This is a genomic window from Anaerobacillus alkaliphilus, from assembly GCF_004116265.1.
GTDB classification, from domain to species: domain Bacteria; phylum Bacillota; class Bacilli; order Bacillales; family Anaerobacillaceae; genus Anaerobacillus; species Anaerobacillus alkaliphilus.
Map to the genome: position 1 here is coordinate 57,672 of NZ_QOUX01000042.1, position 57,671 is coordinate 115,342.

The window sequence follows — 57,671 nt, forward strand, 5'->3', positions numbered from 1 at the left end:
TTAGAATGTACATATTATGAAGATGTATGTATTAGTATTGATATTGTTGTTGGTAAGCATTTCAATTTTTTATAGAGAAAGGGTTTTCTTTTTCTATGATTAATGTTATACTAAGGTTAATTATTTTTGATCGTTTACAAAATGTTAGATGGATTTCTGTTACAGTTTTCCTCTCAAATGTTTTAAATGAACAAGGATAGTAAAATTAAACAAGTGTGTATAAATAAGGCACACAAATCAGGAGGAAAACACATGTTACAAGGTACAGTTAAGTGGTTTAATGCAGAAAAAGGTTTCGGATTTATCGAGCGCGAAGACGGAGACGATGTATTCGTTCACTTCTCAGCTATTCAAGGTGAAGGCTTCAAATCTTTAGAAGAAGGCCAAAAAGTAACTTTTGAAATCGTTGAAGGCAACCGTGGTGCACAAGCTGCTAACGTAAACAAAGCTTAATTAAAATTTAAAGACTTTTTTCGGAAGTAATTCCGAAAAAAGTCTTTTTTTGTTTGTTTATTCTAGGTGCCTGGCACCCAAAAAGAACAATTATTAAATATGTCCATTTCAGGAGTACGAAATATCTTTATGCTTCCCTAATTAACGGCATTGTACAACAACGAAATGATCCACCGGATTTGATAATTTCGTTAAAAGGAACCTCAATTACCTCATATCCACGTTTTCGCAACTGCTCATTTACATTGTTATTTGTCGGTAAGCTAATAATTTTTTTGTCACCGATCGAGAGGATATTAGTACCCAAAGTGAACTGTTCTTCATGAATAACGTCAATGAGATCAAAACGAGAGGCCAACAGGTCTACCTCGTTACCGGTAAACCCCTCACGATAAATGAGTGCTTCAGTAGGTGAAATAATATTGAAAACACAATCCAAATGTAAGTATTTAGCTTTGAATGGTACCTTAACAATTTTAAAGTTAGGTAATAAAATACTGAGATGTTCAATGGTGAATTCGTTAGTCCGGTCACTAATCCCAATGTAGAGGGTATCACCGTCAATAATTACATCCCCACCTTCAATATGATCACTAACGAGATTAAAATATGAAACTTCTTCTCCTTTTAACCAGTCCTTTAAGATTTCCTCTTCACCTTGACGGACTTTATTAGCCATATCGGCAACAAATACAGTATGTCCGAGTGTAAAACCAATGTCACGGGTAAAAGCTTGCTCTGGAAATTTCTTGGCAGGGGATAATAGTATTACTTCAATGCCTTGATCTTCAAGAGTGCGAACAAACTCTCGATGTTGACTCATGGCAGTCTTAATATGAATCCCAACATCTTTAAAATGTTTTTGCGTATCATTTATGACACTACGGATTGTCATATGTCTTGGCTCACAAAGAACAACTTTTCTCAACTTACCATATTCATTTATGCAGTAAGACTTCTGTTTTAATTCTTCTAACACATTTACTGTCACGTATGTTCCCCCTTTCTTTTAACCATTAGCTTTTGCAAAATAAAAATAACAATACTCAGGAAGTATTGTTATGGTGTAGTTTACTATTATGTTCCTTGGCGTTTTCTTTGGTTGTTAATCTTTTTCGTTTGCTGACTTTTCATCGACTGGGTTTGGTTCGTCCAATTTCCTTTACCTTGATTACTATTTCCTGCTTTTTTATTAGCAAGCTGTTGCTTGATTGCATCTTGAAGTGATATTTTTTTCTTTTCTGTTTGCTCAGACATGTTTTTGCTCCTTTTCATAACCTAAATATAAAAAGATTGTATCATTTATTTTAACATGTTTATAGTTTTTTATTTATAGGCACACATCTTATCTAAACGAACAACGGTCATTTACCCACACGAAGGATAGTCATTTTCATAGGATGACAAGGAAGAGTCCGTGATGGGAGTGGATGACCTTGTTAAAAAATATAAATGTAAATATAATGTTGGCAGTTGTCGGGATTTTTGCAGTTACAGTTTTTCTATTTATGCTCCAATCTCATTCGGTACCTGTAGACCAGGTAAGTGAGGAAGTAACAGTCGAGGAAAACGGAAATGAAGCATCAAAGAGTGAAAATGGAAATCACGATGAGACCGAAACAAACACCAATGATAACGGATCGGAAGAAAATGAAAGCAACGGTTCTGATATAGAAGAAGCAAATGAAAATACAAACGGTCAAGAGTATTTGTGGGGGTTAGATTCTGCAGATAGGGTTGATCAGAGTTTTTATGATTGCTTTGTAACAAATTTTGGTGAACCTGTAGCTTTCGGTAGATATTTAGAAACAAAAGATGGGGTATCTTATGGGTTAAGTGAAGAGGAAGTAGCCTTTTTACAGGATAAAGGAATTAAGATTATTCCGATATATAATCACTTTATTGATGGAACAACCTATGAGAAAGGCGTGCAAGAAGCAGAGACAGCAATAACCTACGCTGAGGCAATTGGAGTGACGGAAGGAGTATATATATTCGCTAATGTAGAACCCGAGTATCCGATTGATGCAGATTTTCTCTTGGGCTGGTTTGAGACAATTCAGTCATCACAGTATAAGCCTGGGGTTTACGGAATTTTTGGTGAAGGAAGGGAATTAACAGCTGCCTTTGAACGTGCGCTAGGAAATAATGAAGCAATTGGCGAGGAGATGGCTGTTTGGCATAGTTCTGAGCCTTACATTGGAATTACAACGAAAGAGAATAAACCTGAGTTCGCTCCAGATGTTCCTGATTTCGTAAATGTTTCAATATGGCAGTATGGTATCGATGCTGAAACCTGTAACATTGATACTAATTTAATTAACAGTGAAATTATGGACTCTCTTTGGTAGTAAAGTATAGATGAACGTAAAAATATGGTAAGGTAATGAAAGGGAGCTACTTATTTGATGCTCCTTATCCATACATAGAGGTACTAGAAAAACAAAAAGGATTGATTACATTGTCTTTAGTTTCTAAACAATCATTTGTAAAAGTTCTACGAGAGGTAATCGGGATTGAACAAAGATATATTGAAACAGAGTATCAATTGTATTTATATGAGACAAAAATAGTGACACCTACGATAACATTTCCGTTATCAAGTATTTTGGATGTATCGTATCGAAAAACAACGGAAAAATACGGTACCCTTTACTTACATACAAATCAAGGTGTTTTTCCATACAACGTTTGCTCTCATCCTGAGGAGTTTATTACTTCTCTAAAAAGATTAAAAGGTATAGATTAACCTCTTCAGCTTTAATTACTTTTTACTGGATTTGTGTTTGGGGTTTGAGATTGGTATTATAAGTGAGATTAATTACCAATAGTTTGTATATGAAAGGAACGATATGAATGAAAGAACTTAAGACGTTTGGTTGGTATGCAGCAAGAGTTTCCAAATCCTTACCGAAGGAAGCCTTTCAACCTGTTCCAACAAGACTTTTAGGTGGACTAGCTTACTTGTTAATTGTCATAGTTACTCTGTTAGCAATTAGTCTCGTTCAACTGCCGCTTATAGTAACAATAATATTAGCGCTAGTATTAGGGTTTAGCTATGCATCAATGGGTTTTCTAGGTCATGAGATACTGCACGGAACTGTTATTCGCACGCCGTGGTTGCGCAACTTTCTAGGAGCTGTGTTTTTTTGGCCACTATGTACAGGACCACGACTATGGCGAAAGTGGCACAATATGGAACATCACGTACATACTCAAGATGAAGAAAAAGACCCAGATGCTTGGCCAACTGCTCCTGAAGTCAGCAAATATCGCATTGTTCGTATGGTATATAAATTGCCGTTAGGAGTTCGCTCCTTTTGCGAATTTCTTTTCTTAACAGTCCAGTTTTCGTTGCATTCTTTAAATATGTTTAAACTATATTTAAAACAATTTCATGTGAAAAATCGTTCAGCGGTTATTTTCCAATTATTATTACCTTGGATCTCGTGGTTCGGCTTATTATTCCTAATTGGACCAGAAAAGTGGTTTTATGCATTTTTGTTACCGATATTGATTGCAAATTTTATCGTTATGTCTTATATATCAACTAACCATCGCCTAAATCCTCTTGTAGAGGTAAACGATCCATTAGCAAACTGTCTTTCGGTAACAGTCCCGAAATGGGTAGATATCTTGCATTTTAATTTCTCATATCATACAGAACACCATTTGTTTCCGGCGATGAATCCAAAGTATTATCCGTTAGTAAAGGAAGAAATATTGAAGAGATGGCCAGAACGCTATCATCAGATGCCTTTAATCCGTGCGTTAATCGTGCTTTGGAGAACGCCAAGAATATATCATGAAAAAAATGAATTGTTAGATCCGCATGGGAATAGGGCATATCAAACATTAGGGAACGGCTTGCATCCTAAAAAAATTCATTACCGAGATTTATAAAAGGCTGTCTTCGCAAAGTTTGTTGCTTTCGTAAAAATCCCAAAAGCCGGATTTTTACACAAAATACTAAGAATTCACAACTAAGTTAGTAAGTATTGCTCTTTTCTGACATAATTTATTGGCGGATATTTTCATCTAGGGTATTTTTTCGATTATTTTAGAGTGAAAAAGGCACAATGTTTACGAAAAGAGCCTTATAAAAAAACGCTGACCCCTCTTTTAGAGGATGTCAGCGTTTTTTTATTTTGTTTCATTATGCCAGATTAAAGCTACGGTACCTTCACCAGCATGAACGGCGATAGCTGAACTTATTTCCCCTACGACAATGTTCATCTGAGGGAATTGTTCTTCAATTTTTTTCTTGAACTCTAAAGCCTTATCTAATACATTCCCATGCATAATTTGTACTTCAGTTATCTTGTGCTTATCAGCAGCTTCTGCTATTAACTCGATCATTCTATTCGAGGCTTTTTTCTCTGAACGAACTTTTTGGAATAGGTCGAACTCACCAGTTGTTTTAATTGTGATAATAGGTTTGATTTGAAGTAGATTACCTAATAAAAAAGCAGTTTTTGACATTCTACCGCCTTTATGAAATTGGTCTAAACTGCCTAATAAAATGTATTTCTCTGAATTTAATGCTTCTTCACGCAATATTGCTGCGATCTCTTTGTGATTATCCATAGTCTTTGCTAACTCAATACCTTTGTAAAGCAAAGTGGTAATGGTGTATGACATTGATAAAGAATCAACAACTTCTCCATCTAACTCAGCCATTTCCATCCCTGACCTTGAACTGTCAACTGTACCGCTTAATTTACCGGATACATGGACTGCTATTACTTGATCATACTCCGATTTAAGTTTCTCATAAAGCTCAGCAAATTTCCCAACTGGAGGCTGAGATGTTTTTGGGACCTCCTTAGAAGTATTAATCCTTCTATAGAGTTCTTCTGTTGTTAAGTCTACTCCATCCTCGAATGTGCGATCAGGAAAAATAATCGCTAAAGGCATTACATAGACATCTGGATTGTTTTCTAATTCCTTCGTTATATAAGCTGTACTATCTGTAACCCACGCAATTTTTTTAGTCATAGTTCAATCCCTTTTTTTCTTTAGATTTTTGCAAACAAGATGTAATTATACTCACCTAATTTTTTATTAGTAGGTAATATATACAAGTAATAATATGCTCCTATCAATTGTACCTTAACGGTAGTTTCTTGAATATATGATAGGTGTCATATATTGTTCATAAAACAGGATAGGACATGAAATCAAAATGTTGAAGTATATAATACATAACACAAAAAAGATGTTTCAGAGCTCATTATTAAGGTTATCTTAACAATGAAAGGGATAAATTGTTTCAATTTCTACTAAATTATATTATTTATCATTTGATAATAATTATAATTTATGTTACGATTAATTTATCAAAGATGTTAGGGAGTGTTTTACACATGGCAAATGAAAAATTGGTTAGTTCACTGAATTCACAATTAGCAAATTGGAACGTACTATTCACGAAGTTACACAATTACCATTGGTATGTTACTGGTCCTGAATTCTTTACGTTACACACGAAATTTGAAGAATACTACACAGAGGCAGCAACATACATTGACTCAATTGCAGAGCGCATCTTGACCATTGAGGGGAAACCACTTGCTACGCTTAAAGAGTATTTAGCAGCTTCCTCAATTGAAGAAGCTACTAGTAAAGAAGAGGCAAAAGAAATGGTTGCTATTCTTGCAGCAGATTTTGAAAAAGTGATTGCACAGTCAAACGAAACAATTGCGCTTGCAGAAGAAGCTGGCGATGAGTCAACTGCCGATATGTTTATTGGAATAAAAACCTCACTTGAACAACATGTCTGGATGTTAAAAGCATATTTAGGATAATAAAAAAACTGGTGTTCCGAAATGGAGTACCAGTTTTTTCGTGTTATTAATAGGCTCTTTTCGTAAACATTGTGGCTTTTTTATCTTAAAATAATCAAAAAAATACCTTAGATGAAGATATCAGCCAATAAATTATGTTAGAAAAGAGCAGTACTTACTAAATTAGTAGTAAATTCTTAGGTAGTTTGTGTAAAAATCTGTCTTTTGGGATTTTTACTAAAGCAACAAACTTTGCGAAAACAGCCTTTTAAAAATCTTATAGTCCTACGTACTGTAAATATAATACAATGAGGATGAGAGTTTCTTAAGAAGAGGGGTAAACAAAAATGAGAAAATGGGCTCCAATCATAGTAATAAGCTGTTTATTACTTTTTTTTATTTGGTGGAATAGTGAAGCGCCGGTAGGAGGAGGAGTTTATCCTGAGAAACAGGTTGGAGTTGAGTTGCTAGTAGTAGAAGAAGGAAGCCTTCTTGTTCCAATGACTCTACCTGTACGTTGGATCAAAACATACCCATGGGAACAAACGCCAGTACTAAATGAAATAAGTCTTTTTGATGAAGAAGGAAATATTATATCAGCTATTGGTGGTGAATATAAATTACGAATTCCTCACGAATACGATTGGTATGATAGAAATATTCAAGGCGAAATAGAGCTTTACTTAAATGGCGCTAGCTTTGCAGAAGAAGGCAGTATTTCTACTACTACACTAAAGGATTCGGTAAATACAATGTATTCTCTTAATCGTATTTCATTAGTAAATAATCAAAAGCGGCGGAATTTTCCTATAGACAATAACTATCAGTACCACCTAAAACCAGAAATAGGTATTGAAAAGCTGTGGGAGATGCAGGGCCTCATGTATTTCTTCCTTGATCAAAATTTTGATACTCCAAACGGTTTTTTGATTACTCTTACTGGAAAGCCAGGTCATTCTTTAGAGGAGATAGGATTTTGGTTACCGGGGATGCCTCCAAATTATTTTGAAGAGCATGTTCAATATAACTATACTAGCAATACTGATCAATACAACAATAGCTCAGAAGATTTTGTAGGTGAAAATCTATTCTTTCCAGAAACTCTAGAAGAGCGTAGCATGGTAATATACTTTCCATTTACACCAGAAATGATAGATGCGGCAGGTGATAGTTTACTTAGGTTAATGCCTTATTTTCATTTAAGAAACGAAGTAGGGGAAAGCTACTTTACCGGAGGATACGGGTCTATCGGTCCCCTAGATCGTACTATATCTTGGGGAGAATTTATCTATAAACCTGATAAAAAACACTAATCCAATTAGTGTTTTTTATTTTGACACAAAAAAAGTTAGTGTACTAACTATTTTTTGTGGTATATTATAGTTAGTGTACTAACTAATAAGGATGGAGGTGAGAGATATGAATACTGGCTACTTAATTCAGCTTTCAGCAAAATTGATGAAGAACAATTTACAGAAGCGATTAGATGAAGAAAATTTTACTGTTTCACAGCTTGCGGTAATAAAAGATTTACAAATGCAACAAGAAAGTGGAGCCCCACTCGAACGGTTTACAGCAGTATCAATTGCCGAACGTTTAGATATGGATAAACCAACCGTCTCAGGAATAATTAATCGCTTGGTTGAAAAAGGGTTTGTTGAAAAACTATCACATCCTACGGACAAAAGGGCTCAGGTTATTGCTTTAACAAATGAAAGTGTAGTAATCTTGCCGAAGCTTGAACAAGTAAGTAATGAAACTATTGAAGCATCCTTAAAGGGATTTAGTGACATAGAAAAAGATAAACTAAATTCGTATTTAATAAGGCTTATTTCAAATTTGAGAGGAGATTAGTCTGACATGGGGAAAATCTTAGTTACAGGGGCAACAGGGAATATTGGTAAGTATGTTGTTGAAAACCTTTTAAAGTGTGGGGTAAGTGTCAGGGCAGCCGTGTTTGAGATAGAAAAGAATGATTTAAGCTGCGAGACGGTTGAGTTTGATTTTCTAAAAAGAGAAACCTTTGCGGGGGCACTTGAAGGTGTTGATCGTGTTTTCTTAGTAAGGCCACCACAACTAGCAAACCCCAAAAAAGATATGCGACCATTTTTAGAAGAAGTCGCAGCAAGAGGGATTAAGCAGGTCGTATTTGTTTCCTTATTAGGAGTGGAGAAAAATCCAGTTGTACCACATCGGAAAATTGAAGATATGATCCTGGAGTTTTCCATTCCGTATACATTTTTAAGACCTGGATTTTTTATGCAAAACTTAAGTACCACTCATGCAATAGAAATAAAGGATCGAAATGAAATTTTTGTACCCGTTGGTAATGCGAAGACAAGTTTTATTGATACAAGAGATATTGGTGCAGTTGCAGCACAATGTTTTCTTCATGAAAAACACCTCAATAAAAGTTACTCACTTACAGGTAATGAAGCTATTGATTATTATCAAGTAGCAAATACACTATCAGGCGTTCTTTGTAGGAAAATAACATATAAAAATCCTGGATTACTAAATTTCAGGAGGAAGACAATAAATCGAGGAATAAAAAAAGAGTATGCAAACGTTATGACGATGCTGTATTTACTCACTAAAATGGGAACTGCAAAAAAAGTTACCCATGATGTTGAGAACATCCTTGAAAGAAAACCAATATCATTTGAGCAGTTTGCCATAGACCATAAAAATGTATGGCTGTGAAGGAGGAGTATTAACTTGTATAAAAATAAATTTACCTCATATTTAAAAACGGGCTTGTTTGCAGCAAGTATTACTGCTTTGGTTGCTGTTGTTTCATTTTTACTTTCTAGTTATCTATTTAATTTCCCTGTTGAAATCATTGGAGAAAGCAGGGATACCTTATATTTAGTTTTGATTGCTGGGGTTTCTTTCATTGCTGTATTTATTAGTTCAATCATCTTTTATTTCTTACAAAGGTTTACACGTAAACCTCTGGTATATTTTATTCTAATTGTTATTTTAGGTCTTATTGGTAATGCAGTTTTGGCCGAAAATGATTTGTTGCAACAATACAAAATGACTGCACATATTATTCATCTTATTGTGGCGGGTTTAGCCATTCTTCTGGTTCCACAATTCTCTAGAAAAAAACAGAGCTGACAATTGTCAGCTCGTTTCATTTAGAATATTATAGCGGCCTACTTGAAGCTTGCGGTATACTTCATGAATGATCAGTTCATTAACCTTTGGATGTTTTATCTTATAGGTACTAATTTTTTTGTAGGTCTCTAAATTAATATGACCTTCTTTCAATAACTTATCAAGAACTGGGCTACGGTAGTTATCAATTGATAAATAAGCCAAAGTTATTTTCTTACCATCTGTAGTAAGATTAACACTTATACCTTTTAAGTCTGGATAAAGAAAGGAACTATAGTCATAGGTAATGTAAATTTGTTCTTTTTTGACATTTTTAATGTGTGGTACATTACTTGGCAGCTTAATTAAGTAGACCATCTGTTCGAAAGAAAAACTCATTTTTTCAATAGCATAAGGGTACTTTTTTTCAAAACGACTGGCTGTTACTCGCATCGCCAAGTGATAGAAGTATTGATTTGTAATCACTACTGTTGTAAAGAATAGGACGATGCTACTGATAACAATTAGTTCAGACATAGCTTTTGTCCCCCTTAAATAGCTCTACCCGATTTTTGCCTGCATTTTTTGCTTTATACAAGGCATTATCTGCAGCTTCAATTAGTTGTAGAATGCTTTCAAACTCAATATTTTGGGTTGAGGCTACTCCAACACTTACGGTTAATGTTCCTGTTGGTTGTAACTCTTCATTAGGGAAAATAGCAATCTCGATATTTTCACGGATTCTTTCCCCAACAAGCAATGCTTTTTCCTCTGAAGTATTAGGGAGAATAACAACGAATTCTTCCCCACCAAATCGAAAAGCCAAATCCTGGTCTCTAACTGAGCTCTTTACAATTTGAGAAAGTTTGGTTAACACTTCATTTCCGAGTAAATGGCCATTCGTGTCATTGTAATGCTTAAATGAGTCAATATCAAAGATAATAATTGATAAAGGTTCCTGAGCTTCTTTGGAATCAGTAAAATATTTGTTTGAATATAATTCAAAGGAACGCTGGTTTAACAAGCCAGTCAGGTTATCGTTTAAAGCCATCATTTCAATCTGCTTATATAAATTCGCCTGTTCAATTGCAATGGCAGCTTGGTTCGCTAAGGGAATAACACTATCAATATCATCTTCGGTAATTGGCTGGTTGTTAACAATATTATCAATGATAAGTACGCCAATTTGGTTCCCTTGATTCAAAAGAGGAATGATAGCAAACGCTTGCATTTGAAAGTAGTTATAAAATAATTGTTGAGCAAAATCCTTTTCATCAATGGCTTGTACATTGTATGGTACTCCCTCGCGGAGTGCTTTTTCTAGTACATTATCATTATCTAAATTGATTGAAATAGATTTAATTAAGGCATTCAATTCAGGATCAATCGATTCCTTATCATAATTAAGCTTAATCAGATCCAATAACTTTAGATTACTCGCTGCGAGTCGTTCCCATGTACCAAAGCCTTCATTAGCATTCATAGGGCCAATTCCCATAATCCCGTTTAGCTGATTATTGTCAGATGACTTTAAGAAAATCATCGCACGGTTGAAGCCAAGTCCATGACCAGCAGTTACAGAAATTAAAATAATTTGCAGTAGTTTATCGAGTTGGAGTGTTTGTTGCATCGATAAGCTTATTTCTCTAAATACATCGAGTTGTTTAGACTGTTTCAATAGAGTGGTTAACGATTGCTGACTTTTCTTATCCTTTGTAAAGTAGAACTCGGCCACTAAGCCTATGAAGCTAGCAAAAATAAGATAGCTAATGAGTAAATATAAATTAATTTCATTATTAATAGTAATTGCAAGCCAGCTTATGATGGCAAATACAATAGCTCCTTTTAGTTGAAGTGAATACGCTGCAATTAAGATAATGAGAAAGATTGTCCATGCAGTGTTAGTAGAATTAAAAAGTAGGCTATATGTTTTTACCAGTACTAATGATAACGTTATCAAGATAAACTTATTCGTCACGTCATTGACATGAAAACGAACAAAGTTAGCTATAACTCCAGCCAGAATGGCGGTAAACAGTAGAACTAGAAATGGACTCATTTCTTTCACCCACCTTGTTGTATTTCACTTCTTACTTAAGTAGTGGAACTATACTCCTATTCTAACTTAAAAGTTGCTATAAATACAGTTATTTTCCGATAGAAAAAGGATAACCCCTGAAGGGTTATCCTTAGCCATTCACAATTTCTCCACCATTAACATGAATGACTTGTCCGGATACATAAGAAGAATCGTTAGATGCTAAATAAACATAAGCTGGAGCCAATTCAAAAGGCTGTCCTGCTCGTTTCATTGGGGTATTGCTTCCAAAGCTAGCAACTTGAGTTGCTGGGAATGAAGCAGGTATGAGTGGGGTCCAGATTGGACCTGGAGCTACACCATTCACACGAACACCCTGCCCAACAAGCTGCATTGATAAAGACCTTGTAAAAGTAACCATAGCTCCTTTTGTGGAAGAGTAGTCAACGAGCTGTTCATGTCCATGATAAGCCGTAACAGAAGTGGTATTTATAATGGAGCTTCCTTGTTTTAAGTGAGGTAGAGCTGCTCTAACAAAATGAAAGCATGAAAAGATATTGATCCGAAACGTTCGTTCTAATTGATCTGGAGTAATATTTTTAATGTTATTTTGGACGACTTGATAGGCTGCATTGTTCACCACAATGTCTAGTTGTCCAAATTGCGCCACCGTATCCTCAATCATTTTTGTACAAGTCGCTTCTTCAGCAATATCCCCTTGTAAAAGTAAGCATTTAGTACCTTTAGCCTCAACTAACTGTTTTGTTTCTTCTGCATCTACAGTCTCATCGAAATAGCCGATGGCAATATTAGCACCTTCTTTGGCAAAAGCAATAGCAACAGCCCGACCAATACCACTATCACCACCAGAGATAAAGGCAACTTTCCCTTTTAACTTACCACTACCGATATAAGCGGGATCATCAAAGATAGGACGAGGGTTCATCTCAGCTTCGATACCAGGCTGTTTTGACTGATGTTGTGGTGGAAAAGACGTTGGTAAATTGTTCATAAAAAAACTCCCTTATGTAATTAATTGTCTGACAGTAAGTAACCTGTGTTAAGGGAGGTAATTTTATACAAGTTAAAGCCTTATCGCTTCGCCAGTTTTTGCTGACTCATAAATGGCATTGACAATTTTCTGTAGAATGAGTCCTTGATGAGGAGTACTTTCTGGCATAGTGTTTGTTAAGCAACAATTAACAAAATCTCTAATTTCTTTTTCATGAAAACTGTAATTCGGAAGAAATGCTGGTGACACATCAATTAAGGTGTCGTGTTTTTCTTGAAAAATCTTTAAAGGGAACACGTCTGCTCCACCTTGGTCTCCTATGAGGCTCACTTGCATCACATCTTTTTCTTCAACGTTGGCAGCAAAAGCAGCTTCTAATAGTAAAGTTGAGCCGTTTTTGAAAGTAATCATGGCATTGGCCATATCTTCAACGGAAAAATTCTCCCAATCCCATTTCCCTAACAATCCAACCCCTGATCTTTGACCGATCTTAGCATAGGTTGTTCCCAGTACTGTATGTGGTTCTGGATAGCCCATTAAATAGAGAGCCGTGTCTAGCATATGAACTCCGATATCAATGAGTGCTCCACCACCCTGCAATTCTTTATTTGTAAAAACTCCCCATCCGGGTATTCCTCTGCGACGAACGGCTGTGGCCTTTGCGGAGTAAATCTCACCTAACTCATTAGCATTAATAAATTTCTTTAGTGTTATCACTTCTGGTGAGTATCTGTAATGAAAGGCATAAAACAGGATTTTGCCTGCATTTTCGGCGGCTTTTTCCATTTGCAATACTTCTTCAACAGTAATAGCTGGTGGTTTCTCACAGAGTACATGGCAGCCTTTATGTAAGGCAGCAATAGTTTGTTCAGCGTGAAATTTATTAGGAGTACAGATACTTACAGCATCTAAATCAACTTCGTTCAGCATGTCTTCGTAGTTTTCAAAAACATAAGGGATTGAAAAGGTTTTTGCACATTGTTCAGCCTTATCGTAATGATGATTAGCTACAGCAACTACTTCTACATTATTGCATTTTTGATAATTTGGAATATGAGCGCCTTGGGCAATAGCACCTGTACCGATAATTCCAACTCTTAATTTTTTCATTAGCCAACCTCCTTGATGCAATTTATTTTAGTACTTGGAAATAACTATAATATGTAAAATCTAAGGGAGCAAATCGAATGCATGTATTAATCACAGTGATGACCATATTAGCCATTTTGATCCGTGGCGATTATCGAAATTGGAAAGAATATCATACAACGATGCTTTATATAGCTGTTGGCAATCTTATGTATAATTTTTTGTGTGCAAACTATTTATTATGGAAGTTTAATCCTGATATTTTATCGAATCATACTCTTTCTGAAGTAGTCTACACTCTAATTGTTTTTCCAGGAACGGTGTTAATGTTTTTATCAAAGTATCCGAATACTCCTAAAAGAATATTTTATCATTATGTTACTTGGATAGGTGTTTATGTTGGGTTTGAGATTGTATTTCTTATGGTTGATAAAATATTTTATCAACATAATTGGCACTTAGGTTGGTCTGCCCTTTTTGATTGTGTGATGTTTCCAATGTTACGATTGCATTATAAAAACCCTATTTTAGCGTATGTATTATCAATTCCGATAGCTTTGTTTTTAATATGGTACTTTGACGTTCCAGTTCATATTCCAATGGAGAACCGTTTGGATTATACGCCAAACTAACCTAACAAAAGACTAAAGAGGCCATTCGTCTTCTTTTTTTAAAAAACACTTGCAATATGCAAATATAAGTTTTATACTAACGTTAAAGAAACTTGCAAATTACAAATATTGAAGAAGGTGCTCACTCTTGGAGAACGTAAGAGAACTGTTTCAAATTCTAACAAGAAGGTTTGGCTTTTTAAATAAAAATTGTTGTTCGGTTGGAAAATTTGAAATCTCTATTATTCATAGTCATATATTGTTTGAAGTTGAAAGAAGGAAACGAGCTTCTATGCAAGAAGTTGCTGAAGCTCTTGGAACTGACATTACTACATTCTCAAGGCAAGCTCAAAACTTAATTAAAATGGGTTTGTTAGAAAAAACACCGCACGAAGAAGACCGTCGGGTCCAATTATTATCATTAACAACAGAAGGAAACTTTGTGACAGGAGCAATTGATCAGCAAATGAAAGCCAATTTCGAAGAGATCTTTTCTCATTTAAAAGCAGATGAACGAGCTATGGTTATTCAATCAGTCAAGTTGTTAAATGACGCAATGGCTAAATCATCAAGTTGCTGTCAATCAAACATGTTCTAAGCTGGAAGTATATCCAGCTTTTATAAAAGTTAATACTTGCATTTTGCAAATATATTAAATTGGAGGAATTGGTTTATGGAACACTTTATTAGTTTTTTACTGTTAGCATTGGAATTAACATTTTTATTTTTAGGAATCTCGTTGTTAATTAATCTATTAAAAGGCTTTATCCCATTTGAAAAGCTCGAAAAATACCTCAGTGGAAGCAACCCAATTATCGGTGTAAGTGCTGCTATATTATTAGCATTTGTAACTCCGTTTTGTTCATGTTCAACAATCCCAGTAATTGTTAATCTGTTACAACAAAAGGTACGTTTCGGTATTGTTATGGTGTTTCTGTTTGCGTCACCGGTATTAGATCCTACAATTATTACATTGATGGGAGTTCTATTAGGGCCAAAAGTAGCAATCTACTACACTATTATTACTGCAGTTTTAGCAGCAGTAATTGGTCTTACATTAGAGAAACTAGGATTTGAGAAATACGTTAAGAAAGTGGTCATGACAGGTTATGAGCCAACAGAGAAACGGTTTAGCTTGAAAGAGAGTTTGAAAGAAACATTAGCATTAATGAAAACTGTTTATCCTTATATCATCATCGGGGCAGGGATAGGTTCTATTATTAAAGGGTTAGTACCCACAGAGTTTATTGCTACTTACTTTGGTGGCGATGCATGGTGGTTAGTTCCTATTGCAGCAGTGGTTGGGATCCCATTGTATATTCGCCTATCTACTATGATACCAATCTCGCAAATATTAGTAGTAAAAGGAATGGCACTTGGACCTGTAATGGCATTAATGATCAGCTCAGCAGGTGCCAGTCTACCTGAAATTGCCTTGTTAAATTCAATTTTTCAAAAGAAACTAGTAGCTGCATTTATTGGGTCTGTTATAACCCTAGCAACATTCTCAGGGCTGCTATTTTATATGATCTAGAGGAGGTGACAATCATGAGTTTATTTAAAAAGATTTTTGCTGCAAAAGATGATAGTGCAAAAAAAGAACAGTCATGTTGCCAAGTGAAGATAGTGGAAGTGAAAGATGTGGCGAAGAAATAGCTTACATTTAAAACCGGGCATAGGTTAGTGCCCGGTTTTTTCATTTACCAGGAGAATTATGTAGGTGAGAAGAGTCTTGCTGGGCATTTACCATTTACTAGGAGAATTCTGCAAGTGAGAAGAGTCTTGCTACGCTCGTTTACCATATATTAGGAGAATTCTGTAAGCGAGAAGAGTCTTGCTGCGCCTATTTACCATATGTTAGGAGAATTCTGTAACCGAGAAGAGTCTTACTGCGCTCATTTACCATTTACTAGGAGAATTCTGTAAGCGAGAAGAGTCTTGTTGCGCCTATTTACCATATATTAGGATAAGTGTGTAAGTGAGAAGAGTCTTGCTGCGCCTACTTACCATATGTTAGGAGAATTCTGTAAGCGAGAAGAGTCTTGCTGGGCCCATTTACCATATATTAGGATAATCGTGTAAGCGAGAAGAGTCTTGCTACGCTCATTTACCATATATTAGGATAATTGTGTAAGCGAGAAGAGTCTTGCTACACATATTCACCATTTATTAGGAGAATTATGTAAACGAGAAGAGTCTTCTGCGCTTATTTACCAAATACTAGAGGGGGGGCATGCAACCGAGAAAAGTTACGGTGACACCTATATTCATGGTTGAATAATGTACCGTACACTATAGAAAATACGTATACCTACTATGGTTTACTTTATGCAAATTAGCAGAAAGAAACGTAGTAATTGTTCTCTTAGAGTCAATAATTTGGCACCAATTAAATATATTGTCAATTGATATTCTCTTTTCAGGAAAAAGTACCCTAAACTCCTCCACACTCCTCAACACAGCCTTTGCAGCCATCTCTTTATGATTACAAACTGTACAAACGACTAACTTATTGACATAAAGAACCTGAAACGACGAACACTTCTCGCAAGTTATTCCCTTTTTTAATTGTTCATAGCTATATAAGGGGAGCCGTTTATAGGGTGAGTCTACGATATGGAGGGAGTTTAACTGGCTGTCTAGCTTATAGTCTCTTTCTCTAGGAGTGAGAGTATTTGTCTTGATTTTATCCAACATGCGATTGATCTGACTCGGGTAAATAATAGGTAGATTTGTTGGGGCTTGATAGAGATAGAACTCGGGGTTCACGAATACTACATAGGCTTCGATCGTGCATTGAAAACCATTCTGCTGGAGTAGTTTTCTAAGAAGGGTTTCACTTCGCTTTAATTGGAGAACGGGATCTTGGATCTCTATGCCATTCCGTACATACCACTTATCAGCTTTAATTACATAATCGCCTTCAAAATTTTTTACTTCAAACATATAAACTGGGTCGGGAGATATGACTAATGAGTCAATTTGGAAGGTGGTGTTGTTGCACTCTAGTAATAAGTCACTTAAAACTAGAAATTTGTTGGGGAGTTTTCTTTCTAACCAACTGTCAAAGATTAATTCTCCTGCATATCCCTTTTCTAGGCTTGCTAAGTGTAGGAGATCTTTTTCAGACAAAATCATCCGCTTATTCAAGTATCTTAAAATTATTAATTCTGTCGATTCATGGCGAGGTTTACTGAACATATTCATTACATCACCTCACTAACTAATTTGATTTCATTGTAAAAAAGTACGATTAACAAGTCAATCATTAATTACTCCACTTGATCAACGTTCCTTTACCGTATTTGATATAGAAACTACTAGCTTTACTATTGGAGCTTCTGATCGATTGATTGAAATCGGGGCAGTCTATGTTGAAAATTTAACAGTGACAGATAAGACTTTTCAGACGTATGTCAACCCAAAACGCGCTCTTCCTGAAACTATCGTTGAATTTACGGAATTTCCTAGGTGATGCGCTAACAACTGCTCATCTTTTCTGTGAGATCATGTATCATAAGAGGAAAAAAGACGTTAGGAGATTTACTCCAAGTTAGTAACCATAACCGGATCTTGCTATTTTAGATTGGTATATTTTTCTTTAAAAAACAAACACTACCTTTGTTATCTCATTTTTAGGAGGGGCAATGATGAAGCGTAGTGTTTTCTTGTTTTTATGTGTTTGCTTACTAGTATCAAATGTTACTCAAGTGTTAGCCGACTCTCAAGTCAATCAGGAAAAACTTGACCAGTACTTGTCTAGTTTAGATTGGACGATTGGCGATCTTGAGGAATATCTTAGTTTTTTTAATTCTTCTATCGAGGATTATGAGTCATATGAAGAGCTTATAGCTGATTTAGGAAGTCCAATTACTAACGATAATCTAAATGAGCTACTAGGGAAATATGATTTAAGCTATAACGACCTTGAAATTTTGTTAGCTGAATATGGCGAGTCGTTAGATGATTATACATTTATCGAGGATTTAGAGTTAGATGTTCAATTTCTTTTGAAAAATCGTGAAGATTTTTCAATTGTAAATGACTTTTTATCTCTCTTTGGTCTAACAGAAGCTGAGATGAAAAATCTATTTGATCATTTTGCAAAAGAGGTAGATCAAAATCTTGTAGACAATATCCTTCAGTCTCTTGAGGCAATGTCTTATATGCAAGGAGTTGAAGAACTGTCAGAACTTGAGCAGGAAAATCTATTTACTCTTTGGAATGAGATGCTTACTGCGTTGCAGGTTGATGCGAGATTTTACCTTGTGAAAGATGATGCCATGACTCCTATCGAGCTTGAAAATATATCTAAGGAAACGTTAGAGGGACATAGTTTGTACATGGCTCTCCATAACTTGGAAGGGGACGTATTAGCAACCCTAGTATTCAGTGAAGAAATGCTTTACACCCATTTAATGTACGAATCATTAGAACAACTAGCTGTAATTGCTAACCTTGCAGATGAATATCAAGAAATGTTATTTGCATCAAGGCTTCCGATAACAGCGGGTCACTTCGTAAGAAATATTCTTTTAAGCTTCTTGTTTATTCTAGCCGGGCTTACTACGTTACTGGCAGTAAGAAGGAGAGTTAACGTTTGATTACTTCAAAACAAAGTAAGAAAATGGGGCTCGTTCTTGTAGGAACAATTCTAATTATTTTTGGATTATATGTGCTACTGTTTAATGTTTTTCTGATCTATAAAGGGATGAATGCCGTTGAAAGAGCAACTGTAATTGAGGCTAGCAATGTTTCAGAAAAAATAGTAGAAGTAAGCGAAAAAAAAATAATTCCTAAAACTTCACCACCTGTTGTAGGTGAGGAAATTGGAAAGCTAATCATCCCTAAGCTAAATGCCTCGATCCCAATTTTTCATGGTACTGCTGAAGACCAGCTTATAGAAGGAGTGGGTCATGTGGTGGGAACTGCTCTACCTGGTGAAGAGAATAACTCGGTGTTATCAGGACATCGCGATACGGTTTTTCGTAAGCTAGGTGAAGTGACAAAAGGGGATATCCTCACAGTAGAAAACCTTAATGGTATCTTTACTTATAAAGTCAGAAAGGTACGAATCGTCGAGGCAGATGACCAAACTGTCATTGTTCCAAAGCGAAAGCCGACATTAACACTTAGTACATGCTATCCATTTACCTATATAGGTTCAGCTAAGCAAAGGTTTGTTTTAGTTGCAGATCTATTGAAGTCAAATATGAAACGAATGTAAAAGAAAGTTCACTTCAAATCCAGAAGTGAGCTTTTTGCTAGTTAAAATAATTATTGACACAAAGTTTTGAATGGTGTTAATATTAAAACGCAATCAACAATATGAAAATTTTGGAAAGGGAGGGTTAACGATGATTCGTATCAGAAAAGCAAACAAATTTAATTTCATACTTGCTAAAGTGACCCACCTGGATTCTTTAAAGTAACCTTACTTTTTAGTTATACAGTTAAGCGTGTGTCACATTACTGTGGCATGCGCTTTTATATTTAGATTCCTAAATATAGATATACTCTTATTATGTATTAGAGCACGCCGCTATATAGTTGGTGTGCTTTTTTATTTCGGGTATTAACACCTATGGTGATAATATAAATATTTTTTGGAGGGATGTTGTTATGGAACAATTAATGCAACTCATTTTGATATTTGAGGAGAAGGTAAAGAATTCACCGAAAGAAGAGCTGGAGAGTGGTTAGCTACTCTTCAAAGCTCCCTAAAAAGAAAGGGGATGAACCCATTTGTTCTCAGTATTAACGAAACTCAGTTGGTTTTTTAAAGAAAATTGGCAACGATATGCAATTGCCATAGGATTTCTTACAATTGTTAATGTCCTTGAAGTAATACCGCCTAAACTAATCGGTATCTCAATTGACTCCATTCATCAAGGAACACTAACAAGGGAAAGTCTAATCCAATTACTATGCATCTTTGGGCTATTAATAATTGTTATTTATTTTATGTCATATGTTTGGTTAAACAAGTTATTTGGTGGTGCTTTCTTATTAGAAAGAACCTATCGTTCTAAGATGATGAAGCATTTATTTAAGATGACTCCAACATTTTTTGAAAAAAATCGTACAGGTGATTTAATGGCGAGAGCTACGAATGATTTAAAAGCCGTTTCCCTTACCGCAGGGTTTGGAATTTTAACATTAGTAGATTCGACTCTGTTTTTGGTCATTATTCTATTTACGATGGGTATTCTAGTGAGCTGGAAACTCACCTTGGCCGCGCTATTGCCTTTGCCAATTATGGCAATACTTATGAAAATTTACGGAAAAGCAATTCATGAGCGATTTACAAAAGCACAGGATGCGTTCGGAGATATGAATGATCAGGTGTTAGAGTCAATTGCAGGTGTCCGAGTTGTGCGTGCTTATGTTCAAGAAGGGCCAGATGAAAAACGATTTAAGGATGTAACAGATGATGTTCTACACAAAAATATAGCTGTTGCAAAAATTGATGCCTTATTTGAACCAACAATAAAAATATTAGTAGGTCTTAGTTATTTAATTGGCTTAGGGTACGGTGCCTACCTCGTTTTCCAAAATGAGATTACGTTAGGAGAACTTGTAGCGTTTAATATTTACCTTGGAATGCTCATATGGCCAATGTTTGCGATTGGTGAGTTAATTAATATTATGCAAAGAGGGAATGCCTCTTTAGATCGTGTTACAGAAACGTTGACCTATGAACCAGACGTTCAGGAAGGGAATGATTTAGTGGCAATTTCCCAGCCTGAGACGATTACGTTTTCTAATGTAACATTTCGTTATCCAAGCTCTCAGGTTGATAACTTAAAAGAAATACATTTTACTCTAGAACCAGGTCAAACGCTAGGAGTTGTAGGGAAAACTGGTAGTGGTAAAACAACTCTACTTAAACAGTTACTAAGGGAATATCCAATTGGAAAAGGCACTATCACTGTATCAGGCATCTCTCTTGAAAAGATTGATATGAGGTCTTTGAAGAGCTGGATCGGTTATGTGCCCCAAGAGCAAATTCTTTTCTCGAAAACAGTGAAAGAAAATATCATGTTTGGACGTGAAACAGCTAGCGAGCATGAACTTTATCGGGTACTAGAACTTTCAAGCTTTAGAAATGACATTGCTACATTACCAAAAGGGTTAGAAACTCTTGTTGGTGAAAAAGGCGTTTCACTATCAGGCGGACAGAAACAAAGGATATCGATTGCAAGGGCACTGCTTGTTAATCCAGACATACTCATTTTGGATGACGCTATGTCAGCGGTAGATGGAAAGACAGAAGCAAAAATAATTGAGAATATTCGCCGTGAACGCGGTGGAAAAACAACCTTTATTTCAACTCATCGTTTATCGGCTGTTAAACATGCAGATTGGATTTTAGTTTTAGAAGATGGTCAAGTAATTGAAGAAGGAACACACGAGCAATTACTTAACAATCATGGTTGGTATAAAGAACAATTTGAACACCAGCTTCTAGACGACCGCACCAATGAAGGGCAGGTGAACTAAATGAACGTAAGTAAACGTTTATTTCAATACGCACTTACTTATAAAAAGTCGATTTTGGTAGCATTAGCTTTACTGACATTCGCTGTGGCTGCCGAGTTAACCGGTCCATTCATTGCTAAAAAAATGATTGATACCCATATACTTGGGGTAGAACTTCCATGGTATGAAACGAATGCTAGTGAAGATACTGTTCAGTTTCAAAATCGTTATTTTATTAGAGAAGATAGAATAAAAGATCACGAATTGATGAATGAAATTCGTTTATTACAAGTAGATAGAGTTTATTACTTTATTGATGAATCAGTTCTTTTTGATGGGAAAAGGGAAATAGCTGAGGGAGTACTTGTTATTACGAATCAAGGACGAGAAGCCAGTTACTTTTCTGAACCGCTCTCGAGTGCTGAAGCATTTGCGTTTTTTGAGCCAGAAATACCAAGTTTGGTAAAGTTAATGGGTCTCTACTTTGGATTAATTTGTCTTGCAGCTCTATTTCATTATGGGCAAAAGTATTTATTACAAGTATCTGCAAATAAAATTATCCAGAAGATGCGTTCAGATGTTTTTACCCACATCCAAGAATTACCAGTTAGTTATTTTGATCGACTTCCAGCAGGGAAAATTGTTTCAAGAGTTACAAATGATACAGAGGCAATTCGCGAGTTATATGTGACAGTCTTAGCAACATTTTTTACATCAATTATTTATATGGCGGGGATTTACATTGCCTTGTTCTTATTAGATGTAAAGCTAGCTCTTATCTGCTTAGTTATGGTACCAATTTTAATTGTATGGATTAAATTTTACCGTAACTTCGCATCAAAGTATAATCACAAAATTCGCTCTGTCCTAAGTGAGATTAACGGTATGATCAATGAATCAATTCAAGGAATGCGAATTATTCAAGCGTTTGGTAAAGAGAAAAAATCAAATGACGATTTTGAAAAGCTTAATAAGGACCATTTTATGTTTCAAAGTAAATTATTAAAGTTAAATTCTTTGACTTCACACAATTTGGTTGGTGTGTTCCGTAATCTAGCTTTTGTCGCTTTAATCTGGTATTTCGGTGGGGCTTCCCTTGGAATTGGGACGGTGATCTCATTAGGTGTTCTATATGCTTTTGTAGACTACTTAAATCGCCTTTTTCAGCCAATCTCTCAACTAGTTAATCAATTATCCCAGTTAGAACAAGCACGTGTGGCTGGAGAAAGAGTTTTTGAATTATTAGATGAAAAAGGAGAAAAAGTCTCAAGTAAAACTCTGCCAAGGTATAAGGGAAATGTTTGTTTTGAAGATGTCTCATTTGCTTATTATGAGGAGGAGTTTGTACTAAAAAACATTTCTTTTGAAGCGAAACAAGGTGAGACAGTGGCTCTGGTTGGTCATACTGGATCAGGAAAAAGCTCAATTATGAATGTACTATTTCGCTTTTATGACCATAACAAAGGGAAGATCACCATTGACGACATCGATATCATGAGTATTTCAAAACAAGAGCTCAGGGAGCATATGGGGATTGTTCTTCAGGACCCTTTCCTATTTACTGGAACGATTGCCTCAAATGTATGTTTAAATGACCCAAGGATTACAAGAGCTCAAGTGGAAAAGGCAATTGAAGATGTAGGTGCAAACAAGTTGTTTAGTCGTTTTGAAAAAGGATTGGATGAACCAGTTATTGAGAAGGGAAGCACATTGTCTGCCGGAGAAAGACAGCTAATCTCATTTGCAAGAGCGCTTGCGTTTAATCCAGCAATCTTAATTCTTGATGAAGCAACAGCAAGTATTGATACAGAAACAGAAGCGATCATCCAAGAAGCACTAGAGGTGCTTAAACAAGGCCGTACAACATTTATTATTGCTCACCGTTTATCAACCATTAAAAATGCTGACCAAATTTTAGTGTTAGATGGAGGCAAGATTGTCGAAAGAGGTAGTCATCATCAGCTGATGGATCTTAAAGGAAAGTATTTCCAGATGTATCAGCTACAATTAGGTTTAAAAATGGAGACGGCAAAGGTTGTATAGATGTATATGAAAGGCTGTTTTCGCAACATTGTTTACGAAAAGAGCCATATGAAAAAACACGATTGAGGCCTAAGCTACTCAATCGTGTTTTTTTAATAGCTTTTGTACTTCTAGTAAGCTAATCCTACGCGACAATGGATATGTTTGTTGGAAGTTATTTGCTCAAATGTAAACTGGGCGGTATCTCCAACGGAAATCTTCTCTCCATCTATTGGTAAGTAGTCGACTTCATAGCGATAATTTCCAATAGCTTCTCCATCTGGCAAATAGGTCGGGCAGATCACAGTCCAATCTAAGGTTGAGGACTTTAATGTTTCGTAGGCAAGGCGATGGTCTTCGGCAGCTTGTGTCGCCCTGGGACTTCTTCGTCTAGTTTCAGTTGATTGATAGCGATAGAGAGAGGGACTAACTCTACTCTGAAGAATTCCTGCAGTGCCAACCGTAATAATTCGCTTAATTCCATAATATTTCATCGACTCAATGATGAATGGTATACTGCCTGATAATGTAGCCTTTCCATCTGTCCCAAGAGCACTCACGACTATATCTTGATTAGCCATGGCACTATGTATATCTTCCTTACGTAACACATTTCCTTCATGGACGGTTTTTGCCTGGTAAATTAACGTGGTGCGATCGCGAACAAATGCTGTTACTTCTTGGTTGTCAATATTCGCAAGTTTCAAAAATTCTGAGCCTACTCTTCCACTAGCTCCTAGTAATAATATCCTCAAGATAATTAATTCCCTTCATTCATTTCTCCATCCTACCATAATAAAAATTTATCTAAAACGCAATTATTGTGCTACAATATTGCCATTTTTTCTTCATACTTCCTCTATATTTTTTGTTTACGATATGAAAAAATGGAATTAGACCATTAGAAGTGAGTGATGAATGATGTATCAGCTATTTCAACAAATCAGTCATTTTTTTAGTGAGCCATTTATGAATGCTGCTTACGGAACAGAACATATCCCCCTATTGTCAGCATTGATGCTCGGGATTGTTGGGGCACTTGCTCCATGTCAGTTTACAGGTAATCTAAGTGCTATTACACTTTTTGGTAATCATTCACTACAAAAAAAAGCAGCATGGAATGAAACCATGTTTTTTATCTTAGGGAAGATCATTGCCTTTTCAAGTTTAGGTTTCATTGTCTGGGTATTAGGGACAGAATTTCAACAATCATTAATTGCCTATTTTCCTTGGATTAGGAAGTTGCTAGGTCCAATGTTGATAGTTATTGGGCTTTACCTAGTTGGTGTATTTACGATGCGTTGGACTTTTTCTTTATGGAAAAGGAAATCTGAAAAAGGAGGGAACATCGGGGCATTTCTTTTAGGTTTAAGCTTTTCACTAGGTTTTTGTCCAACGATGTTTATCTTGTTTTTTATTGTTCTTATGCCAATAGCAGTAGCAGTTCCTTACGGTGCAGTTATTCCAAGTATTTTTGCAATCGGAACGTCTATCCCACTACTTCTTTCCGTTTTCCTTATTTGGTATTTTGGTTTAAGTGGGGCGTTTATGAAGAAGGGAAGAAAATTTGGCCTTCTTGTCCAACGTGTAGCAGGTAGTATCATTATTCTTATTGGTATGTTAGATACCATAACATATTGGGAATTAGCAGCCTTTTTCTAAAGGGCTGTTTTTTTGATAACTTAAAAACTCAATCTCTTGTAAAATGTAAAAAATTTCTATTAAAAAAAATACATACTCAGAGCAAAATGAAACAAAATAGTATTACAAGAGGAGGTGATTATCTTGGCAAACAACAATAGCTCAAACCAATTATTAGTTCCTGGTGTACAACAAGCACTAGACCAAATGAAGTATGAGATCGCTTCAGAGTTTGGTGTACAATTGGGTCCAGATGCAACAGCACGTGCAAATGGTTCAGTTGGTGGAGAAATCACAAAGCGTCTTGTTCAAATGGCTGAGCAACAGCTAGGCGGGCGCATTCAGTAATCTGTAACACAATTTAATATTTTTGGATTAGGGGATGGGAATACCATCCCCTTTTTAGTGAAAAGTAAAGGAAGTAAAAGTAGATGAGTATTTGTCCTTTATGTAATGGAATTGAATCGATGTCAATAAATTGTGATCAATGCAATCTTCCTATGGAAGACAAAGGCCGCATTATGGATTATTTTGATGATTATAGTGCTTATTTAGACATTGACGGTATGAAACTGTTTAATGGTATTGCTGATGATGCAAGGAATAAGCAATGTCCACATGTTTTTTATTGTTCTCAATGTCATACGGAAAAAACAATGTTTATACAAGAAATAGAAGAGGCTCACTAGGAGCCTCTTCTATTATGTTTATCTATCTCTAACTGAAAGGGCGTTTACGCTTTGTTATTAACGAAGACGTAATTCAGTTTTTGGATCAAAGAAATGCGCTTTGTTCATATCTAATGCTAACGTAATGCTTTGACCGTTTTTAACGTCAGTGCGAGAATCTACACGAGCGATAAAGTCTTGATCTGCAACTTTTGAGTAAAGGTAAGTCTCAGCTCCCATTAACTCAGCTACATCAATTAATGCTGTAATTTTAGTTTCTGCAGAAGACTCAAGGAAAACAGGCTCATCATGGAAATCTTCAGGACGAATTCCTAGGATAATTTCTTTTCCTTCAAATGCTTGTAACATTTTTGATTTTCCTTCAGGAACTTTAATTTTTAAATCGTTCATATGGAAATATCCGTTTGCAAGCTTACCGTTTAAGAAGTTCATAGCCGGAGACCCGATAAATCCACCAACGAAGATGTTTTCTGGTAGGTCATATACTTCTTTTGGTGCTCCAACTTGTTGAATAACACCATCTTTCATAATTACAATTCTTGTTGCCATTGTCATGGCTTCTGTTTGGTCATGTGTTACGTAGATTGTTGTTGATTGTAAACGTTGGTGAAGCTTTGTGATTTCCGCACGCATTTGTACACGTAATTTTGCATCAAGGTTTGATAATGGCTCATCCATTAAGAATACTTGAGGGTCACGAACAATTGCACGTCCTAAAGCTACACGCTGACGTTGTCCACCAGACATTGCTTTCGGTTTACGATCAAGCATTTCTGTTAAACCTAAAATTTTTGCTGCTTCTTTAACACGACGATCGATTTCGTCTTTTTTAAACTTACGTAATTTTAAACCAAATGCCATGTTCTCATAAACGTTCATATGTGGATATAACGCGTAGTTTTGGAATACCATCGCGATATCACGATCTTTTGGTGCTACATCGTTTACAAGACGATCTCCAATGTAAAGCTCACCTTTAGAGATATCTTCAAGACCAGCGATCATACGAAGTGTAGTTGATTTTCCACATCCAGATGGACCAACGAACACGATAAATTCTTTATCTTTAATTTCAAGGTTAAAGTCTGAAACAGCTTCAACTCCACCTTCATAAATTTTATAAATATTTTTTAACGTAATTTCAGCCATAAATTCCGCCTCCAATTTAATTGTTCTACTTTATGTTTACATTGTACCCCGATAGGCTTGTATCGTAAATTGTAAGCGTGCACAAAAATCGTTCGGTTAATTTGTGCACTGTGCCTTGAGTTCTTTATTTAAGCTGATGTTTCATACTTTCATCAAGTGAAATTAAGAAATATAAAGAAGCTGCTTGTTGAAATTGTTTAATATCAATTCCAGTTTTCTCAATAAATTTATCAATCCGATATTGGAGACTGTTGCGATGCATAAAGAGCTTTTTAGCAGCTAATGTTGTATTTAAATTTGATTCCATAAATACCTTAATTGTTTTTAATAACTCTTTATCGTCACGTAAGAAGTCAATGATTTGTAATAGCATATTTATTGTCATCTCAGAAGTATCACTACTTAATAAGAATGGAATTAACTGTTCTTTTTGAACAAATGATAGGTTAGGAAGGACTCTTCTTGCTAGTGAAAAAGCGTTTTTCTCCCAATCATAAATACTCTTGGCTTCTTCAACATTTGTAAACATACTCCCTTGAAAAAAGGCGATTTTAACATAGAAGTCAGACATAATGGCTTCAATTAGACTCTCGCCCACATGTTCCTCGTCCTCGTCTGTCATATATTCCACGACAAATCCTTCAGTGCGTGTAACCAAAACTACGGTTATCTTTCTCGGAAATAAGCTATGTAAAGCTTCGATAAAGTTTATTTCATCGTGTAACTCACCATCTATTATAAAATGTGAGAAGCGAAAAGCTGAACGGTTTAAAAGAGGCGGACTACTTGTTACACGACCAGATATTGTTAGCTCTTTCCAGTATTGTTGTTCATTCGTTTCAGCGTTGCTTGTCGTATGTATGGCTGTTAGAAATAGATCTAGTAGTTGTATTTCTTCTTTCATTAAGTGGTCTTTATTTAAATAAAGTACCTCTTCGTCAGTTGTCTTATATTGTAATAGCTGTTCTTGAGGTAATTGCCTAACTTCTTCTTCTTCAATAACTGCTTTTTTTAGAATGACTCTTAAATGTTCGACCATAGTAAAAAACCCTTCCAATTAACAATGTCTTTAACTGAAAGGGTATCAAACCTATTGCAATAATACAACTTCTGTATTTTTTATTTTAGGCTTTTCTCGGAGGTTCTTCCTCTTTGAAATCTTGAGCTCTTTCGATTTGAGGATGATCATATTTATCTGTTACAGTCCCACCTGCTAGGCCTTCATTTGTCATACGGTCAACATCAACATATACTTTGTCTCTGCCCTCATAGTTTGAATCTTCCTTCATTTTCATAGCAGTTAACCCTCCTTTTCTTTATAGTTTGTGTAGAATTTAGTTTTTTACAATAATGAATTTCATAATTCCATATTCTTGCCACGAAGATACCATATGTAGTTGCGCTAAACCTTTCGCAACTACATATGGTTTTGGGTGGCTCATTTTTGGTAACTATGAAATTCATTCACAAACATAATCATTAAAAAACCTCAGAACAATAGCTTCCTGAGGTTTCAATACTAAAATCCTGTATCTTCATAGAAGCACTGGATTAATGTTTGCAGTGCTTTTCCTTGAATATGAGGCTCATCAAATTGCATTGGTTTTGAATTAATTTCAAAAATCCAGAGTTGATTAGCTTCGTCTACTCCTAAATCAATCGAAAATTCACATAGATATCCATAAGCTAATTCAAGCTGATTAGCAATTTGAATAGCTAATTTTTGAATTTCTTGTCTATCAATGCCACTACTTACAGTTTCAAAAGGCAAAATTGATCCACCTTGAGGAACGTGAGTTGTAACAGAACCTTGGCCAGCCCACCGAACACCAATCCCAGTTACTCCCCAATGCTCTTTCACTCGTTGAACTAATATTCTCAAATCGTAAGGACGGTTAAGATATTGTTTAAGAGCAATATGTTTCTGGATAATTACCGTTTGAGCATGTAACTTAGACTTTAAAGCCTCCCAAGCTTCTCCGTATGACGAATACTTATTTTTTACCTTATTAGAAGTTACTTCAATATGATTTATATTCTTCTTAACAAGGTATACGCCATTTCCGCGATTACTTAACACTGGTTTAACAATTAGAGTTTGGTATTTCTCGATCCAGTCTGTAAACTTTCTAAAGTCGTCCATCACCATTGTATCCGGCAAATAATCTTTACATAAATCGTTCTGAAGTAGTTGCTTATAGGTTTCCCACTTGTTAAAAAAATGGGGATTGTAGAGAGGAATGGCGTTTTGTAGCGCCATTTTACGAATTTCATCTAACTTTTCTTCAGCGCGATATGACGCAACCCTATTGTAAATAATATCAGGTAAAGGTAAACAAGCTTTTCGCCACTCTCCTTCAATAAAGAGAAAACCGTCAATTTCTTCCCCCTGGTAGCCTTCAGGTGTCATAACAAAGAGGATCCCACCAGTCTGTTGGAGCTGATGATGGATTTTTTTAAATGTAGAGCGATTTCCATAAAAATCTTGTCGACCTTCTTTGCTTGTTAAGATTGCAATTACGGGGCCAACTTTATTTTTATTTCTTTTTACCTTAAAGGCTACACCAGAACTATCTTCCTCATATAAAATAGGGAGGTTGTTCTTTCCAAATACTAACGGTTGTTTACAATCAGTTAGCCACTTATTTTTAGTAATGTTATAAAAAAGTTCCATGAGCATTAACGAGTTCTGGTTGTTTTTCAACCGATTGTTTAAATAGGAAAACTGCGTATTCTAATGGAAGGCGCCGTGATTGTAAATCATCTCCCTTTAACTTTGGATGGGAAAAGATTGTTCTACCAGGTTTGGAATTAGCTTCAAACATCCATACGTGTTCATCTTGGTCAACACCAATATCAAACCCTATTTCACCAATGAAACCAGGCATATTTGCATCAATTTTTTCACTTAAGAGTAAGGCTGTTTCATGTAATTTTTTGGCGATCGTAGGAGTAGCACCTATGTCATGAAGAATTTCTTTGACAGTTTTTACTTCACCACCACTTTTTACATGAGTGGTAATACTACCTGTACCGGCAATTTTTGCTGCGATTGCACTGACACACCACTTTCCTTCGTCGTCTTTGTTAGTATGAATACGAAAATCAATCGGATTGTTATTCCATTTTAATAACCGAATTCCTTGTTGAGCTATCATTTCTTCTAAGCCAAACGGGAATTGGCGTCGCACTAAACGCTTTAGCGATGAATATCTTCTTAATCGATTTTCTTCATTATTTCTGAAACGACAATAAACAAATGGATCATCATTCTTTTGAATTAACTGTTGAATTCCTAAGCCAAGACTTCCATTGGCTGGCTTCACGTAAACTTGCTTAAACTCTTCCAATAATTTTTCAATATCGTGAAATTCAGGTTGAAAATAGCTTCTAGGTAAATGTTTACTAGCTTCGTTGTCGTTTACTAGCATTTGATGTATATCCCATTTATTGAAAAATCCCGGATTAAACCAAGGAATATCATATTCTTTTTGGAGGCGTTCCTTTACTTCCTTAGAAAATTCCAGGTTTTCTACTTTTCGATTAGGGAGCCGATCATAGACAACATTAGGAATTGGAACTTTACGCTGCCTCCAGCCTTCGTTTGTGTAAAAGTAGCCATTTACTGTTCCATTTTCCCAATCAATTTGGTGAGCACCGAAAACAAAATAAAATGCACCGATCTTTTTTTCTACCGATAATAGCTTAGCAAAAAATAGAGAACGCTCTCCAATAGGTCGTAAATTGAACTGAGTAAATCCTGCAGTGAAAATTCCTACCAAAGGTCCAAGGTATAACGTTTGATCTTTCTGAAATACATGGATAAGGCTTTCATGAGGTATCATTAACTGATCCCATAAATCACTAGATAATTTATATTCATTTTTCTGATCAGGGTGCGGTGCAACCTCACAAGAAACTGTTTTGGTCCCAAAGGAAATGGCGGTAGGGAATTGCATACGGTCTACATATTCCTTAAACATTTCCACTGGCACAAAAAAAGTACCGGAACGACTGTTTTCACTCACTAACTGTAGTGCTTCTTGCTTCATGAAACTCCAACTCCTTTTCTTTTCGCATCTAAATATAGGCAATAATGAATTGGCGAACTTGCCAAAGTTGCTGTTTTGTGTGGGAAGCTAGTTGTAATTACTTTTCTTCCAGGCTTAGAGTTAACCTCTAGGAGCCATAGTTTACCATCTGTATCAAAGCCGAAATCAAGCCCTAGTTCAAAAAGCTCATAGCCATGTTTTTCAAGCGCAGAAGGGATCCGCTCAATTAGGGCTTGTAATTGAGTTTGGAGCGGTAGTTGTGCATCAAGTGGAAGAAGATGTAACCAATCTTCATAGGATTCGACTTGGCCGCCACTTCCTAGGTTTGAAGTGAAATCACCGATTTTCCCAGTTCGAATGCCCCTACCAATTTCTGTCCAGTCTCCTTGACTATTTCTTTGAAGGAAAACTCTAAGATCAAAAGGACGCTGTTCATGATTATTTAAGGATAAAAAAGGTTGGCAAAGGTATCTTCTTTTTTCTGTAACTTTCTCTACCAGATGCTCTAACTGCTTTTTGGATAAAAGCTTTTCAAACGGTGTACCGTACTTCTTAGCGGTAAGAGCAAACTTCTTGTTCTTGCTTGATACAATAAAAATACCTTTTCCTTGAGAACCACTTACTGGTTTTACTAGGATTGAATGTAATCTAGACAAGGCTGTAAAGAGAGTATCTGTAGTCAGTAGCTCTGTTTCAGGTAAAAAGTGGTTAATGAAAGGGTCTTCTTTTAAGGCATTGAAAACGACCCATTTGTTTGGAAGTCCATGACCTAAAAATTGGATATCAGGTTGGGATTTGAGCCAAGTAATATTCGGATATATTGATTTGAATGTATCCTCATTGTCATAGAAACAACGGTCATATATATACGTAGGGAGTGGAAAGTCCTTAGTCAACCACTGATTTTCATGAGGACAAAACGCTTTTCCACGTGCAGTTCGGGCAGTAAGATCAATGTCCTTTGGTGAGAATAGAAAGATGGATACATTTTTTAACACGCTAGCTTCTGCAATTGCAGTGAAATAATCTTCTTCCTGGAGAAGATTTGTTACTATAATTCCGAGCGTTACCATGGTATTTATCTCTCCTTCCTCTTCTCACTCTTTTGCAATGGATATCCACTTAAATGAGCCAAGTAAGCAATAATTGACTTAGTAGATGGGCGAATACGTTCACTAGGTTCATCATCCACCTTTGAAGGTTTTGAGTTGACTTCAATGATCCAGAGTTTCCCTTCTTTATCTAATCCAATATCGATACCAAGTTCTCCAAATAATCCATCGTAGCTTTCAGATATCAAATTACAAACCTCTACAGCAAGTTCTCCCATTAATTTGACGTATTGTTTAGCTAGTTTCTCATCAAACATGGTAGTGAGTACCTCTAGTGGCCTCTTTTGTTCTCCTCCTTGCGCTAGGTTTGATACCATCTTTTCTTTTGGAGAGATCCTTGCTACCGATGAAATAACTTTCCATAATCCTTCTTCATTTTTTATACAAAGAATGCGAAAGTCGAGCGGACGGTCTTCTTCGTACTTGATAAGATCAATCCCCTGCTGAACTATAAATGTTTTTTTTGTTAGTCTCTCTTTAAGTCTTTTAAAAAGTAGGTAACTAGAATGGAACGTGGTAGAATTCTCCTGAGAAATAGATGAATAGAATACGAGATACTTATCTTCAACTTTTTCGATTTTTAAGATTTGTCTACCCTGACTCCCATTTACTGGTTTGACAAAAATGAAAGGGTAAATGGTAAGCAGTTCGGTAAATGTGTCATAGTCACTAAAGAGAGTTGTTTTTGGTAAATATGGAGCCATTTCAGGGAAACTAGATAATGCTTCATGAATTTCCCATTTATCTAAAAAGCAGTGATTAAAGAAATGTATTTGATTTTCTTGGAGCGAAGCAATAAAATCTTTATAAATATCCGAGGCCTCAAAAGACCTTGATCCTATACGATTGTAAACAGCATCAGGATCGGGAAATACATATTGCTCCCATTGTTCATTTTGAAATGAAAACCCACAGGTTGGTTCGTTTTTTTTCAGGAGTGGTTTGATATAAAAAAGAATATGGTGTCGTTTTGCAAAACGTGCTAGTTCTTCAAAAAAGGACGTCATGCTACCAAACTTTGTATCCTCGTGGTACATTTGGTTTGTGATGCAGGTAATTATAGGTCCGATTTTTAGAATATTCTCCTCCTGTTTATATAGACAATGTATGGGCAATATTTCAAAAGGAATACTTATTTTTTCAGCTAGTGGCAAACTAATTTCGATTGTTGGCATTTTAAATGACAGAGTCTCTACAATGGTCACTAGTTCAATTTGATTACCAAACTGAAATTGAATTTGATTGTTATGGTGTAAATCCCATTTTCTGCATAATGATTTTGAAATTCTTATTTGATTACTACTTTCAAAGTTTCCATTTTTATCAACCTGAACAATTATTTTTCTTATGAACATTTAGACCACTCATTTTTATCAATTTTGAATTCTGACTTGTGAATGATGAATTTGTTGGAATAAGATACTTCGAAGTTATACTTTCAATAATTCAACATTCATAATTCATAATTTACAAGTAAAAAGGTAGGCATTTGTTGATACGCTATCCTATGTAAATGTAGGCGTATGTGTGATTGAAAAGAAGAGGAGTGACATTGTGAACGTTGTTGTTGTAGTTATTATGATGGTTTTAGTCGGGGCTTTAATTGGAGGAGTAACAAACTCGCTAGCAATTAAGATGTTATTTCGCCCTTATCGTGCTTATTTTATTGGGAAATGGAGAGTACCTTTTACACCTGGGTTAATTCCAAAGCGTAGAGGTGAGCTGGCAGAGCAGCTTGGAAAATTAGTTGTTAACCACCTGCTAACAGCAGAAGGGTTACAGAAAAAACTACAGGACAAATTATTTCTTAATGAAATAACCGAGTGGGTACAACGAGAGGTAACAAAACTAGTCAGTAGTGAAGAAACGTTAGTTAATGTGTTAGAAAAGTGGTTTGGGATTACAAATGGAAAAGAAAAAGCTAGAGCTGGGCTTGAGCGTTGGCTAAATAAGAAGCTCAATGTTATGGTGGAAGAAATTCGCCCACTTCAATTAGAAGAAGTTGTACCTAAAGGGGTTAATGAAGCAGTAGACAAATACATACCCCAATTAACTCACCTGATCTTGGAAAAAGTTAAGAATTACTTTAACAGTCCTGAAGGGATAGATCAGCTTGCTAATATGGTTGATCGTTTTCTTCTGGCAAAAGGTACATTTGGAAATATGATCACGATGTTCTTAGGTAATGAACGGTTAGTTGACAAAATTCAGCCTGAAATTATTAAAATGCTTAATGATGAAGGTACTCATCAGCTTATTGAAGATTTTCTTACGAAGGAATGGAGAAAGGTGAAAAAACTTCGGGTAACAGATCTAGAGGAGTATATGGATGTAAATGAAGTGATGTCTTTTCTTCAGGAAAAGATCATGGATCATGTTCCATTTACAAAATTAGATAAGCCCCTAAAAGAATGGTCATTAATTATAGAACAACCTTTAATAAATGAAGTTGTTCCTTTAGCTGTCAATAAGGTGGGACAGGCTGTCTCAAGTGAATTAGTAACTTTGTTAACCAAGCTTAAGTTAGAGGATGTCGTAAGAGAACAAGTAGAACAATTTTCGGTTAGTCGATTAGAAGACATGGTACTTTCAATATCAAGACGTGAGTTAAAACTGATTACCTATTTAGGCGCATTACTAGGAGGGTTAATCGGTCTTTTTCAAGGTATTTTTATCATATTCTTAAGTTAATTCCCATAAAAGGTGAATATTGTTGGTAAAAATGTTATAGTCATGAGGTGTCTTTATAAAAAAAGCCGTTTCTAATTTTTATTGGAGAAAGGCTAAATCGGGAGGTAATCGTAATGTCAAATGCATATGATAAGGCTCATGAGCTTGGTCGAATTCTAAAAGAAAGTGATGAATTTAAGCAACTTGCTGAACTTCATTCAAAAGTAAATGAGGATGCTCAAGCGAAACAAATGTTAGAAGGATTTCGTGCCATCCAAATGGAACTTCAACAAAAGCAAATGCAAGGCATGGACCTAACAGAAGAAGAGCTTCAAAAAGCACAAAGTGTTTTTGAACTTGTTCAGCAGCACGAATTAATTGGAAAATTAATGGAAGCAGAGCAACGCATGAGTCAATTAATTGGAGACATTAACAGAATTATCGCAGAGCCTTTAGAAGAGCTTTACGGTATTGGTGAGTAAAAAAAATGGCCTTTTTGGGTCATTTGAAAAAAATGACCTTTTTGGGTCATTTTTTTTTTGTTACAGGTAAAAGGAAAACGCTAATAACTTTTGTTAATCTTAAAAAGTATCTCGCAAGGCTATTTTCAACGATCTGTTCTATTGTACCAATTTATCACATAGGCTTTTACCAAACAGCATTTGTAGTGAAAAGGGGGATCAAGAGTGGCATATCGTTTATTAGCATTAGATATAGATGGGACGCTGTTACAATCGAACCATCGTTTAGCCAAACAAACAAAGGAAGCCATTGAATATGCGAAAAGAAAAGGTGTTTATGTAACATTAGCAACGGGTAGGTCTTTTCCTTCGGCACAAAAGGTAGCAAATGCATTGAATTTGGAAACAGATATCATCACTCATGATGGAGCATTTATTGGATCGTCACTAGAAAGTCCAACATTTGAACGCAGACTAAATAATGACAAAGCTTTTCATATTGTTGAACTGTTAGAAAAACATAACTGTCATATCCGTGTCATGCACGAAAAGTTTGCGATAGGGAATAAAATACGTCAAAAGAATTTTCTGGTCGCTAAAATGACCGTAGGTATTGGTGATCCTGTATTTTATCCTGTAACATTTGTTGACTCATTGAGTAATTACTTATTATCTGATCCAGTTATGCCTCCAAAAATTCATGCGTTCTTTTTTCACGAAAAAGATCGACTAGCTGCTAAGGAAGATTTAATAAAACAAATTCCAGGAATTCACGTGACTTCTTCATCAGAAGGTGGACTTGAAATCGTTTCTGAAGGAATTTCAAAAGCTACTGGCCTACAAATTCTTGGGAAAAAATTAGGAATTAGCCTAAATAAGATGGTCGCCATAGGTGCTTATGATAATGATATTGAAATGATTACTCAAGTTGGCTTAGGAGTTGCGATGGGGAATGCACCCAAGTACATTCGTGACCAAGCAGATTGGGTAACAAGATCAAACAATCAAAATGGTGTTGCATATATGGTTAAAGAAGTATTTCGAAAACAATTAAACATGCAATTATAAGTGTGAAGAAATAGGAATCGGTTACGAACCGATTCCTATTTCTTTTATTATTGATGAAACAAGACAAGACCACCTGAAGATTTAGTAACTCTACTAGAGTATGTTTCATATTTCAGCTCAGCTATTTTACTTTCACCCAATTTTTTTGCCTCAGCATCATCTTTTGCATCAAATCTTTCATCTACTAGTACCTTACCAGTACCGTCAAAAACAGTCAGAACATAAACTGCCATCTATTACACCCCCAAAGTTGTTATACTATTAGTTTACGTTTTTGAAAAGTACAAAAGCAAATAGTTAGACTTATTGGAACAATAAGAATATGAAAAGGGAAATTTAGTTAATATTGTCGCCCAGTATTTTTTTTCTTAAAAGAATGACCAAACGCCTACCCTCTGAATATGATATCGTGGAAAGGGGAGATGGGCATGCATCATAATCAAAGTATGTATGATATTTGTAAGAACCATATGCACCGATATGTATTAGTTCAAACAGCAGGTCAACAAGCGTACGATGGCATCGTTGAAAATGTAGACGACACAAATTTATATTTAGCAGTACCTGTTGGGGAAAGTATGCAACGTGAGGGAGAGAGTGAGGATCGTTTAGTTGGAGGTGTTGGATTCGGTTACCCTGGATTCGGCTATCCAGGATTCGGATACCCTGGTTTTGGTTACCCTGGCTACGGCTATCCTGGTTTTGGTTATCCATATTCGCCACGTCGCCGTTTTCAACGTCTAATTTTGCCACTAGCAGCAATCACTGCATTATCACTAATACCATACTATTAAGGAAGCTGCTGAAAGCAGCTTTTTTTGTTAGATAAGATATCTAATAGCGAATAAAAATCTTTTATACAATCTACTTATAAGAACAAATGTTTTGTTAATAATGGTATAATATAGTCAACTTAAATTGGGTGGGGTAAAAATGAAGAAAATTCGTTTTATTCATGCAGCTGATTTGCATTTAGATAGTCCGTTTCAAGGATTAAGAGATTTGCCAAAAAGTATCGTACAAAAATTACGCGAAAGTACGTTTGATGCACTCCAAGCGTTAATTAACCATGCAATTGCTTACCAAGTTGATTTTGTAATAGTAGCTGGTGATTTATTTGATGGAGAGAATCGTAGTTTAAAAGCTCAAACGAAACTAAAAAAAGCATTGGAACAATTACATAGGCACAATATAAGCTGTTTTATTATTCATGGAAACCATGATCATCTAGGAGGAAATTGGATATCGTTAACATGGCCAAGTAATGTTTACTTCTTTAAGGATGAAATTAGTTATACAGAATATAAGAAAAGGGACGTAGTCGCACATCTATATGGATATAGCTATCCAGAAAAAACAGTGAAAGAAAATATAGTTAAATGGTTTAACAAAACTAATAGTTCTGCTGATTTTCATATAGGAATTCTCCATGGAACTGCGAGTGGACAAGAAGGGCATGATCATTATGCACCTTTTTCAGTTCAACAATTAGTGCAAAAGGAATTTGATTATTGGGCCTTGGGACATATTCACAAGAGACAGGTTTTACATGAAACGCCATTTGTAGTTTACTCTGGTAATCTTCAAGGAAGGCATAAACAAGAATTAGATGAAAAAGGGGTGTATTTAGTTGAACTTACTTCTGAAAAGTCAACATCACTAACCTTTTTACCTACATCTCCCGTTATATGGAAAGAACTAACTGTTTCTATAGATGGTATAGAAGAAGTGACTGAGTTGCAGCAACGTTGTGAGTCGCTCTTATTGGAGGCAAAAGGAAGCGGAAGTAGTTTAGTAGTCATACTTCACTTCGTTGGGAGTGGACCATTGCATAGTTTTCTCATTGAAAGAGGCGAAGAATTCATTGAAATTCTAAACTTAGGTCAGGAGAATAAACAGTATTTCACCTATGTTATAGACAAGAAACAAGATACTACAGGGGAGTGGGATAAGGAGCAACTAAAAAAGGACCAAAATTTACTAAGTGATATTATTTCTGCAGTTGAGCGATTAAAGATCGAAGAAGAACCTTTAGATAACGTACTTGATGAAGTATTTGGAAATCAAAGATTGAAAAGATTTGTAACAACCTTCTCCGACGCAGAACAAAAACAGCTTTTACTAGAAGCGGAAAGTTATCTCATCAATGAATTATTAAAAGATAGGGATGATTAGCCAATGAAAATAATAAAATTACATATTTATGGGTTTGGTCGCTTTCAAAATTATCAGATTGAATTACCAAGAGATCCAATTTTTCTCATACTTGGGGAAAATGAAGCAGGAAAATCAACCCTGATGGCTTTTATTCGTTGTATTCTATTTGGCTTTCCTACAAAGCAATCAAACGAACTTCGTTATGAACCTAGGCTTGGTGGGCGTTATGGCGGAAGTATTGTCATTGAGTCAATAAAATATGGAAGAGTTACGATCGAAAGGATTAGTGGTAAAGCGGTAGGTGACGTCAAGCTGTATTTCGAGGATGGTACCATCGGAAATGAAGTAGAGTTAAATCTTATTCTCGGTGAGATTGACAGAACGACATACAGAGGAATATATTCTTTCGGGTTAACGGACTTACAATCGCTTGAGCATCTACATTCGGATGAAATTAATAAATTTATGTTTGGTGTTGGAATTGCAGGTCGTAATAACTTATTAGAGATTGAGAAGAAAAATGAAAAAGTCCTACAAACTCTATATAAACCCACCGGTAGAAAACCGATAATTAATGAACAAGTAAGCAAGGTTATTGAAGCAGAAGAGTCAATGGCTTCTTGGCGAAAAAAACGTAATCAATATGAACAACTAACAAATGAGAGAGCGAGTTTGGCCAAGCGAATTGAAAAGGGAAATGATGTACAACTAGAATTAAATCGAAGCTATCGCTATTTTGAAAAACTTAGATCAATCGCCTTAGTTGTCCAAAATAAGAAGATGTATGAGAACAGGCTAGAGCAATTGCCTCCTTATGAACCATTCCCAGTAGATGGATTGCAGCGATTAGAGGCACTTAATGAAAATTGTGTAGAAGCCGAAGGGGAACTAAACGTTTATCGTAAAAAGCTTGAATTAATTTTTACAGAGAAACAGAAACTGGTCATCAGCTCAAATCTTACTGAGCTTGAACAATCGGTAGGTGAAGTGAAGGAATCTCGCAAGCTTTACGAGACAAAAAAGGACGAGCTTGGATTACTTTTGCAACAAATACAGTTTGAACAACAAGAATATCGGATTATGCTTGATAAGCTTGGATACGATCATGCAGACTTTGAAACAGGTTATGTTGCTGAAGAAAAACTTACAGTTCTTATCGAACAAGAAGTAAAATTGAAACAGCACCAAATTTTTCTGCAATCTCAATATGAGCAGGCGAGAAAAACCCTTGAAGAAAAAGAAAATATCGTAAAGTCGCTGAAATTGCAATTATTAGACGAAAAAACAAAACTTGATTTAGAAAGAAAAGTAGCTGAACAAAGCACAGAAAAAGACTTAAAACAGCAACTAGCTTTCATTGACAACAGTCTTCAAACACTTTCAAATCAATCGAAATATTTCCAGAAAGAAAAGAACAGTCGGTCAACACTCTTATTCGTAATAGGAATTATTACCAGTGTTCTTGGAGCGACGATCCTGATTTTTAATGACCAATGGTTATTAGCAGCTGTCTTACTTATTACGGTGGTTACAAGTTTGATACTTAGTAAATGGGCTACGAATAAATCCTTACATGCTGTATTAAATGACCTAAAACAAGAGAAGGAAAAACAAGAAGAGAATAAGCTTAAACTTCAAGAGCAACTAAAAATGAGGAACAATAGTTTATTTGAACATGATCACATGTTGTTACAAAGGGACCAAGAGAGAAGAGAACAGTTACAACTGTTGAAACAAACTTTGATTGAAGCAACTAATCACTTTGAGTATAGTTGTAAAGAGTTAGATAAATCGGAGATTACAATGACTTTTTTTCAAGAGCAACTTGGGACTTGGGCTAATGATTACCGATATCCAATTGGTCTGGATGCTACTCATTATCTAAAGTTATTAAAAATGATGGAAGAACTCAAAAAGAAAAATCGTCAAATTAGCTTTATTGAAGCAAAAGCAAGTTCTCTCAAAATGGATTTAGAAAAGTTAGAGAAAAAAGTAGAAAAATTATGTATGGGATTATCTCTACCTTATAATTTGGAAAACTTTCAGCAAAATGTTGAGCGATTATCTAATTATTTAAGTAGTGAACTAGAAAAAGAAAAGGTTGTTCAAAGATTTTCCGCAGAGGCAAACCAGTTTAAGGAAGCCATTCAGTCTGTAGAAGCAAAACGAAATCAGTATCAGTTAGAAATAGAAAAACTGTGGAAAAATGCTCATGTGAACACTGAAGAGGAATTTCGCCAAAAGGGAAACGCATGGGTAGAAAGTCAGGAAATAAAAGCAAAATTACGTGTTTACAACAGCCAAATTATCCCTGTACTAAGCTCAGATACAACGCTTGAGCAGCTAGAAAGTGATGTCTTGAGTTATCAAGATATACTCGAAGATAAGATAACTGAAATTGAAACAAACCTAACTAGTTTACGGGCAGAGGAAAGAAAGTTATTAGAGCGAGTAGCAAAAATTGAATTAGAAATAGCAGAATTAGAAGAAGGTAGTAATTATTCTCTTTCGCTACATAATTTAGAAATTGAAAAGGGAATTCTAAATGTTGAAGTGAAAAAATGGGCACTACACCGTACTGTTCAATTCTTAATTGATGAAGCCAAGAAAGTATATGAAAAAGAAAGACAACCACAAGTAGTAAAAGAAGCTACAAGAATGTTTAAGTATCTGACTGATGGAGAATATATTCAATTGACTGCCCCAATAGGTGAACAGAGATTTATTGTAGAACGCCAAGACGGCCTCAAATTTCAGCCTAATGAGCTAAGTCAAGGCACAAAAGAGCAGTTGTACCTAGCATTACGATTTGCGTTAGCAACAGTACATTCAAAGCAAACATCGTTCCCAATTTTAATGGATGACATCCTTGTGAACTTTGATAGAGAACGTAGGCTTAAGGCAATTGAACTGATAAAAGAAATTTCTAAAGAACACCAGATTATTTTCTTTACCTGCCATCCTTTTATGGCAACTGAAATTTCCAATCATCACTTCCTATTAACTGGGAAATAGACGTCAGCAATTCCTTTTCATTCCTGAAAAGGTTTGATAAAATCTACTAGGATTTTTTCTTTTTTCCGATAAAATAAGAAGTAAGGTAAATACTTAATAAAAGGGTGACAATAATTGGAAAAATATATTATAAATTTAGTAGAAGATGAAAAAAATTTAGCAGATATATTAAAAGCATACATGATCAGAGAGGGGTGGGATGTTTATCACTTTGCGGATGGACAAGATGCTTATGACGCGATTAATCACGCTACTCCACATTTATGGATCTTGGATATTATGCTTCCTAATTTGGACGGCTATCAATTATTGAAAGCAATTAAATCTAAGAGTGATACACCAGTTATTTTCATCTCCGCTAGGGATAAGGATTTAGACCGAGTGTTAGGCCTTGAGTTAGGGAGTGATGATTATTTAGCGAAACCGTTTTTGCCAGAGGAATTAATCATTCGAGTAAAAAGAATCGTGTCACGCGCCTATCATTCAACAGCCCAATCTGAGAAGAAGCGACTAGAATTGAATGGCTATTACATCGATCCTGAAACTCGAAATATCTATGATGGTAGTGAACTACTAGAGATGACAACGAAAGAGTTAGATTTGATTATCCTTCTTACTTCAAACATTGGTAAAGCATTTTCCCGAGAAGAAATTATTGAATACGTCTGGGGAACAGATTATTATGGGTCAGAACGGGCGGTTGATGATGTTGTACGAAGGGTCAGAAAAAAATTACCTCGTCTTCATGTTGAAACACTTTATGGATTTGGGTACCGGGTCTTATCATCATGAACCATGTCAACTTGACACATAGAATTTGGCTTTCCTTTATTTCGTTAATCTTCATCGTAGCATTATTGTTAGTTATTATTTATCCGATCTCAATAAAAAGTACATTAACTGGGGAAACCTACCGAATTATTGAAGAAGAACAAGATCGCTACCAAGCGCCTCAGCAAACAGCTCCACCACAGTCAGAAATTGATTTTATCACAAGAAGAGAAGCAGAACGTTCAGTGGGTCATCTTTTCTTCGTCAATCAATTTGGAAGGCTACAGGGTGATCCTGTTCCGGATGTTGTGTTAAATGAAATGAGAGATCGCTCGTCTAGACAAATGACCGACCGGGGTAGGTATGAACTAACGTACGGTGGGTCAACTGTTTTCTATGTTGTGTTAAAGATTAATACCGTCGTTGGAGAAGTGTCCCACATTTCTTACATGTGGGATTCATATCGTGACAACATGGTCAAACAGCTATGGGAACGTCTGCTTTATATTTTAATATTAGCCAGTTTACTAGGGCTCTTCCCAGCCTTTTGGTTAAAAAATTACTTGCGACAACCTCTTACACTGTTGGGGAATCATTTTGAACAGATTTCTAACCGAAATTGGCAAGAACCATTTGAATGGAAAGGTGATAAAGACTTTCAAAAACTTTCTTTTCAATTTGAACAGATGCGACAAAACTTAATGAATTATGATAAAGCACAGAAAACCTTTATTCAGCATGCTTCACATGAACTGAAAACCCCAATCATGGTTGTTAAGAGCTATGCCAAATCAGTTAAGGATGGAGTATATCCCCAAGAGAACATTGGACAAGCAATGGATGTGATCATTGAAGAAACCAATCGGATGGAAAAGCGTGTGAAAGATATGCTCTACTTTACAAAGCTAGACTCTATTAAAGAAGAAATTGTTCACCGTGATAAAATTGTCTTTGGTTCATTAGCTTACTTATTACAGGAACGCTACAGGGTTCAACGAAATGATGTCACAATCATCATTGAGGGAGCAGATGTAACGTTTAATGCAGATAAGGAACAAATACAAATTTTACTAGAAAATTTAGTAGAGAACGCATTACGTTATGCAGAAACAACAATTTGGTTAAAAGCAGAGATTGTTAATGAAACTTTAGAGATTACTGTCAAAAACAATGGTGAGCGTATACCAACTAAAGAGCTAGGTCATATATTTACACCTTTCCGTAAAGGAAACAAGGGACAATTTGGACTTGGACTGGCTATAGTAAAACGTATAGCAGAGCTTCATGGAGGTTTTCCTACTGTGAAAAATGAGGCAGAAGGAGTTAACTTTAAAATTTTCTTACCTCAATGAATTTCATAATTTCTTAGTATCGCCATTACGATACTAAATGTAAATGCCTAAGGTAATTAAGCAATTCATTTACCTTTGTAACATATTAAAAGATTGGGGGTACATTCATGCGAAAAGGGATTGTACATTATCAAACGGGTGAAAAAATAGATGGTTATCTACTAATTAAGTCGGCTACAAAAGGGCTAGCAAGTAATGGTAAGCCGTTTTTGACGCTACAACTAGGAGACCATACTGGGGAAGTAGAAGCAAAACTATGGGATTGTAATGTAGAAGACGAAGCTGCTTTTGTTAGTAGTATTATTATTCATGTAACAGGAGATATTCATGATTATCGAGGAAAACAGCAATTAAAGATAAAGGGTATTCGTCCCACTACCGCTATGGATCATGTGAAATTGGCTGATTTTCTCCAATGTGCTCCACAAGACCCTGAGGAAATGTTAGCAAAGGTAACTCAATATATTTTTGAAATGAAAAACGCAAACATTCAAAGAATCACTCGTCATCTATTAAAAAAACATCGAGAAGCATTTATTGAAGTGCCAGCAGCAACCAAGAACCATCATGAGTTCGTTTCAGGGCTAGCGTTTCACGTAGTTTCTATGCTAGATTTAGCCAAAGCATTAGCAAATTTATACCCATCATTGGATACAGATTTACTGTATTCAGGGGTTATCTTACATGATTTAGGTAAAGTCATAGAGCTGTCAGGTCCTGTTGCAACAACCTATACACTAGAAGGAAAACTCCTTGGTCATATTTCTATCATGGTAAATGAAATTGGACAAGTAGCCAAAGAGTTAGGAATAGATGGTGAAGAGGTTATGATTTTACAGCATCTTGTGTTGAGTCACCATTCAAAAGGTGAATGGGGAAGTCCGAAAGCACCTTTAATCCGAGAAGCAGAAATGCTCCACATGATTGATAATATAGACGCGAAAATGAATATGCTAGATCGTGCGTTAGAGAGAGTAAAGCCAGGCGAATTTAGTGATAAAGTATATGCCATGGACAACCGTAGTTTCTATAAACCTACTTTTCAGGAATGAAAAAATTATGAATTATGAATTATGAATTATGAATTATGAATTATGAATTATGAATTATGAATTATGAATTATGAATGGCGAGAGAGTTGCTTCGAAGCTCTACTAAATCCAATTGACAATTCAAAATTCATAATTTAAATAGGCATATCTATTAATAGAGTAGAATAGACTACTAGTAAGAAAACTATTAATAGAGGTGGTATTATATGAATCCAGTAAAATTTGTAGGAGCTTTAATAGGAGGACTTTTAGTGCTATTCGTTATTCGGATATTACTTCTCACAACTCCAATGGCAGCTTTTGTTCAAATGAGCCCTTGGTGGGTGTATTTACTAATTGGCGGAATTTTCATTAGTGGTTATCTTTCGTTTAAATATGAAAAAGAAGACCGAGAAACTGAGCAACGCTGGATTGAACAAGAAGGTGAAGCGTTTATGGAGCCAATTCGTAAACGTCGCCAAGATAACCAAACAATTAATTAAAACATAAAAGGAGCTGACGCAGGTCAGCTCCTTTCACTGTTTTAATTAGTAACCATAACCAACGTATGCTGTACCGATGATTACTAATAAGATAAATAGAACTAGGATTAATGCAAATCCTGCTCCTGCTCCACCTGTAACTGGTGCTCCTGTGAAACATCCTGCCATGTTAAATCACCCTTTCAGAAAGTTTAGGAGGTCTTAGCCTCTTAATCACTGTATGTAATACATGAGTGATTCGTACTGGGCAGAAATGGAATTCTGCATTTCGGTGAGGGATACCCTATATGCAAAAGGAAAAAGACTAAGCTTCTCTAGGAAGCATAGTCCTGTTAAATATTTCTAACGATCAAATACATGCTTAAATTGCTCGTCTTTAATCTGAACATTAGCTGTGTCCATTATTTCGCGCTGAACCTCTTCAAGTGGACGGGCTTGTCTTCTTGCTAGCAATGCCTCAAGTTCATCTTTTACATCCTCAAAAGACTCTTCAAAAGGAGTACGTTCAGTAACTTTAATGATATGGTAACCAAAATCAGATTGAACAGGGTCACTAATTTCTCCAACAGCTAGAGAAAATGCTGCTTGTTCAAATTCTGGTACCATTCGACCACGTTCAAACGAACCTAAGCTTCCACCTGCTGCACCACTTCCAGGGTCAATAGAGTACTCTTGGGCTAGTTCAGCAAAATCTTCGCCCTGATTAAGTTTAGCTAAGATTTCTTCAGCTGTTTCTAGGTCCTGTACTAAAATATGGCTCGCTTCTAACTCGCGACCAGCTTCATATTCCGCACGAACCTCCTCTTCAGTAACTACAGCGCCTTCTGAAGCAACCTTTTGTACAACTAAATGTTGCATAACTAAATTACGGAAATCTTCAATGCTTGAAAATCCTTGCGTGTTTAAAAAGCTCAAGAAAGCTTCATCTTCACCTAAGTCATAAGCATCACGGACTTCGTTCAGTTCTTTATCAATGTCTTCGTCAGTAACATTAAGTCTTTGTGCATGTGCAGCAAATATTTTGTCTTGTACTAAAGAAAAAAGGACAGCTTCTCCATGTTTTTCCTTAAGTGCTTCAACAAATTCTGCTTCTGTAATTGCTTGCCCCTCAATTTCTGCTACAATGTTGCTTTCAGTGTCACCATTACTATTACCATTACAAGCTGTAAGTGCAATAAGACCTGTTAAAGCTATTGCTGTAACCAATTTCTTCATTTTGCAACTCTCCTTAAACTATCTTCTAATTCGGCACAATGAATACTATAGCATAAATTTGTTAGAAATAAAAAAAATAAATTAAAAATCCTCTTCACTTTATGTGAAGAGGATTTTTATATATGATGATGTTAGTAGTATTGTAATTAAGACATTAATTGTCCGAAATACTTTAGGTTGTTTTTCTTCAGGAATTTCTTTTTGAAGACATAAAGTATTGGTCATTGAATTAATCATAAATAAAATAAATAATGCAAAAGGAAAATAAAAAATTAGCATTAGTTACCTCCATTCAGTAGGATACCATCTATAACTTTATCAAATTTTCTTTAAAAAAGATAGCTTTTTACCTTAAAATATAAAGGAGTTGATACTTTGGGGAAAAATAAAAATTGGTGGAAACTTGCATTTTTTTGCCTAACAAGTAGCTTATTATTACTGATTGTTATATTATTGGTTACGTTTTATCTCCTATTCCCGGCATCCACAAATTATGGGTATGACAGTTATCAGTCAAGTGGAGAGACTTTGTTTGTTATTACAACAACAAAAGAAAAGCTTAATTACTTTTTGGCGGAACAAATTACACGTGACCACGGACGGAATTTTCAAATTATCTTAGATGAACACGTATTGTTAGAAGCTGCTGTCCCACTGCTCGGAAGAACTGTCCCATTTCAATTGTATTTGCAGCCTGAAGTACAAGGTGGGAATTTGGCATTGAGAAGTGAAAAATTTCAAATTGGAGAATTCCGATTACCATCTGAAACGCTGTTTAGACTTATCAAGAACACCATTAGTTTTCCTGAATGGATCCTGGTTGATGTGAATGAGGAAATGATATTTTTAAGGCTAAATGATATAGAGGCATTAGAAACAATGTATATTAGAATAATAAAATTTGATTTAGAAAGCGATCAAATTGAATTTGAACTGGTGTCTAAGGGTAATAATTAATAACAAGGACACACGTTTTCACATGTTGCCACTCCTGCGAGAACTCATGTATAATGACAAATCATACGAAAGGGGATTATTATGGAAACAAATGAAGATAAAATGCTAAGATTAGAGTTCTATCAAGAACTTTTTCTGTCTGTAATTAATAACTCCTACCCTTTTTATGCACTAATCATTAAACATGAGCTTTCAAAAAAAGAAGTTGAGGAAATTTATGTTCTCTGTACAAAATTAAACAATGAGTATAAAAGGCAAAAAGAAGAGGGATTTGTTACGTTTCTCCCTCTTCTCACACACTTTGTTGGTATGCTTAATTATAAGTTAAATCCACATAAAACAATAGATGCTTTGTACGAACAAGGCATCTATCAAGGGTTGATGGCTGAGTTTATTTCAATTATCCAGAAAAATTAAATTGTTTCAGCATTCGCACTAGGCTTTGCAATTAACTTCCCATTTTCCTCACTAAAATCTTGTTCCATTTTTTCAAGTGTTTTTTCAAAGATTAGCATGAAATCTGCCCCGTAAATATGTCTGACAATAGTCATTAGCTCTGAAAATTCCGGAAATCTTCCATAAAGCTCTTTAATCGGCAATGACCCCTCATATACACCATTATTCTTCGGATCGTATACTTCTAAAGTGTCTAAGAGTAGTCTTTCGCCCTCAGCAGTTAAGTATACATATGTGTTACGCTTGTCATTTTGTTTCTTTGAGAATGTAAGTAATCCTCTTTCCTCTAATTTTTTTGAGAAATTAAAGGCTGTAGATACATGCATGACACCAAATTTCGCAATATCAGAAATGGAGGCCCCCTCCAGTTGATAAGCAATAAGTAGAATATGATGTTCATTAATGTTTAATTCAAACGGCTTAATCCAGTTTTGCCAATCCTTTTCCGTGGACTTCCATAAAGCTTTACTTAATTGAGCCACTTTATGAGAAAATATAATTGATTGTTTAATGGAGTATGGCGCACTTTTATCCATATAAAACCTCCGTATAAATATGAATTGATGATACAAAGAGTAAAGCAATTTAGAATTTTCATTATTTTTTCAGTAAAATGTTATTTACATAATAGCATATTATCTAAACTAATAACAACATAAAATTGAATTTATTTTATTTTTCTGAAAATATGCACTGCAGTAGAGCTTTAAAGGAGAAGTTTTTAGAATTTATGTGCCAAATAGACAAAAAAGGCTCCCGTCATAATGAATGACTTGAAGCCAAGTTATGTCTTTTTTGCTTTAATTTTGTGACATTCTCAGCAATTGCTAAAGGATTACTTAGCTTTTGTAACAAGTATTAGGTTAATGGTCTTTTGATTTCTTTTTCAAGTTGATCAATGGTCTCATGGAGTTCTTGAATACTCTTTTGGATGTCATTCATTGTAGGTTCAACATCCTTTTTCCACTCATTAATTGAGTTTTTAACATCAGACGTAACTGTCTTAAAAGTTGAAGCCCCATCTTTTGCCACGGATTCTACCTGGTTTCTAAGTTGAACTGTCTTTTCTCGAACATTGGTGAGAGAAGTCATAAGATTGTTGACATTGCTAACTACTAATTGTTGTACTTCATTTCCTGATTTTGGAGTAGATAGCAAAGCAATTGTCCCACCGATAACACTTCCTGTGATAAAACCGTAGAATAGCGATTTTCCATTCATAATTTTCACCAATCCTTTCCTCTTTAGGGTTTTCCGTTTTTTTATTAGATTATCACACTTTGCCCAATCTTTGAATATAATTATAATATTTCAATAATATTCTTTTGCCCACAGTACTAATGAGCTTAAAAAAAGATGCATAAAGGGGAGGGAATGAAAATGTATGGTTTTGTCTTTGGATTATTCGCTTTAGCGCTACTCTTCATGTATGGAATGATTCACACGTTCTCTTTAGTCAAGAAAATGAAATTTGAAATAGAACATAGAGAGATGTATATAAGATATGGTAGAATGCTGGGCTTCTATGGGTGTGTAAGCTTTCTCATAGGTATTATTTTCTACGTATATGGAGTTGGATGATCTTAGAGAATGAAAATAAGACTGCCTCTTTAGTCCATAGACCTTGAGGCAGAGCTACATTTTTTAGTTAGTTTGATTTTCTTCTTTAAACATTATCATAAATTGCTGAAGTGCTTTACACGCCTCATAAGGAACAGCGTTATATAGTGATGCTCTACAGCCACCAACAGAGCGATGGCCATTTAAACCAATAAATCCAGCTTCCTTAGCCTCTGCGAGGAATTTCTTGTCTAATTCATTTGTAGGTAACTGGAAGGTGACATTCATTAATGAACGACTGTCTTTCTCCGCATGACCTCTATAAAAACCGTTACTTTGGTCAATCACATCATATAGTAGTGATGCTTTAATCTCGTTAGCGGTGGCTATCTCCTTGACCCCACCAAGGTCTTTGACCCAGTGTAATACCTTGTTCAACATATAAATTGAGAAGGTTGGTGGGGTATTGTAGAGTGAATTGTTTATCGCATGTGTATCGTATCTAAGAACTGTTGGAATTGAACTAGATGATACTTTTTCTAGCAAGTCTTTACGGACAATTACAACTGTAACCCCAGAAGGCCCTAGATTTTTCTGAGCCCCTGCATATATCATTGCAAATCTTTCAATTGGTAGCGGTTTACTTAATATATCGCTGGACATATCAGCAATTAGCATTGAATCCTTAGTTTCAGGAAAATCCTTCCACTGGGTTCCGTAAATCGTGTTGTTGGATGTTATGTGTAAGTAAGCATCCTCGGGAGAGACAATTAGTTCAGATAAGTTAGGTATTCGACTGTAGTTTTCTTCCTTCGTACTTGCAGCAACTGTTGTAGCACGTCCTAAGATCTTTGCTTCTTTTAGAGCCTTTTCTGACCAAACGCCTGTAAGAACATAATTTCCTATTTCGTTCCCATTTAGAAAATTCATTGGGACCATAGTGAATTGTAGACTAGCGCCTCCTTGTAAAAAGAGGATTTCATAGTTTTCAGGAATGTTTAATAGCTCTTTTAATAAGCTTTGTGCCTCGTTGTGAATAGTTTCAAATTCTTTGCTTCTATGGCTGAGCTCCATCACAGACATTCCAGTATCACGAAAATTCAGTAGTTCCTCTTGTGCCTGTTGTAACACTATTTCTGGTAGTGCAGAAGGACCAGCATTAAAATTGTACGCTCGTTTCACGATTTCACTCCCTAACTTATACATTCACACTTTAAATGGTTAAAATTTATTTATATCCTAACATGCAGAAGTCCAATAGGCTATATGTTTTTTCATTATTCTTAAAATTTTTAAATAGAAAAAAACTAGCCATGAGGCTAGTTTTACTTTAGAGATGAAGATATGTCTTTCGCAATTTGCTTAAGGTCTTCCCCTGAATACTGGCTGCTATGGTCTTTCCATACAGCGCCAAAGCCATCCCCCTTCCCGTAGCGGGGAAGCAGATGTAAATGATAATGGAAAACAGTTTGTCCAGCGGCTTTACCGTTGTTATTTAATATGTTCAGTCCTAATGGTTGAAATGCATCTTTTATTGCATTAGCAATTTTCGGAACCACACTAAATAATTCTTTTGCTGTTTCTGGCTTTAATTCAAAAATATTTTCTTGATGAAGTTTTGGAATAACGAGTGTATGTCCTTTAGAAACTTGACTAAGATCGAGGAATGCTAGGACATGTTCATTTTCGAAAACTTTTGCTGCGGGAATTTCACCATTAACGATTTTGCAAAAAATACAGTTGTCATGGTTTGACATTGTAATCACCCTTTCAAAACCTTTTATTCTAACCATTGTATCCTAAATAACTAAAGAATATTTTCTATTATAGCTAATTTTTCCATAACTAGTTTTAAAAAATCAAGTAAAAGGTTGACCTTTTTGGTTTTTATAAAGTAGTAGGTAATTACCAATCATCACGAAAATCTGATAGTATAGTAATAGTGTAAATTTTTTCTAAATAAGGAGAAATGGGATGAATAAACTATTACAGTTGGATCGACTACATGGCGGCTATCATAAGGGTAAGCCTGTTTTGCATGATATTTCTTTTTCCGTTAATAAAGGGGAAATTGTTGGATTAATTGGGTTAAATGGTGCTGGAAAGAGTACGACGATAAAACATATTCTAGGTTTAATGGAGGCTCAGACAGGTGAAATTCGCATTAACGGCAAGAAGTTTCTAGACGACCCTAACGAATATCGTCGTTCGTATGCGTATATTCCTGAGACACCCATATTATATGAAGACTTAACATTACAGGAACATTTACAAGTTACGGCAATGGCATATGGTTTAACCGAAGAGGAACTAAAGGAAAGAAGTACATATCTATTAAAAGAGTTTCGCATGGAAAAAATGCTTAATTGGTTTCCAGGGCACTTTTCAAAAGGGATGCGCCAAAAAGTGATGATCATGTGTGCCTTTTTATTGTATCCACCTCTTTATATTGTCGATGAACCATTTATTGGTTTAGACCCAATCGCTATTAAATCTTTACTAAATCATATTGTGTCTATGAAAGAAAGAGGAGCGGGGATTCTCATGTCTACTCATATACTTTCGACAGCAGAGAGGTATTGTGATCGCTTTATCATGCTTCATCACGGAAAAATCATTGTAGAAGGAACTCTAGAAGAGCTACGAGAAAAAACAAACATGCCAAAGGCTGCGCTAGATGACATCTATATTGAAATTACGAAGGAAGATTAATTATGAATAGTATTCAAGCTTTATGGAGTAATCGTGTAAAAGAATACTGGAACATGGCGATACGTTATTTGCGCTTAATCGGTAATAGTGGATTTTTATTTGCTATCTATATCGGGATTATCGTGGGAAGTTATTATTATAGTGAATTACTTAAGTGGCTACCTGAATGGTTTCCTGCAACATTGTTCCTGGCTTTAGTTACCGCGGTACTATTAACGAAAAGTCCAATAAGAACGTTTGTTAAAGAAGGTGATTTAGTATTTTTATCACCTATCGAAGGGAAATTAGGTTCATACTTTAGATCATCTTTTTACTACTCTTTAATCATTCAAGCTTTTGTCATCACACTTGTCATGGTGTTACTAACACCATTGTACCGATATTTTATCGTAGATGATGCGAAATCGCTTTTGTTTGTCCTTACCATTCTGTTTGTAAGTAAGGCTTGGAACCTCTTAGCGCAGTGGGAAGAGGGGAGGTTGCTATTTACAAGTGGACGTTTCTCTCATCGAGTTGGAAGATTCATGATAAATATTGTGTTAACTTATTTGATGTTTGTTGGAGCCTCTCTTTATTTCTTGGTAGCTATTCTGATCATTAAGGGGCTGTTATTGTTCGTTTATTACCAACACATGAAGAAACAGCATAGTTTAAAATGGGAGTATTTAATTGAAACAGAAGAACGTATGGTCATGTCATTTTATCGGATCGCCAATATGTTTACAGATGTGCCAAAGTTGAGCACGAAGGTTAAAAGGAGAAAGCTGTTAAGTTCAATTCCAAATATGCTTGCCTTTGGTCAATTATCGACATTCAAGTACTTGTACCTAAAATCATTCTTTAGAGCAAATGATTATTTTGGTGTGTATCTTCGTTTATTACTTATCGGAATTGTCTTTGTCTTTTATGTTCAATTTGATTACGGGAAGGTTTTTATAGCTATCCTTTTTCTCTATATGTCAGCACTACAACTATCAACTCTGATTAATCATCATAATCTCAAAATGTGGACGGACTTGTACCCGATTGATAGGGAGTTACGTACTCAGTCCTTTACTACGATTGTATTTTCATTGTTATCGGTAAAAACGGTTGTTTTTACACTGGCAACAATTGTAGCAACTACTTCTTATTTAGAACCAATTCTTGTACTTTTACTAGGAATATTTGTTAGTTATGCATATTCGTTTATTATGTTACGTAAGAAAGTGATAAGTAATTTTACCTAGAAAGGAATTCTTATCGTGCCATTTTATGAGGAAAAAACTAGGCGAGAGTTAGCAGAGTGGGAAAAAAAGCTACTTAAGGAAGGGTTTTTTGCGAAAAAATATGCTAAAACAATTCAAACAAAAATTAACGAACGTATCCCAGAAAAGATACACCAGCTGTTTACAACTAGTATAAAAAATATGGTCCAGGCAACCTTAGTTGGTTCGGAAATCACGTCGAAAACGATCCCTCTTGAGAAAGCTACTCTTGAAGAACGTGAAAAAAAATTAGAGGAGACCATCAAGTTTTATAAAAAAACGGCTGCAGTAGAGGGAGCTGGAACTGGTGCAGGAGGAATTCTCCTGGGTATGGTGGATTTCCCCTTACTATTATCAATAAAAATGAAGTTTCTATTTGAAGCAGCTAGTTTGTATGGATTTGATGTGAAGGATTACCGGGAGCGGTTGTATATTTTATACTTATTTCAGCTTGCTTTTTCAAGCGATACCAAAAAGAAACAAGTGTACCAGAAACTTAAAAACTGGGATGAGTTGAAAATTCAATTACCTGAGAAAGAAGTATATTTAGAAGAGATTAACTGGAAAGAGTTTCAGCTTGAGTATCGTGATCATATTGATTTAATAAAAATGCTTCAACTAATTCCTGGTTTTGGTGCTATTGTTGGAGCCTTTGCCAATTATCATTTCCTTGAGGTTCTAGGCGAAACTGCCAAAAATGGCTACAGAATGAGACTACTGAAATAAAAAAAGAGTTGATGAGGGAAAATGAACTTTCATCAACTCTTTTTTGTGTAGAATATTATTCTTTTGTATAATGCAGTGCTAGCTCTCCGAGTAATTTAGCAGAAATTAGTAATGACTTTTCATCAATATCAAATTTAGGGTGATGATGTGGATAAGCTCTGTCCCATGTCGAGTCCTTTGCCCCTGTAAAGAAGAAAGCACCCTTTACGTGGTGAAGATAATAAGAGAAATCCTCGCCGCCCATTTGTGGAACCATATCTTCTACCTCATCGACACCAGGAATATTTTGAGCTAATACAGCTACTTGAAGTGCCTCATCATGGTGGTTAATTAGTGCAGGGTAACCCTTTTCATAGACTACGTTTCCACTAACATCTCCCGCTAAACATATACCTTCTACAACTCTTTTAATCTCATTTTCCAATGCTGTTTGAACACGTTCATTAAAAGAACGAGCAGTTCCAACTATTTTTACACTATCAGCAATTACATTGAAGGCGTTCTTGGCTTCAAAAGAACCAACTGAGACAACTGCAGATTCCATTGGACTAATTCTTCGGCTTACGATTTGTTGTAGTGCGAGTACGATCTGAGCACCAATAACAATAGAGTCTTTAGTTTCGTGTGGTTTTGCACCGTGCCCACCTTGTCCCTGAACGGTAATTTCAAATCGATCAGCTGCGGCCATGATAGGACCTGTTTTATATTGTATTTTTCCTGTAGGTTCAGTTGCCCAGAGATGTGTTCCAAAAATATAATCTACGCCATCTAAGCAACCATCTTCAATCATTGCAATTGCACCACCTGGAGCCAACTCCTCAGCGTGTTGATGGATGAAAACAATCGTTCCTGATAACTCATCTTTTAATGAGTTTATTGCTTTAGCTAAACCTAGTAAGCTAGCAGTGTGACCATCATGTCCACATGCATGCATGACTCCAGGTACTTTTGATTTATAAGGTACATCTTTTTCATCTTGAATAGGAAGAGCATCAAAATCAGCTCGTAAGGCAACGGTTTTTCCAGGTTTGTTGCCTCGAAGGGTTGCAACGACACCGCGTCCACCAACATTTTCTTGAACCTCATGGCCTAACTCTCTGTGGAAATCAGCAATAAGTTTAGGAGTCTTAACTTCATGAAAGGATAGTTCAGGATTTTCATGGAGATGACGACGAAGTGAGACTATTTCTTCAAAATTCTCATCGATTGCTTTAAAAAGGTTTTCTTTCATGTGTAACCTCCGTTTTGTAAACATCCGTTAATTGATTTATATTTTCTTAATTTTAGCAGGATCTCTTAAAAATAGAAACAGTTAAGTATATGTGTTAACACTTAAGTTAAAGCCAATAAAAAAGAACATTTCAAAGTGAAATGTTCCTACATGTGCTATTAAGTTTAAAAGTTAAATGGAATAAACTGCGCCAAATACCCTGATAGTCTTGCAAATAGCCCTGTGTAAAGTAAAACACCTAAAACTACCATGATACCACCACTTACTTTTTGGATAGTTGGAATGAACTTATTGATCTTTCTAATTTTATTTAATGATCTTGAGTAAAGTATGGCTACAATTAGAAAAGGTATACCTAAACCAACTGAGTAGATGAATAATAAGAACATACCAGACGCCATTGTTCCGCTTTGAGCTGCTAAAATTAGAATTGAAGATAAAACAAGACCAATACATGGTGACCAACCAGCCCCGAAAACAAAGCCAAACATTACTGACCCGATAAAACTCATTGATTTCTTCGGCTTCGTATGTAGGCGCTTTTCATTCATTAGCATCTTAATTGAGAATAACCCTAGCATTTGTAGACCTAACACAACAATAATAATCCCGCCAATCTTCTCTAGGAGTTCCCGGTTTTTCATGAAGACTTGACCGATAAATGTACTTGATGCACCTAATAATAAAAAGATAATTGTAAAGCCAAGGATGAACCCAAGACTTCTTGAAATAATCATTCTTCTGTCTGCATTGACTTGGTTATTAGATATTTGTGTACCAGTTAACTGCGCTAAGTAAGCTGGTACTAACGGGAAAACACATGGTGATAAAAAGGAGATAACACCAGCGAATAAGGCTAACCAGATTGAAATAAACGTAAATTCAGTTATTACCAAAGAAAACACCTCTTTATAGTTTGGAGTATAGAGCATAAGGGAAAAGAACTATTCATATATTTTCTCATTAACAGTTGACCCTATTTATACAATAATCGATATTTACTATATTATCATGGACAATTGTTAACAAAGTGAAAACAATCTTGTAACTTTATGATACGTTGTTTCGTATAGAAAATAAAGTCGGATAGGTTCAATATTTGTCGAACCTAGGTTAAAATTGAATTTAGAGACTGCACTAGAAAGGGGGACGACGATGAAAAAGAACTTATTTATAGGAATTCTACTATTCTCAATAATGACGGTATTAAGCTTCTCTATTTATATAACTATTATCATAGCTGGAAACTATGCCATTGATAATAAAAAGCTTGTCATGGATGCTGCGACAACGCTAGTTGATCAGAATGGTGAGGTTGTAACCAAACTATTTGTTGAAAATCGAGAGATTGTTCAAATTAGTTTAGTCCCCAAGAATGTTCAACATGCCTTTGTGGCGATGGAAGATGCAAGATTTTATGAGCACCGCGGGATTGATTTTCGTGCAATTGCTAGAGCTCTTTATCGTGATATTGTAGCTAGGGGAAAAGTTGAAGGTGGAAGTACGATAACTCAGCAATTAGTGAAAAATACTTTTTTAACGAATGAAAAAACTTGGCTTCGTAAGACGAAGGAAGTACTTATCGCAATAAATCTAGAACGTCGCTATAGTAAAGAGGCAATTCTAGAGATGTATTTAAATAGAATTTACTTTGGTCATGGTGCCTATGGTATTCAGGCAGCTTCTAAATTATATTTTAACAAAGATATAAGTGAACTTACGATTGATGAAGGAGCTCTACTTGCAAGCTTACCTAAGGCACCAAACACGTATTCACCATTTAATAACATAGAACTTAGCAAACAAAGAAGAGACCTAACACTGAGTGTAATGGAACGAAGAGGCTATTTAACAGCAGAAGAAGCTGTTAGATTGCAAGGACGTACAATTAAAGTTGATTTTAATCGAATTACTCAAAACCCAGCGTATTTAACGTATATAGATATGGTACTTGATGAAGCAGCGGAATTGTATCAACTCTCAAGTACGGAAATTTTAAGAGGTGGTTATACAATTGTTGTTCCTATGGATTTAGAACTCCAAAAAAAATCTTATGAGATGTTTCAATCTCCGGAAAATTTTCCTAATGATGGGCCAAATCAGCTGGTTGAAAGTGCATTTGTCTTGCTAGATAGTGACTCGGGGGGAGTAGTAGTTGCTCAAGGTGGACGTAATTATGTTCGAAGTGGACTAAATCGTGTTCACGTAAAAAGGCAGCCGGGGTCAGCGATTAAGCCTTTAGTGGTTTATAGTCCTGCGATTGAAACTGGGCTATATGGCCCCTATAGTCTTCTTAAAGAT

The 57,671-nt window shown here is 35.6% G+C and carries 63 protein-coding genes (1 of these 63 only partly in view); 37 read left to right on the plus strand and 26 right to left on the minus strand.

Translation table 11 applies throughout. From position 1 onward, the window contains the following. The first annotated feature begins 252 nt into the window (after positions 1-252). Positions 253-453 (plus strand): cold-shock protein, encoded by a 201-nt coding sequence (locus DS745_RS13150; protein WP_129078697.1) that lies wholly within the window; start codon positions 253-255, stop codon positions 451-453. A 127-nt stretch (positions 454-580) separates the two neighbouring features. Here the strand turns inward: DS745_RS13150 and DS745_RS13155 are convergent, their stop codons facing one another. Together DS745_RS13155 and DS745_RS13160 are read right to left on the minus strand one after the other, a co-directional pair. After that, complete coding sequence (locus DS745_RS13155; protein ID WP_241657814.1) at positions 581-1,444, minus strand: dimethylarginine dimethylaminohydrolase family protein; 864 nt, start codon at positions 1,442-1,444, stop codon at positions 581-583. Between the two features lie 86 nt (positions 1,445-1,530). Beyond that, positions 1,531-1,710: a hypothetical protein gene (locus DS745_RS13160; RefSeq protein WP_129078698.1), complete on the minus strand. Its 180-nt coding sequence runs from the start codon at positions 1,708-1,710 to the stop codon at positions 1,531-1,533. Positions 1,711-1,889: 179 nt separating this feature from the next. Between DS745_RS13160 and DS745_RS13165 the strand changes: the two genes are divergently transcribed. The 3 genes from DS745_RS13165 (at position 1,890) to desB (ending at position 4,356) form a co-directional block, all read left to right on the plus strand. Further along, positions 1,890-2,804: a glycoside hydrolase domain-containing protein gene (locus DS745_RS13165; RefSeq protein ID WP_161568262.1), complete on the plus strand. Its 915-nt coding sequence runs from the start codon at positions 1,890-1,892 to the stop codon at positions 2,802-2,804. Between the two features lie 35 nt (positions 2,805-2,839). Next, positions 2,840-3,202: a hypothetical protein gene (locus DS745_RS13170; protein WP_129078700.1), complete on the plus strand. Its 363-nt coding sequence runs from the start codon at positions 2,840-2,842 to the stop codon at positions 3,200-3,202. Positions 3,203-3,309: 107 nt separating this feature from the next. Next, entirely contained in the window at positions 3,310-4,356 is a 1,047-nt protein-coding gene (gene desB / locus DS745_RS13175) for a Delta(10) desaturase DesB (protein WP_129078701.1), read from the plus strand. Positions 4,357-4,596: 240 nt separating this feature from the next. Here the strand turns inward: desB and DS745_RS13180 are convergent, their stop codons facing one another. Next, entirely contained in the window at positions 4,597-5,451 is an 855-nt protein-coding gene (locus DS745_RS13180) for a DegV family protein (RefSeq protein ID WP_129078702.1), read from the minus strand. 368 nt (positions 5,452-5,819) lie between these two features. On the opposite strand from DS745_RS13180, the gene DS745_RS13185 reads away from it, so the two are divergent. From DS745_RS13185 to DS745_RS13205, 5 genes are all read left to right on the plus strand, one after another. After that, complete coding sequence (locus DS745_RS13185) at positions 5,820-6,260, plus strand: Dps family protein (protein WP_241657815.1); 441 nt, start codon at positions 5,820-5,822, stop codon at positions 6,258-6,260. Between the two features lie 326 nt (positions 6,261-6,586). Then, positions 6,587-7,552, plus strand: coding sequence for a hypothetical protein (locus tag DS745_RS13190; protein WP_129078703.1), 966 nt, complete (start codon positions 6,587-6,589; stop codon positions 7,550-7,552). 106 nt (positions 7,553-7,658) lie between these two features. Then, the gene (locus DS745_RS13195) at positions 7,659-8,093 is read left to right on the plus strand and encodes a MarR family winged helix-turn-helix transcriptional regulator (RefSeq protein ID WP_161568263.1); all 435 of its coding nucleotides are present in this window, start codon (positions 7,659-7,661) and stop codon (positions 8,091-8,093) included. Between the two features lie 6 nt (positions 8,094-8,099). Beyond that, complete coding sequence (locus DS745_RS13200) at positions 8,100-8,942, plus strand: SDR family oxidoreductase (RefSeq protein ID WP_129078705.1); 843 nt, start codon at positions 8,100-8,102, stop codon at positions 8,940-8,942. A 15-nt stretch (positions 8,943-8,957) separates the two neighbouring features. Then, positions 8,958-9,362: a DUF6069 family protein gene (locus DS745_RS13205; protein WP_129078706.1), complete on the plus strand. Its 405-nt coding sequence runs from the start codon at positions 8,958-8,960 to the stop codon at positions 9,360-9,362. A gap of 6 nt (positions 9,363-9,368) precedes the next feature. Here the strand turns inward: DS745_RS13205 and DS745_RS13210 are convergent, their stop codons facing one another. The 4 genes from DS745_RS13210 to DS745_RS13225 form a co-directional block, all read right to left on the minus strand. Further along, positions 9,369-9,878, minus strand: a complete 510-nt coding sequence (locus DS745_RS13210; protein WP_129078707.1) for a hypothetical protein — start codon at positions 9,876-9,878, stop codon at positions 9,369-9,371. Next, a complete protein-coding gene (locus DS745_RS13215) occupies positions 9,871-11,400 on the minus strand; it encodes a GGDEF domain-containing protein (RefSeq protein ID WP_129078708.1) in 1,530 nt (509 codons plus the stop codon). The genes DS745_RS13210 and DS745_RS13215 overlap by 8 nt, the downstream gene beginning before the upstream one ends. 130 nt (positions 11,401-11,530) lie before the next feature. Continuing rightward, positions 11,531-12,391: an SDR family oxidoreductase gene (locus DS745_RS13220; RefSeq protein ID WP_129078709.1), complete on the minus strand. Its 861-nt coding sequence runs from the start codon at positions 12,389-12,391 to the stop codon at positions 11,531-11,533. A gap of 72 nt (positions 12,392-12,463) precedes the next feature. Beyond that, the gene (locus DS745_RS13225) at positions 12,464-13,501 is read right to left on the minus strand and encodes a Gfo/Idh/MocA family protein (protein WP_129078710.1); all 1,038 of its coding nucleotides are present in this window, start codon (positions 13,499-13,501) and stop codon (positions 12,464-12,466) included. A gap of 77 nt (positions 13,502-13,578) precedes the next feature. On the opposite strand from DS745_RS13225, the gene DS745_RS13230 reads away from it, so the two are divergent. From DS745_RS13230 to DS745_RS13240, 3 genes are all read left to right on the plus strand, one after another. Next, positions 13,579-14,112 (plus strand): CBO0543 family protein, encoded by a 534-nt coding sequence (locus DS745_RS13230; protein WP_129078711.1) that lies wholly within the window; start codon positions 13,579-13,581, stop codon positions 14,110-14,112. Positions 14,113-14,239: 127 nt separating this feature from the next. After that, on the plus strand, positions 14,240-14,689 hold the full coding sequence (locus DS745_RS13235) for a MarR family winged helix-turn-helix transcriptional regulator (protein WP_129078712.1): 450 nt from the start codon (positions 14,240-14,242) through the stop codon (positions 14,687-14,689). 75 nt (positions 14,690-14,764) lie between these two features. Beyond that, positions 14,765-15,625 carry a permease gene (locus DS745_RS13240; protein ID WP_129078713.1) on the plus strand — a complete coding sequence of 287 codons (861 nt, stop codon included), beginning with the start codon at positions 14,765-14,767 and terminating at the stop codon, positions 15,623-15,625. 758 nt (positions 15,626-16,383) lie between these two features. Here the strand turns inward: DS745_RS13240 and DS745_RS13245 are convergent. Beyond that, a complete protein-coding gene (locus DS745_RS13245) occupies positions 16,384-17,298 on the minus strand; it encodes a nuclease-related domain-containing protein (RefSeq protein ID WP_129078714.1) in 915 nt (304 codons plus the stop codon). 103 nt (positions 17,299-17,401) lie between these two features. On the opposite strand from DS745_RS13245, the gene DS745_RS25180 reads away from it, so the two are divergent. The 5 genes from DS745_RS25180 (at position 17,402) to DS745_RS13270 (ending at position 23,616) form a co-directional block, all read left to right on the plus strand. Further along, positions 17,402-17,566 (plus strand): exonuclease domain-containing protein, encoded by a 165-nt coding sequence (locus tag DS745_RS25180; RefSeq protein WP_421721822.1) that lies wholly within the window; start codon positions 17,402-17,404, stop codon positions 17,564-17,566. Between the two features lie 175 nt (positions 17,567-17,741). Then, the gene (locus DS745_RS13255; RefSeq protein WP_206662932.1) at positions 17,742-18,695 is read left to right on the plus strand and encodes a processed acidic surface protein; all 954 of its coding nucleotides are present in this window, start codon (positions 17,742-17,744) and stop codon (positions 18,693-18,695) included. Continuing rightward, positions 18,692-19,318: a class D sortase gene (locus DS745_RS13260; RefSeq protein ID WP_241657817.1), complete on the plus strand. Its 627-nt coding sequence runs from the start codon at positions 18,692-18,694 to the stop codon at positions 19,316-19,318. Before DS745_RS13255 ends, DS745_RS13260 begins: the two co-directional genes overlap by 4 nt. 518 nt (positions 19,319-19,836) lie before the next feature. Then, positions 19,837-21,594: an ABC transporter ATP-binding protein gene (locus DS745_RS13265; protein ID WP_129078717.1), complete on the plus strand. Its 1,758-nt coding sequence runs from the start codon at positions 19,837-19,839 to the stop codon at positions 21,592-21,594. Beyond that, positions 21,595-23,616, plus strand: coding sequence for an ABC transporter ATP-binding protein (locus DS745_RS13270; RefSeq protein ID WP_129078718.1), 2,022 nt, complete (start codon positions 21,595-21,597; stop codon positions 23,614-23,616). 110 nt (positions 23,617-23,726) lie between these two features. Here DS745_RS13270 and DS745_RS13275 read toward each other — a convergent pair whose 3' ends face one another. Continuing rightward, a complete protein-coding gene (locus tag DS745_RS13275; protein ID WP_129078719.1) occupies positions 23,727-24,350 on the minus strand; it encodes an NAD(P)-dependent oxidoreductase in 624 nt (207 codons plus the stop codon). A gap of 166 nt (positions 24,351-24,516) precedes the next feature. Between DS745_RS13275 and DS745_RS13280 the strand changes: the two genes are divergently transcribed. From DS745_RS13280 to DS745_RS13290, 3 genes are all read left to right on the plus strand, one after another. Next, a complete protein-coding gene (locus DS745_RS13280) occupies positions 24,517-25,257 on the plus strand; it encodes an urease accessory protein UreH domain-containing protein (RefSeq protein WP_129078874.1) in 741 nt (246 codons plus the stop codon). A gap of 123 nt (positions 25,258-25,380) precedes the next feature. Continuing rightward, the gene (locus DS745_RS13285) at positions 25,381-25,584 is read left to right on the plus strand and encodes an alpha/beta-type small acid-soluble spore protein (protein ID WP_129078720.1); all 204 of its coding nucleotides are present in this window, start codon (positions 25,381-25,383) and stop codon (positions 25,582-25,584) included. Between the two features lie 83 nt (positions 25,585-25,667). Next, the gene (locus tag DS745_RS13290) at positions 25,668-25,925 is read left to right on the plus strand and encodes a hypothetical protein (RefSeq protein ID WP_129078721.1); all 258 of its coding nucleotides are present in this window, start codon (positions 25,668-25,670) and stop codon (positions 25,923-25,925) included. 57 nt (positions 25,926-25,982) lie between these two features. On the opposite strand, the gene DS745_RS13295 is transcribed toward DS745_RS13290, so the two are convergent. From DS745_RS13295 to DS745_RS13320, 7 genes are all read right to left on the minus strand, one after another. Beyond that, complete coding sequence (locus DS745_RS13295) at positions 25,983-27,074, minus strand: ABC transporter ATP-binding protein (RefSeq protein WP_129078722.1); 1,092 nt, start codon at positions 27,072-27,074, stop codon at positions 25,983-25,985. Positions 27,075-27,198: 124 nt separating this feature from the next. After that, positions 27,199-28,113, minus strand: coding sequence for a PucR family transcriptional regulator (locus DS745_RS13300; protein ID WP_129078723.1), 915 nt, complete (start codon positions 28,111-28,113; stop codon positions 27,199-27,201). Positions 28,114-28,198: 85 nt separating this feature from the next. Continuing rightward, positions 28,199-28,369, minus strand: coding sequence for a hypothetical protein (locus DS745_RS24925; protein WP_196121259.1), 171 nt, complete (start codon positions 28,367-28,369; stop codon positions 28,199-28,201). A 224-nt stretch (positions 28,370-28,593) separates the two neighbouring features. Continuing rightward, complete coding sequence (locus DS745_RS13305; RefSeq protein WP_129078724.1) at positions 28,594-29,754, minus strand: YheC/YheD family endospore coat-associated protein; 1,161 nt, start codon at positions 29,752-29,754, stop codon at positions 28,594-28,596. Then, positions 29,732-31,126: a YheC/YheD family endospore coat-associated protein gene (locus DS745_RS13310; protein ID WP_129078725.1), complete on the minus strand. Its 1,395-nt coding sequence runs from the start codon at positions 31,124-31,126 to the stop codon at positions 29,732-29,734. The genes DS745_RS13305 and DS745_RS13310 overlap by 23 nt, the downstream gene beginning before the upstream one ends. Next, positions 31,123-32,199, minus strand: coding sequence for a YheC/YheD family endospore coat-associated protein (locus tag DS745_RS13315; protein ID WP_129078726.1), 1,077 nt, complete (start codon positions 32,197-32,199; stop codon positions 31,123-31,125). The genes DS745_RS13310 and DS745_RS13315 overlap by 4 nt, the downstream gene beginning before the upstream one ends. 5 nt (positions 32,200-32,204) lie before the next feature. Further along, positions 32,205-33,593, minus strand: coding sequence for a YheC/YheD family endospore coat-associated protein (locus DS745_RS13320; RefSeq protein ID WP_129078727.1), 1,389 nt, complete (start codon positions 33,591-33,593; stop codon positions 32,205-32,207). Positions 33,594-33,792: 199 nt separating this feature from the next. Between DS745_RS13320 and DS745_RS13325 the strand changes: the two genes are divergently transcribed. From DS745_RS13325 to DS745_RS13335, 3 genes are all read left to right on the plus strand, one after another. Beyond that, positions 33,793-34,929, plus strand: a complete 1,137-nt coding sequence (locus DS745_RS13325; RefSeq protein ID WP_129078728.1) for a DUF445 domain-containing protein — start codon at positions 33,793-33,795, stop codon at positions 34,927-34,929. Positions 34,930-35,042: 113 nt separating this feature from the next. Next, positions 35,043-35,390 (plus strand): YlbF/YmcA family competence regulator, encoded by a 348-nt coding sequence (locus tag DS745_RS13330; RefSeq protein ID WP_129078729.1) that lies wholly within the window; start codon positions 35,043-35,045, stop codon positions 35,388-35,390. Positions 35,391-35,594: 204 nt separating this feature from the next. After that, a complete protein-coding gene (locus DS745_RS13335) occupies positions 35,595-36,437 on the plus strand; it encodes a Cof-type HAD-IIB family hydrolase (protein WP_129078730.1) in 843 nt (280 codons plus the stop codon). 47 nt (positions 36,438-36,484) lie between these two features. Here DS745_RS13335 and DS745_RS13340 read toward each other — a convergent pair whose 3' ends face one another. Further along, positions 36,485-36,670 (minus strand): YhzD family protein, encoded by a 186-nt coding sequence (locus DS745_RS13340; RefSeq protein WP_129078731.1) that lies wholly within the window; start codon positions 36,668-36,670, stop codon positions 36,485-36,487. Between the two features lie 195 nt (positions 36,671-36,865). Here DS745_RS13340 and DS745_RS13345 point away from each other — a divergent pair, with 195 nt between their 5' ends. The 7 genes from DS745_RS13345 to DS745_RS13375 all read left to right on the plus strand — a co-directional run bounded on the left by DS745_RS13345 (position 36,866) and on the right by DS745_RS13375 (position 45,266). After that, a complete protein-coding gene (locus DS745_RS13345; protein ID WP_196121261.1) occupies positions 36,866-37,231 on the plus strand; it encodes a hypothetical protein in 366 nt (121 codons plus the stop codon). 139 nt (positions 37,232-37,370) lie between these two features. Beyond that, the gene (locus DS745_RS13350) at positions 37,371-38,612 is read left to right on the plus strand and encodes a metallophosphoesterase family protein (protein WP_129078732.1); all 1,242 of its coding nucleotides are present in this window, start codon (positions 37,371-37,373) and stop codon (positions 38,610-38,612) included. Positions 38,613-38,615: 3 nt separating this feature from the next. Further along, positions 38,616-41,609 carry an ATP-binding protein gene (locus DS745_RS13355; protein ID WP_129078733.1) on the plus strand — a complete coding sequence of 998 codons (2,994 nt, stop codon included), beginning with the start codon at positions 38,616-38,618 and terminating at the stop codon, positions 41,607-41,609. Between the two features lie 114 nt (positions 41,610-41,723). After that, complete coding sequence (locus DS745_RS13360; RefSeq protein WP_129078734.1) at positions 41,724-42,401, plus strand: response regulator transcription factor; 678 nt, start codon at positions 41,724-41,726, stop codon at positions 42,399-42,401. After that, the gene (locus DS745_RS13365; protein WP_129078735.1) at positions 42,398-43,732 is read left to right on the plus strand and encodes a sensor histidine kinase; all 1,335 of its coding nucleotides are present in this window, start codon (positions 42,398-42,400) and stop codon (positions 43,730-43,732) included. Before DS745_RS13360 ends, DS745_RS13365 begins: the two co-directional genes overlap by 4 nt. 107 nt (positions 43,733-43,839) lie before the next feature. Next, positions 43,840-44,784 carry a 3'-5' exoribonuclease YhaM gene (gene yhaM, locus DS745_RS13370; protein WP_129078736.1) on the plus strand — a complete coding sequence of 315 codons (945 nt, stop codon included), beginning with the start codon at positions 43,840-43,842 and terminating at the stop codon, positions 44,782-44,784. A 206-nt stretch (positions 44,785-44,990) separates the two neighbouring features. Beyond that, positions 44,991-45,266 carry a sporulation YhaL family protein gene (locus tag DS745_RS13375; RefSeq protein ID WP_129078737.1) on the plus strand — a complete coding sequence of 92 codons (276 nt, stop codon included), beginning with the start codon at positions 44,991-44,993 and terminating at the stop codon, positions 45,264-45,266. Positions 45,267-45,311: 45 nt separating this feature from the next. Here DS745_RS13375 and DS745_RS13380 read toward each other — a convergent pair whose 3' ends face one another. From DS745_RS13380 to DS745_RS13390, 3 genes are all read right to left on the minus strand, one after another. Continuing rightward, positions 45,312-45,434, minus strand: coding sequence for a YjcZ family sporulation protein (locus DS745_RS13380; RefSeq protein ID WP_129078738.1), 123 nt, complete (start codon positions 45,432-45,434; stop codon positions 45,312-45,314). Between the two features lie 174 nt (positions 45,435-45,608). After that, positions 45,609-46,481 carry a peptidylprolyl isomerase gene (locus DS745_RS13385; protein WP_129078739.1) on the minus strand — a complete coding sequence of 291 codons (873 nt, stop codon included), beginning with the start codon at positions 46,479-46,481 and terminating at the stop codon, positions 45,609-45,611. A 99-nt stretch (positions 46,482-46,580) separates the two neighbouring features. Beyond that, positions 46,581-46,760: a hypothetical protein gene (locus DS745_RS13390; protein WP_129078740.1), complete on the minus strand. Its 180-nt coding sequence runs from the start codon at positions 46,758-46,760 to the stop codon at positions 46,581-46,583. 96 nt (positions 46,761-46,856) lie between these two features. On the opposite strand from DS745_RS13390, the gene DS745_RS13395 reads away from it, so the two are divergent. Together DS745_RS13395 and DS745_RS13400 are read left to right on the plus strand one after the other, a co-directional pair. After that, positions 46,857-47,438, plus strand: coding sequence for a YpmS family protein (locus DS745_RS13395; RefSeq protein ID WP_129078741.1), 582 nt, complete (start codon positions 46,857-46,859; stop codon positions 47,436-47,438). 81 nt (positions 47,439-47,519) lie between these two features. Next, positions 47,520-47,855, plus strand: coding sequence for a DUF1878 family protein (locus DS745_RS13400; RefSeq protein WP_129078742.1), 336 nt, complete (start codon positions 47,520-47,522; stop codon positions 47,853-47,855). On the opposite strand, the gene DS745_RS13405 is transcribed toward DS745_RS13400, so the two are convergent. Together DS745_RS13405 and DS745_RS13410 are read right to left on the minus strand one after the other, a co-directional pair. Continuing rightward, positions 47,852-48,430: an HTH-type transcriptional regulator Hpr gene (locus tag DS745_RS13405; RefSeq protein ID WP_129078743.1), complete on the minus strand. Its 579-nt coding sequence runs from the start codon at positions 48,428-48,430 to the stop codon at positions 47,852-47,854. The two genes, DS745_RS13400 and DS745_RS13405, sit on opposite strands and share 4 nt — an antisense overlap. Before the next feature lie 322 nt (positions 48,431-48,752). Further along, the gene (locus DS745_RS13410) at positions 48,753-49,115 is read right to left on the minus strand and encodes a YtxH domain-containing protein (RefSeq protein ID WP_241657825.1); all 363 of its coding nucleotides are present in this window, start codon (positions 49,113-49,115) and stop codon (positions 48,753-48,755) included. Between the two features lie 159 nt (positions 49,116-49,274). On the opposite strand from DS745_RS13410, the gene DS745_RS13415 reads away from it, so the two are divergent. Then, positions 49,275-49,475: a hypothetical protein gene (locus tag DS745_RS13415; protein ID WP_129078745.1), complete on the plus strand. Its 201-nt coding sequence runs from the start codon at positions 49,275-49,277 to the stop codon at positions 49,473-49,475. 63 nt (positions 49,476-49,538) lie between these two features. On the opposite strand, the gene serC is transcribed toward DS745_RS13415, so the two are convergent. Together serC and DS745_RS13425 are read right to left on the minus strand one after the other, a co-directional pair. Beyond that, positions 49,539-50,639 (minus strand): 3-phosphoserine/phosphohydroxythreonine transaminase, encoded by a 1,101-nt coding sequence (gene serC / locus DS745_RS13420; protein ID WP_241657826.1) that lies wholly within the window; start codon positions 50,637-50,639, stop codon positions 49,539-49,541. Between the two features lie 140 nt (positions 50,640-50,779). Then, the gene (locus DS745_RS13425) at positions 50,780-51,211 is read right to left on the minus strand and encodes an HIT family protein (protein WP_129078747.1); all 432 of its coding nucleotides are present in this window, start codon (positions 51,209-51,211) and stop codon (positions 50,780-50,782) included. Between the two features lie 217 nt (positions 51,212-51,428). On the opposite strand from DS745_RS13425, the gene DS745_RS13430 reads away from it, so the two are divergent. From DS745_RS13430 to DS745_RS13440, 3 genes are read left to right on the plus strand one after another with little or no spacing between them, the layout of a single operon-like run. Then, complete coding sequence (locus DS745_RS13430; protein WP_129078748.1) at positions 51,429-52,166, plus strand: ABC transporter ATP-binding protein; 738 nt, start codon at positions 51,429-51,431, stop codon at positions 52,164-52,166. Between the two features lie 2 nt (positions 52,167-52,168). Next, positions 52,169-53,395, plus strand: a complete 1,227-nt coding sequence (locus DS745_RS13435) for an ABC transporter permease (protein WP_129078749.1) — start codon at positions 52,169-52,171, stop codon at positions 53,393-53,395. Between the two features lie 15 nt (positions 53,396-53,410). Then, positions 53,411-54,139, plus strand: coding sequence for an EcsC family protein (locus tag DS745_RS13440; RefSeq protein ID WP_129078750.1), 729 nt, complete (start codon positions 53,411-53,413; stop codon positions 54,137-54,139). A gap of 55 nt (positions 54,140-54,194) precedes the next feature. On the opposite strand, the gene DS745_RS13445 is transcribed toward DS745_RS13440, so the two are convergent. Then, on the minus strand, positions 54,195-55,370 hold the full coding sequence (locus DS745_RS13445; RefSeq protein ID WP_129078751.1) for a M20 metallopeptidase family protein: 1,176 nt from the start codon (positions 55,368-55,370) through the stop codon (positions 54,195-54,197). Between the two features lie 164 nt (positions 55,371-55,534). Next, positions 55,535-56,302, minus strand: coding sequence for a cytochrome c biogenesis CcdA family protein (locus DS745_RS13450; RefSeq protein WP_129078752.1), 768 nt, complete (start codon positions 56,300-56,302; stop codon positions 55,535-55,537). Positions 56,303-56,525: 223 nt separating this feature from the next. Between DS745_RS13450 and DS745_RS13455 the strand changes: the two genes are divergently transcribed. After that, positions 56,526-57,671, plus strand: partial view of a transglycosylase domain-containing protein gene (locus DS745_RS13455; protein ID WP_129078753.1) — the 5' portion only. 1,002 nt of this gene lie beyond the right edge of the window; 1,146 of the gene's 2,148 nt are visible here — the first part of the coding sequence; its start codon is at positions 56,526-56,528; the stop codon falls past the right edge of the window.

Excerpts from the sequence above, each read along its gene's own strand:
- DS745_RS13150 (WP_129078697.1), top strand. The coding sequence starts at position 253 with ATGTTACAAGGTACAGTTAAGTGGTTTAATGCAGAAAAAGGTTTCGGA.
- DS745_RS13160 (WP_129078698.1), bottom strand. The coding sequence starts at position 1,710 with ATGTCTGAGCAAACAGAAAAGAAAAAAATATCACTTCAAGATGCAATC.
- DS745_RS13170 (WP_129078700.1), top strand. The coding sequence starts at position 2,840 with ATGAAAGGGAGCTACTTATTTGATGCTCCTTATCCATACATAGAGGTA.
- desB (WP_129078701.1), top strand. The coding sequence starts at position 3,310 with ATGAAAGAACTTAAGACGTTTGGTTGGTATGCAGCAAGAGTTTCCAAA.
- DS745_RS13180 (WP_129078702.1), bottom strand. The coding sequence starts at position 5,451 with ATGACTAAAAAAATTGCGTGGGTTACAGATAGTACAGCTTATATAACG.
- DS745_RS13185 (WP_241657815.1), top strand. The coding sequence starts at position 5,820 with ATGGCAAATGAAAAATTGGTTAGTTCACTGAATTCACAATTAGCAAAT.
- DS745_RS13190 (WP_129078703.1), top strand. The coding sequence starts at position 6,587 with ATGAGAAAATGGGCTCCAATCATAGTAATAAGCTGTTTATTACTTTTT.
- DS745_RS13195 (WP_161568263.1), top strand. The coding sequence starts at position 7,659 with ATGAATACTGGCTACTTAATTCAGCTTTCAGCAAAATTGATGAAGAAC.
- DS745_RS13200 (WP_129078705.1), top strand. The coding sequence starts at position 8,100 with ATGGGGAAAATCTTAGTTACAGGGGCAACAGGGAATATTGGTAAGTAT.
- DS745_RS13210 (WP_129078707.1), bottom strand. The coding sequence starts at position 9,878 with ATGTCTGAACTAATTGTTATCAGTAGCATCGTCCTATTCTTTACAACA.
- DS745_RS13215 (WP_129078708.1), bottom strand. The coding sequence starts at position 11,400 with ATGAGTCCATTTCTAGTTCTACTGTTTACCGCCATTCTGGCTGGAGTT.
- DS745_RS13220 (WP_129078709.1), bottom strand. The coding sequence starts at position 12,391 with ATGAACAATTTACCAACGTCTTTTCCACCACAACATCAGTCAAAACAG.
- DS745_RS13225 (WP_129078710.1), bottom strand. The coding sequence starts at position 13,501 with ATGAAAAAATTAAGAGTTGGAATTATCGGTACAGGTGCTATTGCCCAA.
- DS745_RS13230 (WP_129078711.1), top strand. The coding sequence starts at position 13,579 with ATGCATGTATTAATCACAGTGATGACCATATTAGCCATTTTGATCCGT.
- DS745_RS13240 (WP_129078713.1), top strand. The coding sequence starts at position 14,765 with ATGGAACACTTTATTAGTTTTTTACTGTTAGCATTGGAATTAACATTT.
- DS745_RS13245 (WP_129078714.1), bottom strand. The coding sequence starts at position 17,298 with ATGAATATGTTCAGTAAACCTCGCCATGAATCGACAGAATTAATAATT.
- DS745_RS13255 (WP_206662932.1), top strand. The coding sequence starts at position 17,742 with ATGAAGCGTAGTGTTTTCTTGTTTTTATGTGTTTGCTTACTAGTATCA.
- DS745_RS13270 (WP_129078718.1), top strand. The coding sequence starts at position 21,595 with ATGAACGTAAGTAAACGTTTATTTCAATACGCACTTACTTATAAAAAG.
- DS745_RS13280 (WP_129078874.1), top strand. The coding sequence starts at position 24,517 with ATGTATCAGCTATTTCAACAAATCAGTCATTTTTTTAGTGAGCCATTT.
- DS745_RS13290 (WP_129078721.1), top strand. The coding sequence starts at position 25,668 with ATGAGTATTTGTCCTTTATGTAATGGAATTGAATCGATGTCAATAAAT.
- DS745_RS13295 (WP_129078722.1), bottom strand. The coding sequence starts at position 27,074 with ATGGCTGAAATTACGTTAAAAAATATTTATAAAATTTATGAAGGTGGA.
- DS745_RS13300 (WP_129078723.1), bottom strand. The coding sequence starts at position 28,113 with ATGGTCGAACATTTAAGAGTCATTCTAAAAAAAGCAGTTATTGAAGAA.
- DS745_RS24925 (WP_196121259.1), bottom strand. The coding sequence starts at position 28,369 with ATGAAAATGAAGGAAGATTCAAACTATGAGGGCAGAGACAAAGTATAT.
- DS745_RS13305 (WP_129078724.1), bottom strand. The coding sequence starts at position 29,754 with ATGCTCATGGAACTTTTTTATAACATTACTAAAAATAAGTGGCTAACT.
- DS745_RS13310 (WP_129078725.1), bottom strand. The coding sequence starts at position 31,126 with ATGAAGCAAGAAGCACTACAGTTAGTGAGTGAAAACAGTCGTTCCGGT.
- DS745_RS13315 (WP_129078726.1), bottom strand. The coding sequence starts at position 32,199 with ATGGTAACGCTCGGAATTATAGTAACAAATCTTCTCCAGGAAGAAGAT.
- DS745_RS13320 (WP_129078727.1), bottom strand. The coding sequence starts at position 33,593 with ATGTTCATAAGAAAAATAATTGTTCAGGTTGATAAAAATGGAAACTTT.
- DS745_RS13330 (WP_129078729.1), top strand. The coding sequence starts at position 35,043 with ATGTCAAATGCATATGATAAGGCTCATGAGCTTGGTCGAATTCTAAAA.
- DS745_RS13340 (WP_129078731.1), bottom strand. The coding sequence starts at position 36,670 with ATGGCAGTTTATGTTCTGACTGTTTTTGACGGTACTGGTAAGGTACTA.
- DS745_RS13345 (WP_196121261.1), top strand. The coding sequence starts at position 36,866 with ATGCATCATAATCAAAGTATGTATGATATTTGTAAGAACCATATGCAC.
- DS745_RS13350 (WP_129078732.1), top strand. The coding sequence starts at position 37,371 with ATGAAGAAAATTCGTTTTATTCATGCAGCTGATTTGCATTTAGATAGT.
- DS745_RS13355 (WP_129078733.1), top strand. The coding sequence starts at position 38,616 with ATGAAAATAATAAAATTACATATTTATGGGTTTGGTCGCTTTCAAAAT.
- DS745_RS13365 (WP_129078735.1), top strand. The coding sequence starts at position 42,398 with ATGAACCATGTCAACTTGACACATAGAATTTGGCTTTCCTTTATTTCG.
- yhaM (WP_129078736.1), top strand. The coding sequence starts at position 43,840 with ATGCGAAAAGGGATTGTACATTATCAAACGGGTGAAAAAATAGATGGT.
- DS745_RS13375 (WP_129078737.1), top strand. The coding sequence starts at position 44,991 with ATGAATCCAGTAAAATTTGTAGGAGCTTTAATAGGAGGACTTTTAGTG.
- DS745_RS13380 (WP_129078738.1), bottom strand. The coding sequence starts at position 45,434 with ATGGCAGGATGTTTCACAGGAGCACCAGTTACAGGTGGAGCAGGAGCA.
- DS745_RS13385 (WP_129078739.1), bottom strand. The coding sequence starts at position 46,481 with ATGAAGAAATTGGTTACAGCAATAGCTTTAACAGGTCTTATTGCACTT.
- DS745_RS13390 (WP_129078740.1), bottom strand. The coding sequence starts at position 46,760 with ATGCTAATTTTTTATTTTCCTTTTGCATTATTTATTTTATTTATGATT.
- DS745_RS13400 (WP_129078742.1), top strand. The coding sequence starts at position 47,520 with ATGGAAACAAATGAAGATAAAATGCTAAGATTAGAGTTCTATCAAGAA.
- DS745_RS13405 (WP_129078743.1), bottom strand. The coding sequence starts at position 48,430 with ATGGATAAAAGTGCGCCATACTCCATTAAACAATCAATTATATTTTCT.
- DS745_RS13410 (WP_241657825.1), bottom strand. The coding sequence starts at position 49,115 with ATGAATGGAAAATCGCTATTCTACGGTTTTATCACAGGAAGTGTTATC.
- DS745_RS13415 (WP_129078745.1), top strand. The coding sequence starts at position 49,275 with ATGTATGGTTTTGTCTTTGGATTATTCGCTTTAGCGCTACTCTTCATG.
- DS745_RS13425 (WP_129078747.1), bottom strand. The coding sequence starts at position 51,211 with ATGTCAAACCATGACAACTGTATTTTTTGCAAAATCGTTAATGGTGAA.
- DS745_RS13430 (WP_129078748.1), top strand. The coding sequence starts at position 51,429 with ATGAATAAACTATTACAGTTGGATCGACTACATGGCGGCTATCATAAG.
- DS745_RS13435 (WP_129078749.1), top strand. The coding sequence starts at position 52,169 with ATGAATAGTATTCAAGCTTTATGGAGTAATCGTGTAAAAGAATACTGG.
- DS745_RS13445 (WP_129078751.1), bottom strand. The coding sequence starts at position 55,370 with ATGAAAGAAAACCTTTTTAAAGCAATCGATGAGAATTTTGAAGAAATA.
- DS745_RS13450 (WP_129078752.1), bottom strand. The coding sequence starts at position 56,302 with ATGCTCTATACTCCAAACTATAAAGAGGTGTTTTCTTTGGTAATAACT.